Annotated in this window: 52 protein-coding genes, 1 other RNA gene and 1 pseudogene (1 of these 54 only partly in view); 10 read left to right on the plus strand and 44 right to left on the minus strand. The window is 37.1% G+C overall.

The window, feature by feature from the left end:
* Window positions 1-74: 74 nt before the first annotated feature.
* Both IGL15_RS08735 and gdhA read right to left on the minus strand, forming a co-directional pair.
* Entirely contained in the window at window positions 75-1421 is a 1347-nt protein-coding gene (locus tag IGL15_RS08735; RefSeq protein WP_002288574.1) for a glucose-6-phosphate isomerase, read from the minus strand.
* A gap of 111 nt (window positions 1422-1532) precedes the next feature.
* Window positions 1533-2882 carry an NADP-specific glutamate dehydrogenase gene (gene gdhA / locus IGL15_RS08740; protein ID WP_002306402.1) on the minus strand — a complete coding sequence of 450 codons (1350 nt, stop codon included), beginning with the start codon at window positions 2880-2882 and terminating at the stop codon, window positions 1533-1535.
* Between the two features lie 116 nt (window positions 2883-2998).
* Between gdhA and IGL15_RS08745 the strand changes: the two genes are divergently transcribed.
* Window positions 2999-4252 carry an NAD(P)/FAD-dependent oxidoreductase gene (locus IGL15_RS08745; RefSeq protein WP_010727580.1) on the plus strand — a complete coding sequence of 418 codons (1254 nt, stop codon included), beginning with the start codon at window positions 2999-3001 and terminating at the stop codon, window positions 4250-4252.
* A gap of 70 nt (window positions 4253-4322) precedes the next feature.
* On the opposite strand, the gene ybaK is transcribed toward IGL15_RS08745, so the two are convergent.
* From ybaK to IGL15_RS08760, 3 genes are read right to left on the minus strand one after another with little or no spacing between them, the layout of a single operon-like run.
* The gene (ybaK, locus tag IGL15_RS08750; RefSeq protein WP_104765344.1) at window positions 4323-4808 is read right to left on the minus strand and encodes a Cys-tRNA(Pro) deacylase; all 486 of its coding nucleotides are present in this window, start codon (window positions 4806-4808) and stop codon (window positions 4323-4325) included.
* Between the two features lie 22 nt (window positions 4809-4830).
* The gene (gene aroD, locus IGL15_RS08755; RefSeq protein ID WP_002293935.1) at window positions 4831-5589 is read right to left on the minus strand and encodes a type I 3-dehydroquinate dehydratase; all 759 of its coding nucleotides are present in this window, start codon (window positions 5587-5589) and stop codon (window positions 4831-4833) included.
* Window positions 5590-5604: 15 nt separating this feature from the next.
* On the minus strand, window positions 5605-6783 hold the full coding sequence (locus IGL15_RS08760; protein ID WP_104765343.1) for a class I SAM-dependent rRNA methyltransferase: 1179 nt from the start codon (window positions 6781-6783) through the stop codon (window positions 5605-5607).
* Window positions 6784-7012: 229 nt separating this feature from the next.
* Here IGL15_RS08760 and IGL15_RS08765 point away from each other — a divergent pair, with 229 nt between their 5' ends.
* The 3 genes from IGL15_RS08765 to IGL15_RS08775 all read left to right on the plus strand — a co-directional run bounded on the left by IGL15_RS08765 (window position 7013) and on the right by IGL15_RS08775 (window position 10580).
* On the plus strand, window positions 7013-9133 hold the full coding sequence (locus tag IGL15_RS08765; RefSeq protein ID WP_010727578.1) for an LTA synthase family protein: 2121 nt from the start codon (window positions 7013-7015) through the stop codon (window positions 9131-9133).
* Window positions 9134-9355: 222 nt separating this feature from the next.
* Window positions 9356-10081, plus strand: a complete 726-nt coding sequence (locus tag IGL15_RS08770; protein ID WP_002297641.1) for a hypothetical protein — start codon at window positions 9356-9358, stop codon at window positions 10079-10081.
* A complete protein-coding gene (locus IGL15_RS08775; RefSeq protein WP_104765342.1) occupies window positions 10071-10580 on the plus strand; it encodes a hypothetical protein in 510 nt (169 codons plus the stop codon). The genes IGL15_RS08770 and IGL15_RS08775 overlap by 11 nt, the downstream gene beginning before the upstream one ends.
* 69 nt (window positions 10581-10649) lie before the next feature.
* Here IGL15_RS08775 and IGL15_RS08780 read toward each other — a convergent pair whose 3' ends face one another.
* From IGL15_RS08780 to IGL15_RS08790, 3 genes are read right to left on the minus strand one after another with little or no spacing between them, the layout of a single operon-like run.
* Complete coding sequence (locus IGL15_RS08780) at window positions 10650-12098, minus strand: sensor histidine kinase (RefSeq protein ID WP_104765341.1); 1449 nt, start codon at window positions 12096-12098, stop codon at window positions 10650-10652.
* The gene (locus tag IGL15_RS08785; protein ID WP_002293942.1) at window positions 12098-12814 is read right to left on the minus strand and encodes a response regulator transcription factor; all 717 of its coding nucleotides are present in this window, start codon (window positions 12812-12814) and stop codon (window positions 12098-12100) included. The genes IGL15_RS08780 and IGL15_RS08785 overlap by 1 nt, the downstream gene beginning before the upstream one ends.
* Window positions 12795-13145, minus strand: a complete 351-nt coding sequence (locus IGL15_RS08790; protein ID WP_002288595.1) for an SdpI family protein — start codon at window positions 13143-13145, stop codon at window positions 12795-12797. Before IGL15_RS08790 ends, IGL15_RS08785 begins: the two co-directional genes overlap by 20 nt.
* A 143-nt stretch (window positions 13146-13288) precedes the next feature.
* Here IGL15_RS08790 and IGL15_RS08795 point away from each other — a divergent pair, with 143 nt between their 5' ends.
* The 3 genes from IGL15_RS08795 (at window position 13289) to IGL15_RS08805 (ending at window position 16526) form a co-directional block, all read left to right on the plus strand.
* Window positions 13289-14062, plus strand: coding sequence for a Cof-type HAD-IIB family hydrolase (locus IGL15_RS08795; protein WP_081156576.1), 774 nt, complete (start codon window positions 13289-13291; stop codon window positions 14060-14062).
* Between the two features lie 170 nt (window positions 14063-14232).
* Window positions 14233-14599, plus strand: a transfer-messenger RNA (tmRNA) gene (ssrA, locus tag IGL15_RS08800).
* A 577-nt stretch (window positions 14600-15176) separates the two neighbouring features.
* A complete protein-coding gene (locus tag IGL15_RS08805; protein WP_104765340.1) occupies window positions 15177-16526 on the plus strand; it encodes a hypothetical protein in 1350 nt (449 codons plus the stop codon).
* Window positions 16527-17244: 718 nt separating this feature from the next.
* Here IGL15_RS08805 and IGL15_RS08810 read toward each other — a convergent pair.
* On the minus strand, window positions 17245-17346 hold the full coding sequence (locus tag IGL15_RS08810; protein ID WP_373408770.1) for a phage holin: 102 nt from the start codon (window positions 17344-17346) through the stop codon (window positions 17245-17247).
* A 77-nt stretch (window positions 17347-17423) separates the two neighbouring features.
* Between IGL15_RS08810 and IGL15_RS08815 the strand changes: the two genes are divergently transcribed.
* On the plus strand, window positions 17424-17705 hold the full coding sequence (locus IGL15_RS08815) for a tyrosine-type recombinase/integrase (RefSeq protein WP_225585779.1): 282 nt from the start codon (window positions 17424-17426) through the stop codon (window positions 17703-17705).
* A gap of 432 nt (window positions 17706-18137) precedes the next feature.
* Here IGL15_RS08815 and IGL15_RS08820 read toward each other — a convergent pair whose 3' ends face one another.
* Both IGL15_RS08820 and IGL15_RS08825 read right to left on the minus strand, forming a co-directional pair.
* Entirely contained in the window at window positions 18138-19310 is a 1173-nt protein-coding gene (locus tag IGL15_RS08820) for an IS256-like element IS256 family transposase (RefSeq protein ID WP_000195429.1), read from the minus strand.
* Window positions 19311-19542: 232 nt separating this feature from the next.
* Complete coding sequence (locus IGL15_RS08825) at window positions 19543-19857, minus strand: SdpI family protein (RefSeq protein WP_086319030.1); 315 nt, start codon at window positions 19855-19857, stop codon at window positions 19543-19545.
* A gap of 285 nt (window positions 19858-20142) precedes the next feature.
* Here IGL15_RS08825 and IGL15_RS08830 point away from each other — a divergent pair, with 285 nt between their 5' ends.
* Window positions 20143-20376 carry a hypothetical protein gene (locus tag IGL15_RS08830; protein ID WP_086319029.1) on the plus strand — a complete coding sequence of 78 codons (234 nt, stop codon included), beginning with the start codon at window positions 20143-20145 and terminating at the stop codon, window positions 20374-20376.
* A gap of 361 nt (window positions 20377-20737) precedes the next feature.
* Here the strand turns inward: IGL15_RS08830 and IGL15_RS08835 are convergent, their stop codons facing one another.
* From IGL15_RS08835 to IGL15_RS08885, 11 genes are all read right to left on the minus strand, one after another.
* Window positions 20738-20998, minus strand: coding sequence for a hypothetical protein (locus IGL15_RS08835; RefSeq protein ID WP_002289617.1), 261 nt, complete (start codon window positions 20996-20998; stop codon window positions 20738-20740).
* Between the two features lie 185 nt (window positions 20999-21183).
* On the minus strand, window positions 21184-21681 hold the full coding sequence (locus IGL15_RS08840; protein WP_002289618.1) for a GAF domain-containing protein: 498 nt from the start codon (window positions 21679-21681) through the stop codon (window positions 21184-21186).
* 129 nt (window positions 21682-21810) lie between these two features.
* Complete coding sequence (gene budA, locus IGL15_RS08845; protein WP_104765401.1) at window positions 21811-22521, minus strand: acetolactate decarboxylase; 711 nt, start codon at window positions 22519-22521, stop codon at window positions 21811-21813.
* 12 nt (window positions 22522-22533) lie between these two features.
* Window positions 22534-24198: an acetolactate synthase AlsS gene (alsS, locus tag IGL15_RS08850; protein WP_438767346.1), complete on the minus strand. Its 1665-nt coding sequence runs from the start codon at window positions 24196-24198 to the stop codon at window positions 22534-22536.
* Window positions 24199-24403: 205 nt separating this feature from the next.
* Window positions 24404-25066, minus strand: a complete 663-nt coding sequence (locus IGL15_RS08855) for a DUF624 domain-containing protein (RefSeq protein WP_002297646.1) — start codon at window positions 25064-25066, stop codon at window positions 24404-24406.
* Window positions 25067-25075: 9 nt separating this feature from the next.
* Window positions 25076-25891: a carbohydrate ABC transporter permease gene (locus IGL15_RS08860; RefSeq protein ID WP_010721620.1), complete on the minus strand. Its 816-nt coding sequence runs from the start codon at window positions 25889-25891 to the stop codon at window positions 25076-25078.
* 64 nt (window positions 25892-25955) lie between these two features.
* Window positions 25956-26852, minus strand: coding sequence for a carbohydrate ABC transporter permease (locus IGL15_RS08865; protein WP_016628336.1), 897 nt, complete (start codon window positions 26850-26852; stop codon window positions 25956-25958).
* A 52-nt stretch (window positions 26853-26904) separates the two neighbouring features.
* Window positions 26905-28164, minus strand: a complete 1260-nt coding sequence (locus IGL15_RS08870; protein ID WP_104765404.1) for an ABC transporter substrate-binding protein — start codon at window positions 28162-28164, stop codon at window positions 26905-26907.
* 28 nt (window positions 28165-28192) lie between these two features.
* Window positions 28193-29344 (minus strand): glycoside hydrolase family 88 protein, encoded by a 1152-nt coding sequence (locus IGL15_RS08875; protein WP_002306322.1) that lies wholly within the window; start codon window positions 29342-29344, stop codon window positions 28193-28195.
* Window positions 29334-31178 (minus strand): DUF2264 domain-containing protein, encoded by a 1845-nt coding sequence (locus IGL15_RS08880; RefSeq protein ID WP_104765405.1) that lies wholly within the window; start codon window positions 31176-31178, stop codon window positions 29334-29336. The genes IGL15_RS08875 and IGL15_RS08880 overlap by 11 nt, the downstream gene beginning before the upstream one ends.
* A complete protein-coding gene (locus IGL15_RS08885; RefSeq protein ID WP_002332483.1) occupies window positions 31171-31566 on the minus strand; it encodes a hypothetical protein in 396 nt (131 codons plus the stop codon). The genes IGL15_RS08880 and IGL15_RS08885 overlap by 8 nt, the downstream gene beginning before the upstream one ends.
* 173 nt (window positions 31567-31739) lie before the next feature.
* Here IGL15_RS08885 and IGL15_RS08890 point away from each other — a divergent pair, with 173 nt between their 5' ends.
* Window positions 31740-32783 (plus strand): LacI family DNA-binding transcriptional regulator, encoded by a 1044-nt coding sequence (locus IGL15_RS08890; RefSeq protein WP_002332484.1) that lies wholly within the window; start codon window positions 31740-31742, stop codon window positions 32781-32783.
* Between the two features lie 189 nt (window positions 32784-32972).
* Here IGL15_RS08890 and IGL15_RS08895 read toward each other — a convergent pair whose 3' ends face one another.
* The 22 genes and pseudogenes from IGL15_RS08895 to IGL15_RS09000 form a co-directional block, all read right to left on the minus strand.
* Window positions 32973-34646: a heparinase II/III family protein gene (locus tag IGL15_RS08895; RefSeq protein WP_104765406.1), complete on the minus strand. Its 1674-nt coding sequence runs from the start codon at window positions 34644-34646 to the stop codon at window positions 32973-32975.
* 253 nt (window positions 34647-34899) lie between these two features.
* Window positions 34900-35496 carry a hypothetical protein gene (locus tag IGL15_RS08900; protein ID WP_002306317.1) on the minus strand — a complete coding sequence of 199 codons (597 nt, stop codon included), beginning with the start codon at window positions 35494-35496 and terminating at the stop codon, window positions 34900-34902.
* Window positions 35486-36874, minus strand: a complete 1389-nt coding sequence (locus tag IGL15_RS08905) for a HAMP domain-containing sensor histidine kinase (RefSeq protein WP_258077696.1) — start codon at window positions 36872-36874, stop codon at window positions 35486-35488. Before IGL15_RS08905 ends, IGL15_RS08900 begins: the two co-directional genes overlap by 11 nt.
* Window positions 36871-37527 carry a response regulator transcription factor gene (locus IGL15_RS08910; RefSeq protein WP_002302578.1) on the minus strand — a complete coding sequence of 219 codons (657 nt, stop codon included), beginning with the start codon at window positions 37525-37527 and terminating at the stop codon, window positions 36871-36873. The genes IGL15_RS08905 and IGL15_RS08910 overlap by 4 nt, the downstream gene beginning before the upstream one ends.
* Window positions 37502-38200, minus strand: coding sequence for a DUF1361 domain-containing protein (locus IGL15_RS08915; RefSeq protein WP_104765408.1), 699 nt, complete (start codon window positions 38198-38200; stop codon window positions 37502-37504). Before IGL15_RS08915 ends, IGL15_RS08910 begins: the two co-directional genes overlap by 26 nt.
* Before the next feature lie 22 nt (window positions 38201-38222).
* The gene (locus tag IGL15_RS08920; protein ID WP_002331495.1) at window positions 38223-39074 is read right to left on the minus strand and encodes a polysaccharide deacetylase family protein; all 852 of its coding nucleotides are present in this window, start codon (window positions 39072-39074) and stop codon (window positions 38223-38225) included.
* A gap of 16 nt (window positions 39075-39090) precedes the next feature.
* Complete coding sequence (locus IGL15_RS08925) at window positions 39091-39981, minus strand: LCP family protein (protein WP_104765409.1); 891 nt, start codon at window positions 39979-39981, stop codon at window positions 39091-39093.
* A gap of 154 nt (window positions 39982-40135) precedes the next feature.
* Window positions 40136-41308, minus strand: a complete 1173-nt coding sequence (locus IGL15_RS08930; protein WP_002323245.1) for an IS256-like element IS1542 family transposase — start codon at window positions 41306-41308, stop codon at window positions 40136-40138.
* A gap of 167 nt (window positions 41309-41475) precedes the next feature.
* The gene (locus IGL15_RS08935) at window positions 41476-42363 is read right to left on the minus strand and encodes a polysaccharide deacetylase family protein (RefSeq protein WP_104765598.1); all 888 of its coding nucleotides are present in this window, start codon (window positions 42361-42363) and stop codon (window positions 41476-41478) included.
* Between the two features lie 365 nt (window positions 42364-42728).
* On the minus strand, window positions 42729-43223 hold the full coding sequence (locus tag IGL15_RS08940) for a GNAT family N-acetyltransferase (protein ID WP_002302931.1): 495 nt from the start codon (window positions 43221-43223) through the stop codon (window positions 42729-42731).
* Window positions 43224-43317: 94 nt separating this feature from the next.
* On the minus strand, window positions 43318-44133 hold the full coding sequence (locus IGL15_RS08945; RefSeq protein WP_002332491.1) for a PHP domain-containing protein: 816 nt from the start codon (window positions 44131-44133) through the stop codon (window positions 43318-43320).
* 26 nt (window positions 44134-44159) lie between these two features.
* A complete protein-coding gene (locus tag IGL15_RS08950) occupies window positions 44160-45047 on the minus strand; it encodes a PhnE/PtxC family ABC transporter permease (protein WP_002331497.1) in 888 nt (295 codons plus the stop codon).
* Window positions 45047-45844 (minus strand): phosphate/phosphonate ABC transporter permease, encoded by a 798-nt coding sequence (locus IGL15_RS08955; RefSeq protein WP_002332494.1) that lies wholly within the window; start codon window positions 45842-45844, stop codon window positions 45047-45049. Before IGL15_RS08955 ends, IGL15_RS08950 begins: the two co-directional genes overlap by 1 nt.
* An 11-nt stretch (window positions 45845-45855) precedes the next feature.
* Window positions 45856-46608 carry a phosphonate ABC transporter ATP-binding protein gene (gene phnC, locus IGL15_RS08960; RefSeq protein ID WP_002302937.1) on the minus strand — a complete coding sequence of 251 codons (753 nt, stop codon included), beginning with the start codon at window positions 46606-46608 and terminating at the stop codon, window positions 45856-45858.
* Window positions 46609-46632: 24 nt separating this feature from the next.
* Window positions 46633-47670, minus strand: a complete 1038-nt coding sequence (locus tag IGL15_RS08965) for a phosphate/phosphite/phosphonate ABC transporter substrate-binding protein (protein WP_002332495.1) — start codon at window positions 47668-47670, stop codon at window positions 46633-46635.
* A 319-nt stretch (window positions 47671-47989) separates the two neighbouring features.
* Window positions 47990-49702, minus strand: a complete 1713-nt coding sequence (locus IGL15_RS08970) for a DUF4091 domain-containing protein (RefSeq protein ID WP_002332496.1) — start codon at window positions 49700-49702, stop codon at window positions 47990-47992.
* On the minus strand, window positions 49671-51227 hold the full coding sequence (locus IGL15_RS08975; RefSeq protein WP_002332497.1) for a DUF5597 domain-containing protein: 1557 nt from the start codon (window positions 51225-51227) through the stop codon (window positions 49671-49673). The genes IGL15_RS08970 and IGL15_RS08975 overlap by 32 nt, the downstream gene beginning before the upstream one ends.
* Window positions 51228-51264: 37 nt before the next feature.
* A complete protein-coding gene (locus tag IGL15_RS08980) occupies window positions 51265-52230 on the minus strand; it encodes an alpha/beta hydrolase (RefSeq protein ID WP_002302941.1) in 966 nt (321 codons plus the stop codon).
* A gap of 4 nt (window positions 52231-52234) precedes the next feature.
* Window positions 52235-53603: pseudogene (locus tag IGL15_RS08985) on the minus strand (glycoside hydrolase family 1 protein).
* On the minus strand, window positions 53587-54501 hold the full coding sequence (locus tag IGL15_RS08990) for an ROK family protein (RefSeq protein WP_104765596.1): 915 nt from the start codon (window positions 54499-54501) through the stop codon (window positions 53587-53589). Before IGL15_RS08990 ends, IGL15_RS08985 begins: the two are co-directional and overlap by 17 nt.
* Window positions 54501-55847, minus strand: coding sequence for a PTS sugar transporter subunit IIC (locus tag IGL15_RS08995; RefSeq protein WP_104765595.1), 1347 nt, complete (start codon window positions 55845-55847; stop codon window positions 54501-54503). Before IGL15_RS08995 ends, IGL15_RS08990 begins: the two co-directional genes overlap by 1 nt.
* A gap of 15 nt (window positions 55848-55862) precedes the next feature.
* On the minus strand, window positions 55863-57671 hold the 3' portion of the coding sequence (locus tag IGL15_RS09000; protein ID WP_086299760.1) for a glycoside hydrolase family 3 N-terminal domain-containing protein. The gene runs 396 nt beyond the window's last position; 1809 of the gene's 2205 nt are visible here — the last part of the coding sequence; its start codon lies off the right edge, out of view; its stop codon occupies window positions 55863-55865.

Genomic DNA, 57671 nt, shown 5'->3' on the forward strand with positions numbered 1-57671 from the left:
ACTATCACTAATTTTATTTAGAAGCGAACATGTTTCTATCACTGATTTTTTAAATTTAGCGAAAAATCCTTATCTTACAGGCGTTCGTTCAATTCTTTGGCAAGATCTTCAAAGCCTGGTTTGCCTAGAAGTGCGAACATGTTTTTCTTGTAAGCTTCTACACCTGGTTGGTCGAATGGGTTAATTCCATTCAAGTAACCTGAAATACCTACAGCAATTTCAAAGAAGTACATTGTATAACCCAATGTATAAGCATCCATTTCTGGAATTTTGACTAGCAAGTTAGGCACGTCACCGTCTGTATGAGCAAGCAATGTTCCTTCAAATGCTTTTGTATTTACGAAGTCCACTTCTTTTCCTTGCAAGTAGCCTAGACCGTCTAAATCTTCTGCTTGTTCAGGAATTGTGATTGATTTACGAGGTTTTTCAACCTTCACAACTGTTTCGAAAATATTGCGACGTCCTTCTTGGATGAATTGTCCTAAAGAGTGCAAATCAGTTGAAAAGTTTGCGCTTGAAGGATAGATGCCTTTTTGGTCTTTTCCTTCAGATTCACCATACAATTGTTTCCACCATTCTGAGAAGTATTGCATTCCTGGTTCATAGTTGATCAACAACTCAGTTACTTTGCCTTTACGGTAAAGAATGTTACGCATTGCTGCGTATTGGTAAGCTTCGTTTTCTTCTAGTTTGTCGCTTGAGTATGCTTTGCTTGCATCAGCGGCACCTTGCATCAATGCATCGATATCTGCACCACTAACAGCGATTGGTAACAAACCAACAGCAGTTAATACAGAGAAACGTCCGCCGATGTCATCAGGAATCACGAAAGTTTCCCAACCTTCTGCATCTGCTTCTACTTTAACTGCACCTTTTGCTTTATCTGTTGTAGCGTAGATACGTTTGTTTGCTTCTTCTTGTCCATATTTCTTAACAAGAAGCTCTTTGAATACACGGAACGCAATCGCTGGTTCAGTAGTTGTTCCAGATTTTGAAATAACGTTTACTGAAAAGTCGCGATCACCGATTACTTCGATCAAGTCAGCAATATATGTTGAGCTGATTGAATTTCCGGCAAAGAAGATTTGTGGTGCTTTTCTTGTGTTGCTATCTAATAAATTGAAGAATGTGTGATTCAAGAAGTCGATCGCTGCACGAGCGCCTAAATAAGAACCACCGATACCGATAACAACTAATACTTCAGAATCAGATTGGATTTTTTTAGCTGCTTCTTTGATGCGTGCAAATTCTTCTTTGTCATAGTTCGTTGGTAAATCGATCCAGCCGCGGAAGTCGCTTCCTGCGCCAGTACCTTCCCGTAATTCGTTGTGGGCTGCTGTTACTTGGCTTTGCATGTACCCTAACTCTTGTTCGTTGACAAACGGTGCTACTTTTGAATAGTCAAAATGAATGTGTGCCATTTGTTCTCCTCCTTATAGGTTTACTCTACAGGTAATACTTTACGTTTTTTTTTATTATTTTTCAAGCAAATAAACAAAATGCTGACAATATTTCCAAGAAAGTTTCATTTTTCAAACTAAACCTTCTGCTGCCATTGCTTTGGCAACTTTTTCAAATCCAGCAACATTTGCTCCAAGAAGCAGATTTTTTTCGTCGCCGTACTCGGCTGCTGTTTGGCGACACGTATGGTAAATCGTTTCCATGATTTGATCCAGCTGCTCATCCACTTGCTCTCTTTCCCAAGTCAATCGCTGGGCGTTCTGACTCATTTCTAAAGCAGATACTGCCACTCCTCCAGCATTAGCAGCTTTTCCTGGACAATACCACACGCCTGCTTCATGAAGAACAGAAACAGCTTTTACTGTACATGGCATATTAGCGCCTTCTGCTACGATTTTGATCCCATTTTCTACTAAGATTTCGGCCAAGCTTTCGTCTATTTCATTTTGAGTAGCACATGGCAAAGCGATATCCGCTTTTTCTTTCAATGTCCAAACAGATTCTCCAGCATGATAAATAGCAGAAGGACGTTGGTTTGCGTATTCCGTCAAACGTTGTCTATTGATTTCTTTGACTTCTTTCAATAGTTTCACATCTATTCCTTCTGGATCATAGATGTACCCGCTAGAATCTGAACATGTAACAACTTTCCCGCCTAGCTCTTGCACTTTTTCGATTGCATAAATGGCTACATTCCCGCTTCCGGAAACAAAAACTGTTTTTTGATTAAATGAATCTTTTTCTTCGTTCAATAGATGTTTGACATAATACACTAATCCATAACCAGTAGCTTCCGTACGTATCTTACTTCCCCAAAAATCCAAAGGTTTACCTGTCAACACACCAGTATCATATTTTTTCAATCGTTTATATTCGCCGAACAAATAGCCGATTTCTCTAGCTCCTACACCGATATCTCCCGCAGGAACATCAATCGATGGGCCGATATGTTTTGACAATTCCAGCATGAAACTTTGACAAAAACGCATGATCTCATTATCAGATTTTCCTTTAGGATCGAAGTCACTCCCGCCTTTTCCTCCACCGATTGGCAGACCGGTTAAACTATTCTTGAAAATCTGTTCGAAAGCCAAAAATTTCAAGATACTTAGATTGACACTAGGATGGAAGCGCAATCCACCTTTATAAGGGCCGATAGCTGAGTTGTATTGGATACGGTACCCTCTATTTACTCGCCAGTTTCCTTCATCATCTTGCCAAGGCACTCGAAATTGAATAATTCTTTCTGGTTCCGTTAAAAGTTCTAAGATATTCTTTTCGATATATTCGGGATGAGTGTCCAAAAAAGACATAACCGTGGGCATGAATTCATCGATTGCTTGTAAAAATTCTTCTTGCCCTTGATCCTTTTGATGTAGCTTTTCTTGAATTGCTTGAACATATTCTGTTGCGTTTGTCATCGTTCCACGCTCCTTTGCTTATCTTCCCTCATTTTAGCTCATTTTCTCTTTTGGCTCAAAACATTTTTTTCTGTTTTCTTTCTTCAGATATGCTACACTTTCCTTGAGGTGAGGGAATGGAAAAACTGTATGATGTGATCGTAGTCGGCGCTGGAACAAGCGGGATGATGGCAGCGATCAGTGCAGCTGAACAAGGCGCACACGTACTCTTGATCGAAAAAAACAAAAAAGCAGGAAAAAAACTACTGATGACAGGTGGTGGTCGGTGCAATGTTACGAACAATCGTCCTGTTGATGATTTGATTGCACATATTCCTGGAAATGGAAAGTTTTTATATAGTACGTTTGCGCAATGGAATAATTTCGATATCATGAACTTCTTTGAATCACAAGGCGTACATTTAAAAGAAGAGGATCATGGACGGATGTTTCCTGTAACAAATAAATCAAAAACGATTATCGAAGCATTGCTCAATCGTCTGAAAGAACTAGATGTGACGCTTCTATTCTCTACTCGAGTAGAGAAATTGATCCACAAAGAACATAAAATTTACGGTATACGCACGGAATTCGAAGAGTTCCATGCTCCTGCCGTTATCTTAACAACTGGTGGACGGACTTATCCATCTACTGGTTCTACTGGAGATGGGTACAAGATCGTGAAGCGAGTGGGTCACACGGTGACGCCTCTTTATGCGACAGAGTCCCCCTTGATATCGGATGAACCGTATATTCAGGAGAAAACACTTCAAGGGCTTTCTTTACAAGACATCACTTTACGCGTTTTAAATAAAAAAGGTCGTGTATTGACTGAACATACGATGGATTTACTTTTCACCCATTTCGGTATTTCTGGTCCGGCTGCACTGCGTTGTTCAAGTTTTGTCAATAAAGAATTAGAGAAAACGGGAGAACCAGTGACACTTTCTCTGGATTGTTTCCCTACACAAACCAAACAAGAGCTTATTCATTTATTGACAGAAAAAAGTAAAACCACCAAAAAGAACTTGGTAAATGCCTGGCACGGTTTATTACCTGAGCGATTGTTAGTTTTCTTTCTTGAGCGGCTTGAAATGGATCATCTGACAGGACAACAAGCCTCTCAAAAACAAATTCAAGATTTCGTTCAATTATGCAAAGAGTTTAAGCTATCAATCAACAAGACTTTTCCTATTGAGAAATCATTTGTAACTGGCGGAGGGGTTTCTCTAAAGGAAATTCATCCTAAAACGTTGGAGAGTAAAATCATTGATGGTCTGTATTTTGCGGGAGAATTACTGGATGTCAATGGTTATACTGGCGGCTTTAATATCACAGCGGCTTTCGCTACAGGGCATGTAGCAGGAATGAATGCTGGGCAAAGAGCATAATGTATAAAAAAGAAAGAAGAAGACTGGGCAAACAACATCCCGGCCTCCTTCTTTCTTTTATACGTATGATTTATTGTTTTATATCTGCAAATTGTCCGCTCGTTAATGCACAGATATCTTGAGGTGCTAACTCCATCTGTAGCCCTCTTCTGCCAGCCGAGACAATGATTTGTTCATAGCTTTCTGCAATTTGATCTAAATAAGTAGGAAATAGTTTTTTCATACCTATAGGCGAGCAGCCACCACGTATGTATCCGGTCGTTGCTTCCAAATCTTTTAAATGGAGCATTTCTACTTTTTTATTCCCTGAAACTTTTGCTAATTTTTTTAGATTCAATTCGGCTTCTCCCGGTATCACAGCAACAAGAGGCCCCGTCACATTGCCCAAAGCAACCAGTGTTTTAAATATACGAGATTGGCTTTCTGGAAGCTGTTCAGCGACCGATGACGCACTTAGGTGGTTTTCGTCCCATTCATATTCGTGTTCTGTATAGGGAATCTTTTTTTGTTCGACCATACGGATTGCATTCGTTTTTACTATTTTTTTCTTTGCCAAAAAATATCACCTCAAACTTGTTCTACAACGGTTCATTTAATAATTGAATAATTTGCTTCAATGCTTTGACCGGTAATTGTCCTGGAGCAGAAGTAGAATCGCTGCTTAAGGAACCAAATGTCATAACGGAACCCGTCGTTCCGCCAGCCAGACGAGAAATTTTACCAAGATTTCCCATGGACATCGTAATAATAGGCATGGAGACAAAAGCATTTGCCCGTCTAGTCAACTCCATCAACCGCAAAACATCTCGTTCATTATTAGGAGTTACTGCCAGTTTTCCGATATCGGCTCCAAAATGTTCCATAACATTCAATCGGTAAAGCAAGACAGGGTCTGCCGGTGTTTCTTTAAAATCATGACTACTGATAATTAAAGGAATGTTTAAAGACTTGATTTCCTCTATCAGTCTTTTTCCTAGACTTTCTACTTTGAACAACTCGATATCGACCATATCTACTAATCCTGTGTGTATCACATGTTCATAAAGGTCGCGATACTGACGGATCGATATGTCTTGTTCTCCGCCTTCAGCTAAGGTACGAAACGTAAATAATAACGGCAGTCCATCAAGCATCTCATGGATAAGAACCAATGTTTCTGCTACTTCATCAAAAGAAAAAACTTCACGATAATGATCGACTCGCCATTCGACTAAATCGGCCCCTGCTTCACGTGCAAGAACTGCTTCACGTAATACTTCCTCTCGGACGGCTCCGATAAGAGGCGCACAAATCTTTGGTCTACCGCTTCCTATATTCAATCCCTTTACCCGAACCATTCTGCATCGCTCCTTCTAATGGTTATTTTTAATTTGATAAACAAACACTTTCAGATAATTGCCTTCTAAAAAGGTATCCGTCGTCTGGAAATCTTTTGGCAGACGATATAAAGCAAGTTGTTCAAAAGAAACATTTTTGGCATGGAATTCCTCTTCAATCATTGTTTGGAATTGTTCTATCGAGACATTCGCAGCATTTGTAGACGCAATAAGTATCCCGTCTTCTGCTAAAATATCCAGACTATCCTTGACCAGTTCCCCATAATCTTTTGCTACGCGAAAGACTTTTTTCTTATTTCTGGCAAAACTTGGTGGATCCAATACAATCATGTCATATAAAAATTGTTTTCTTTTGGCGTATTTGAAATACTCGAATACGTCCATAACAATGATTTTTTGCTGATCGACATCCAAACCATTCACTTCAAACTGTTCCTGTGTTTTTTTTAAACTGCGTTTTGCTAGATCGACACTTGTTGTTTCGATTGCCCCTCCCATTGCGGCAGCAACAGAAAAGGCGCCGGTATAACTAAACATGTTCAAAACTGTTTTCCCAGAAGCGAAACCTTCTGCTAATGATCCCCGTACTTCTTTTTGGTCTAAAAAGATCCCAGTCATTAATCCTTCATTTAAATAAACGGCAAATTTTACTCCGTTTTCTTTTACGATCAAGGGTTCCGGTGCCTCTTTTCCGTAAATGAACTGGCTCTCAGGCAGATTTACTGATTCAAATCGAATTTTCTCATAGCCTCCTATGATTTCCGGGTAGATTTCACGAAAAGCTTGAATCAATAATTCACGATGTGCATATAACGTTTCGTTATACCAAGAAAAAACAGCATAACCTGCATAATAATCAACAATCAGACCGCCGATCCCGTCTCCTTCTCCATTGAATATACGAAAAGCGGTAGTAGAATCATCTGAAAAAAAGAAAGTTCTTTTTTCTTTTGACTTCACAAAAAGTTCTTCAAAAAAAGATTGATCAAATGGGATGTTCTGCTGGCTCAATACCCAACCGATTCCCTTATTCTGCTTTCCTAGATATCCTTTTGCGATAAATTGGTTTTGCGAATTAACTAATTCCACCCATTGCGTGGTTTCTTTTTGGGGATGAGCAAGGTCTTCTTTTTGGATCAGTGGATATCCTTTTTTCAATCGATTGCTTGCTCTTTTTTTTACTTGTACTTTCATTCCTTCACCTGCTTTAGCTTTCTCTTCCCAAGTATAACAAAAAACATAGGACTTGTCTTACTGCTCATTTTTTCATGAAGCTTAAAGAAAACCTTAATGAAACAGCATAAACTTCTGGTTTCAATTGACACTATATTGTCATACTAGTAAAATAAATGAGAATAAGTGAGCTGTGTAACATGGTTTCATGACACTTCTGTGATTAAGAAGTGCAGAAAGGAAGATTATCTTGAAATATATAAAAACACCTGCCTTTTTGAATAAGAGGCTCGGATTTTTTTCTTTACTAGTCGTTTTACTTTGGTTGAAAACGATTTTTGCCTATTTAGTTGATTTCCATCTCGGAATCGAAAGTGGCATTCAATACTTTATCTTGTTTATCAACCCTATTGCAACTACATTGTTATTACTTGGAATTGCTCTTTATATCAGACGCCCTAGAGTTGCTTATATCACGATGATGGTCATTTATTTTCTTTTGACATTGCTTGTTTTTTCGAATGTCACTTATTATCGAGAATTCACGGACTTCATTACGATCAACACGATTTTAGGTGCTGGGAAAGTAGCGAGTGGTCTGGGAGAAAGTGCCATTCGACTGTTTCGCCCATATGATGTGATCTATTGGATCGATTTTATTATCTTGACTGTTCTGCTGATTGCAAAAAAAATCAAGTTGGACCCTCGCCCGATTCGAGCAAGAATGGCTTTTGCGATCTCTACATTAGCAGTTATGATTTTCTCAGGAAATCTTTTTATGGCGGAAGCTGATCGTCCAGAATTGCTGACTCGAACATTCTCTCGTGATTATTTGGTCAAATATCTTGGCTTGAATGCTTTCATGGTTTATGACGGTGTTCAAACTTACCAGACAAACCAAGTGCGGGCAGAAGCAAGTCCCAATGATATGAAAGAAGTAGAAAATTATGTAAAAGAACATTATGCAGCACCAAATGACGATTTGTTCGGGCTCGCTAAAGGAAAAAATGTGATTTATATCCATTTAGAAAGCTTCCAGCAATTCCTGATCGATTATAAATTGACAGATGAGAATGGTGTCCAGCATGAAGTTACACCTTTCATCAATAGTCTTTACCACAGCAACAGCACGTTCAGTTTTGACAACTTTTTCCATCAAGTAAAAGCAGGAAAAACAAGCGATGCGGAAACGCTGATGGAAAATTCATTGTTTGGCTTGAATCAAGGCTCCTTGTTCACACAATTAGGCGGAAAAAATACTTTCCAAGCTGCACCTGATATTTTAAGTCAAACACAAGGTTACACTAGTGCGGTATTCCATGGGAACGCTGGTACATTCTGGAATCGAAACGAGACCTATAAGAATTTAGGATATGATTATTTCTTTGATTCTTCTTATTATGATGTTAATGATGACAATTCGTTCCAATACGGTTTGCATGATAAACCATTTTTCCAACAATCCGTACAATACTTGGAACGTCTGCAACAACCATTTTATTCAAAATTCATTGCTGTATCTAACCATTATCCTTATTCAAAATTCACCAATGACGAAGCAGGATTCCCGTTAGCCAATACAAATGATGAAACGATCAACGGTTACTTTGCGACAGCCAATTATTTAGATACCGCCGTACAAGAATTCTTCAATTATTTGAAAGAAAGCGGCTTGTATGATAATTCAGTCATCGTCCTTTACGGTGACCATTACGGTGTCTCGAATTCAAGAAATAAAAATCTAGCTGAATTAGTTGGAAAAACAAGTTCTACTTGGACAAACTACGACAATGCACAAATGCAGCGTGTCCCTTATATGATCCATATCCCTGGACAAACACAGGGCGGAATCAATCACACTTACGGCGGACAAGTTGATGCCTTGCCTACATTACTTCACTTACTAGGTGTAGATACAAAAAATTATATTCAGTTAGGACAAGATCTATTCTCGAAAGATCATGAACAGCTTGTTTCTTTCCGTGATGGCGATTTTGTTACTCCAAAATATACTTACTACGGTGGTACCATCTACAGTAATGAAACTGGTGAAGCCATTACTGAACCTACTGAGGAAGTACAAAATGAAATTGATTCACTCAAAGAAAAAGTTGATAAACAGTTAGCTGTTTCTGATCAAATCAATAACGGTGATCTTCTTCGGTTCTATACGAATAGTGGATTAGACCCAATTGATACCAGTGATTATGACTACAAGAATGGCTTAGAGAAATTAAAAGAAGCTGAAAAATCTCTTGGTGACAAGTCAACTAGTGTCTTTAGTGAACACAACGGACAATCAACTGTTGATCTTTATAAAACGCAAACGTACCAAGAACTTCACGGAACGACCACAAGTTCTTCCGAATGATAAAATAAATTTAAAAGGAGCAGCGACAAAATTATTGTCGTTGCTCCTTTTTTCGAATAAACAGTGTTCAAAAGCTTGCATCTACGGTAATAGAATAGGGCAGCTTCTTCACAACCTCTTGCTTTTTACAAAATATTTTCTGGTTTTAATTCGTGATTTCACTAAAGGAATTTCATACTTTATTCATATTCATTTTCTATACTTTTTATAGAGGTGAAAAGTATGAAAATAATCCGCTATGCTACTGCTCGATTAATTTATTACAAAAAGCAGACAATACTCTATTGTTTATTTTCAAGCTTTTCTGCTTTTTTATTGATAGCATGCCTGACTCTTTACCATTTGCAATCGGCTTTAGCCAATCAAGTCCAAGATCGGCTTTCATTTATTGGCGCTTCTGCATCTACAGAGCTTCTTCCGGCTTTAGAATTAGCTAGCCGATTTTATATAAAAGGCATATTCAGTTTATTTTTTCTATTTGCCTTCCTTTTTATCTTTTTCTTTTACTATTCAGTCAGGCAAAACAAGCAGGAATTGATCAATTGGCGCCTGACTGGTCTTTCTAAAACCAAATTATTCCTTTTTATTTTCTGGCAGCTGTTCTTTCCTCTCTTTCTTTGTTGTATCTTGGTTTTATTGTGGATCGTCAGCTTCCAGTCAGTTTATGAAGCGCTTCTTCAAAGGATCAATTTTCTTGTCTTAAAGACTACTGAACTGCCAGATATCCGTGATATCTTGACTTCGGTAAGCGGACTTACAATTCCAATGGATCAACAGACTTTTTTTACCATCGATTTCCAAAATGATCTTTTTTTCACAGATATACTTAAGGGATTTGCCCAAACTCTTATTGGGCTCAGTGGATGCTGTCTCATTCTTAGTCTATTCCCTTTCACTTTTTTTATCCATCATTTGCAAAGTAGGAGGCCTGGACGTAATGAAACCTGAATATTTGATTCATGCTGAACATTTGACCGTTATTTTGTGTCCTCTCGAAAAACAGCATAAAATATTGGAGCACTTGAAAAAAGAGGTTCTTGTTGCAAAACTGGATAATTTTGCGATCATCCAAAAAAATTGGCCGATGTTTCCTTATCTGAATCTTAAAGACCATGTCCTGTTGGATGTACCGGAAAAAGAAATCAAAGAAGATCGTTTGGCCTATCAAGAAAAACTTGATATCTCTCCTTCCTTGCTTAATTGTGCGGCAGTTGAGTTGACGTCTTTTGAAAAAGTAAAGCTGCAATTACTTCATGCCTTGCTTTCCAAGCGAAACAATATTGTTATTGAAGATACATTTGATGAACTTAGTGTATTGGAGATCCAAGAGCTACTCCACTTGCTTTCTTATTTAGCTCATGAAGAAAATCAAGGTATCTTACTCTTTACTCATGATGCTACTATTGCCCAAAGTCCTTATATTGATCGTTTAGAGCCCGCGGGCTAAATCAATCATTTTATAGTAAAAACAAGCGGTATAGAAGATCGATTCATGATCTTTTATACCGCTTGTTTTTTACTCTTCTTTGATTTCTACGTCAGGCAAACGAACAGTGAATTTTGTTCCTTTTCCTAGTTCGCTTTCTACTTCTAATTTTCCTTTATGCAAGCGTACAAGTTGCTGCACGATTGGTAAACCTAATCCTGATTCACCATATTTTGTATTTTTTCTTGAAGGATCTACTTTATAATAACGATCCCAGATACTTTTCATTTGTTGTTCAGACATTCCAATTCCCGTATCTTCAATCGTGATGATCGTTTCAAGATAGCCTTTTTCTAGAGTAATCGTGATTTGGCCGTTTTCAGTAAACTGTATCGCGTTTTGAATAATATTGACCATGATTTGGACAAATCGGTCATAATCAGCGTAAACATCAATATCATCAACGGCTTTCAATATCAATGTATCTCCTGCTGCTTCTGCTTTAGCTTCTAACTGTGCAACAATATTTTTCAATGTTTCTGTTCCATTGAATTTTTTAATGACCATACTGATTTGATTCGTACGGATTTTTTCATAATCCAAGTTTTCATTCACCAAACGGATCAGACGCTCTGTTTCATTTTTCATCAATTTAATCGCGTTTTCTCGCTGGTTTTCAGGGATTGCATTGTATTCTAACCCTTCCAGAAGTCCGTTGATTGTCGTAAGAGGTGTTCTCATCTCGTGAGAAGCATCTGCCATAAATTGTCTTCGACGATTTTCTTGTTCTTCAATTTCTGCTTGAGATTCTTTCAATGAATTCGTCATTTTATTGAAATCATCTGCTAACTCATCAAATTCATCTTTGTCATGTACGGGGAGCTGTACATCAAAATTACCATTCGTCACTTCTTTCGTCGCATTCCTTAACCGATTGATACGCTTAACTTGGAATGCTGCAAAAGCATAGCTGGCAATGACTGCAACGATACTGGAAAAAATAAATCCTTTGAACAGGTTCAGTGTAATTGGACGAACGCTGTTATCGATATTTCGCGCAGGTTGACTAACTACAAGTGCTCCATAGAATTCATGATTCAAATTAAATGGCACAAGTGCGTAAGAGGTCGCCTGTGCTTGTCCTAAAATATTTTTATTCGATGTGAATTTTTCTTGACGTCCATTCCTCAGATTTTTCCATTGATCAGCTGTTAAGGTAAAATTCAGTAAAGCTGTATTAGTCGGATAAATGACACGTTCGTTTTTATCGATAAATATAAAGTTCACATTTTGTTCTGTCAGTACTTGCTCTGTCAGCAGCAATGCATTTTGAAACGCCTGATCTTGACTAAACTGCGGGAGCGTATCGGCATAGGTTTGCGTTGTCTTTTCAACTGATTCAGCATATCCAAACAGTTGCTGGTAATTGTTTTCTTCAATCGTTTGTTTTGTCAGTTGTGTAAAAGAAACTCCAACGATCAATAAGATCAACGCGACCATTCCGCAAAAAGCTAAGAGTTGCTGATACAAATAACGCATTAGGCAACACCAGAATCATCGAATTTGTAGCCGACTCCCCAAACAGTTTGGATGACTTGTGGTCCGACCTTTTCGATTTTTTGTCGTAATTTCTTGATATGGGCGTCCACTGTCCGTTCATCACCAAAGTACTGATAATCCCAGACTAATTCAAGCAACTGCTCCCGAGAGAATACTTGACGTGGTTTTTTTGCTAAAGTAAACAATAGATCGAACTCTTTAGGCGTCAGTCCTTCAATTGGCCGGTTGTCCAGATACGCTTCTCGTGTTTTCGTATTCATCTTGAAATGACTAGTCTCGATATCAAAATGATCATCTGAAACTGCTGCTTCTTCTCTTGCTTCTGCCAACTCACTACGGCGATGCAAAGCTTTCATTCGAGCAATAAGCGTCAGAGGACTGAAAGGTTTTGTGACATAATCATCTGCCCCCATCTCTAAGCCGATCACCTGATCACTTTCAGAATCTCTAGCTGTCAGCATGATAATCGGCACAGTACTTGAAACTTTGCGGATCTCTCTTCCTACTAGCATACCGTCCAGCGTGGGTAAATTCAGGTCTAGTGTAATCATATCCCAATGTTGTGGGTTTTCTAAAAAGGCATCGAGCCCTTCTTTTCCATCATACTTGAAAGTTGCTTCCCAACCTTCATTTAAGAAAAACATCTGCATCATTTCAGAAACAGATTGATTATCTTCAATCATTAAAATATTCATTATCGTTCCCTCCAGTTTCCAGGTCATATTTCTGTAATTTCTTTTCTGTCATAATAAAAATAGGCATAATTGGAAATACTAGCAAAAGCATTTCAATCAGAAAATAATTCGTATGCCCAGATGTCTTTAAATAATAGCCGATCAATGCCATCAGTAAGCCCATAAGAAAAAACCAGTTTCCGCTTGTCTTTTGAGCCAGCCGCCAATGAGCGTCTGTTTTTGCGGCAAGAGGCGAATGGTACCCATAAAAAGGCAGATTTCCTTTTGAGGGCAGAATCCGAAAAAGACTGCCAATTATTAAGAATAAGATACCAATACTGAAAAAAATCATTCTTTCCCTCCTAAATTCTCTTCTTATAGTATACTCTAAATTGTTGACTGAACCAATATGTTCAGGAATTCTTCACGAAAGGTTTGTCTTTTGTTCATTCTTTGTTAAGATAAACTTATTCCAATAAAAAAGGAGTTTTATTTGTGTCAAATTATCGTGCAATCACTTTCTTTGATCTTGATGGAACATTACTAGATGCGAAATCAAAAATCACACCCGAAGTGGCAAAAGCTATGAACGCATTAAAAGAAAACAATGTTCTCCCCGTCATCGCTACAGGACGTACAGAAGCAGAAATCCACTCTATCATGGAAGTTGCGGGCATTACTTCTGCGGTCACCATGAATGGTTCTTTCATTCGAGTAGACGGCGAAGAAATCTATTCTCAAACATTTTCTTCAGAAGAATGTCAAAAAATGTATGATCATGTACAGTTGAACGGTCATGAACTTTCTTACTATAACGATCAGAAAATCTGGTGTACCGGTCATAGCCAAACAATGATCAATGCTTACGACTTCATTCATTCAGATGTTCCGGAAATTGATCCTTTAGGCTTTAAAGAAAACACAGTAAATATGTTGCTGATCTTATCTCAATCAGGTGACGAATACTATCACGAACATTTTCCTGAGCTAACTTTTTATCGGAATGGTCCTTACTCGATCGATACAGTGAAGAAAGGAATCTCAAAAGGGGCAGGTGTCAAACGTCTGCAAAAAGAACTTCAGCTGGAAAAAGTTCCTACTTTTGGATTTGGCGATGGTCCGAATGATTTTGCCTTGTTGGAAGCTTGCGACAACAAAATCGCTATGGGCAACGCCTATGACGGATTAAAAGAACTTTCTACCTTTATCACAAAGAAAAATACAGAAGGCGGAATTGTCCACGCATTGAAGTATTTTGATCTGATTTAAGATCTTTTTTTGAAGCTACCTCTTTTCTTAAGAAAATCGCTTATTTTTTCTTAAGAAAGGAGCAGTTATTATATAAATAATGGGATATGATTCGCTTTTTTATTGAATTTATCCCAATATATGCTATACTAATTTTGTATGAAAAATACACGTAACCCTTGTTAGCTAACGGGGACGTTACGGATTCGACAGGCACAGTCGAGCTTGAATTGCGTTTCGTAGGTTACGTCTACGTAAAAACGTTACAGTTAAATATAACTGCTAAAAACGAAAACAACTCTTACGCTTTAGCTGCCTAAAAACAGTTAGCGTAGATCCTCTCGGCATCGCCCATGTGCTCGAGTAAGGGTCCTAACTTTAGTGGGATACGTTTCAACTTTCCGTCTGTAAGTTGAAAAAGAGAACATCAGACTAGCGATACAGAATGCCTGTCACTCGGCAAGCTGTAAAGCGAATCCTTAAATGAGTTGACTATGAACGTAGATTTTTAAGTGGCGATGTGTTTGGACGCGGGTTCGACTCCCGCCGTCTCCATATATGTATGGTTGAGACAAATAAACATGTATGAAAAACGTTGTTAAATCAACGTTTTTTTATTTTGGTCAAATTTTGGTCAAGGAGAGAAAAGTAGAGAAATGCAAAAGTTTTTGCATTCATTTTGCATTCAAAAAAAGCATTCTACCGTCTGAACAGTTGAGTGCTTTTACCTTATAATTTATTCACATATAATCGACGCTTTAATTCTTATGAGAAACAGAACTGGTTTCACGCATACTCTCAGTATTGTTTTGATCATTTACGTTCCACACAATCCATCAATCTCGCCTTTATAAAATCCTTTGACCTTCAATCTTTTTTTACCAGACACGGATTAAATTTGAGCTCATAATTGTGCTATCAAAATTTTCTAGTAAAAACTCTTATCACAAGCTTACTTATATTGATGATTAAGTTCATGATTTGATGTAATTTTTTCATATTGCATCGCACTTTTATTAACAATGCATATGAATGTATAGATTTAAATATTCAAATTCTTCATAATTTTTAAAACAGTATCAATAATATTCTGTTATAATAAAAGTAGTTTAAATTAATACGGAGGATAGAAATTTTGGTAGAAAAAAAATTAATGAAATTTATTAAAAGCCTTTTTTCACTTTTTTTTGTGTTTGTTATATTGATGGTAGCGACCAAGGGCATGGCCTTGCAGACTTTCATATTATTAGGAGAAAGATCGTTTTCTTTATTTAGGAACTCTCTAGCAAATATGTGGATACTCTGTATGGTTGGAATGCTAATTATTATTACATTATTTTCAAGAAGGAATACTAAAAGCAAAGTTTATACTTTCCCCCTTTTCTCTATACTCGCTTTAATAATGATAATGTTGCTTTCCAGTTCTATAAATACGGATTCATCCTATAGATTTACTCAGTCGTTCTGGATTTTGTTTAGTAGTTATTTATCTTTTTTTGTTCTTTTAGCCACGGATATATTTAAATTTAACAAAATAAATATAAAAACGGTCCTAAGAGTTCTCATATTATTTAATATTTTTCAAATGATTTTAGGATTCATCCAATATATTAAGACAAATCCTATCTTTGCAGTTTATTATAAAGGCGAACCCATTCTAAATCCGATATTTTACTTAAACGGAATTAGTTCTTCAAATTCATATTTCCTCGCAATGGGAGCAAAAGTAAGAGCCTTCGGAATGACAGATAGTGGTCTTACTCTGGGACTTATTTCGATTTTTATGCTTTCGATGGTAATCTTTTCAAAAAAAATGAGCAAATTTCTTAAGTTTACTTTATCTGCTTTATGCCTCTTAGGAATTTATATGACTTTGACTAGAGTTGTTTATTTATCATCATTGATACTTTTATTTTTTGCTTATCTAATAAAAACAAATAGATTTAAATTATTGAAATTAAGTTATTATACTACTTTAATTGTTCAAATACTTTTTACATCCATTCTTCAAGAAACTGTTTATTCAATCGTTAATTTTATATCAAATGGCACATGGAATATAGATAGTTTGAAGAGTAGAATAGATGGTGTTCATTTCTTCTGGGATATATCTTCTATGAATATTTGGAAATTTCTTTTCGGCTCAAATATCACTGCACGCCTCGACTCTATACAAACTCCATATTCTATAGATAACGAGTTCTTTAAAATATTTCTAGATATTGGTATTTTAGGCTATTTAATATTAATTATCTTTTTTACGAAAGTATTATTTAAATATGTATGTGAAGTTTTCAGATCAGAAAATAAAAATAGTATTGAAGCAGCATTTGTGTGTTTCTTGCTCACATTCCCATTTTTAGGTATATCTAATGTTGTTAATTACTTTTACTTCCCTATCTTTACTATTTTGCTATTAATCAAAAGTCACGAGTATATTACCAGTAAAGAATCATCTAAGGATCAACTGATGGAGAAATTTTAACATTCTGCAAAATAAACTATATTAATATGATTAAAAAAATCCTCACTATTATTAGAAGTGGGGATTTTTTCTTTACCAAAGTAACGTATTATTGGTCAATGCGGTTTGTAATGCTTTAATCATTTGACCAATAGGACGAATTATACCGTCAACCGTAGTTCCTAATGCTTCCTCTAACACTTTAATTGTTGATCTTTACAACAAAGAGTATCGATCATCCCAGAGTAATAGCCTTTGGCTTTGAGACCCATTTGAATTGCTCTGATTACATCCAATCTAATCAACTTAGTCTCAAATTCCACAGAATAGATATTTTGTTTGTATTTTTTATACTTTGTCTCTAGTTATATTATAGTATTCTTACAGACGTAAAATGACAAGTAGTAACATTGATTATCAGTCGAAAGTTTGAATATTTGGGGTTTTCTGCCTGAATCCGCATTAGCATTACCTCTGCTAACAACGTGGTACGCATACTCATATAAGAATAGTGACCATTTGTGTGAATGCCTTTCTAATAAAAACTCTTGTTACTCGAGAAGATATCAGCTGATTCAGAAGGTAGGAAGCCTTCGGCATTCATTGAGAAAAAAACTGCAATCGAAAAAATTAGATCTAAAATGTTGACGTATCTTTGCTTAGTCAACTCTGCATCCATTTTATTATGTTCTCTTTACTCATTTGTACTGTCCTCCTTTGGTTTGCTGTAGTTCAATGCTTATACACCTTTATTTGTTGGATCCGTAACGACTCCTAGAATAGATAGAAATACAAATATTGCATTAATAATATCCAACAACTGCTTATTGATTACATCCAAAATGAGACAACAATACTACCTTGGGCCGGAAGCAACGCTGTTAGCACTACTGCTAACCAAAATGATTTATTTCTCATTTGTACTTTTCAGTTAATGTTTTTCCTCTTCTTTTCTCCTTAAATAAATTTTTAAGAAAGTTTTGTAAGAAGGTTGGAGTAACAGAAATTACTTGTCACGGACTTAGACATACTCACGCATCTATCTTGCTTTATCAAGGCATCAACATTAAATATGTTTCTCGTCGTTTAGGTCATAAGGATATTGTTAACACCTTACAAACTTATCAACATATATTAGATGAGATGGAGCAAAAGGAAAGTAATGTGGTAAATAATCCGATGAAACAAATGTATTTGTAAAAATATTTTGCATTCTTTTTGCATTGGATAGTAAAAATCCCTTGTAGATACAGTATTATCAATGTGGGTATCATTGACGCCGTCTCCATTGTGAGATTTCAGCAGATTTCGCTAGATGCTTAAATCCTTATTTTATAAGGGTTTGAGCATTTTTTATTTTTGCTGATTTTCGTTAAATGAATGAAAATGGCATTCAAAAAAACACATTTTTTAATATAAATTACTTCCTCCATATTATCAACGCTATTCCTACTTCACAAAAATACTAGTTCGTATATCCTTTTTGAGGTGAACATTAAGTTAATGAAAGGTAAAACATAGTTATGGTTTAAGCATGTTCCTTCAAATAAGTTTTTCAATTATAAACTCTAGAGAAATTAATAGTCAAGTCCAGACTCCTGTGTAAAATGCTATACAATGTTTTTACCATTTCTACTTATCAAAATTGATGTATTTTCTTGAAGAATAAATCCATTCATCATGTAGGTCCATAAGAACGGCTCCAATTAAGCGATTGGCTGATGTTTGATTGGGGAAGATGCGAATAATCTTTTCTCTTCTGCGTACTTCTTGATTCAGTCGTTCAATTAGATTGGTACTCTTTAGTCGATTGTGGGAATTTCCTTGTACGGTATATTGAAAGGCGTCTTCGAATCCATCATCCAATGATGCGCAAGCTTTTGAATATTTTGGTTGATCGATATAATCATGAATCAATCGATTTTTAGCCTCACGCGCTAAGTTAATATCTGTGAACTTAAAAATTCCTTTAACAGCTTCTCTGAAAGATTTTGAATTTTTTTTAGGAATGGTGGTAAAGATATTTCTTAGGAAGTGAACTTGGCATCTTTGCCAACTTACGTTGGTGAAGGATTTTCTAATGGCAGAGACTAATCCTTTGTGCGCATCAGAAATAACGAGTTCCGTACCTTGTAAACCGCGTTCTTTTAGGTATTCAAAAAATGTTGTCCAGGTCTCTTCGCTTTCGCCACTTTGAATCATGAAGCCGATAATTTCACGGTCGCCATCTTTGGTTATTCCAATCGCTATATGACAGCTTTTTGAGAGTACTCGATTTTCTTCTCGTACTTTTATATAGAGTACATCGGTCATTAAGTAAGGATAATTTTTTTCTGATAATAAACGATTCTGCCACTCGTTAACCATAGGTTCTAGCTGTTCTGTTAAGCTAGAAACGAAGGACTTAGAGACGGATTTACCACAAAGTTCTTCCACAATTTTTGATACTTTACGAGTTGAAACGCCTGATACATACATTTCCAACATTGAAGCCATGAGGGCTTTTTCGTTTCGTTGATAACGTTCAAACACTGTGGGTGAAAAATGGCCATCACGTGTTCTGGGTACTTTTAATTCTAGCGTGCCTACACGTGTCGTAAAGCTGCGCTCATAATAGCCATTTCGTTGACTTTGTCGGTTTTCTGTTCGTTCATATTCTTTTGCTTGAATATATTCTGTTCGTTGATTTTCCATTAGTTGATTAAATACCGTTGTTAAAATATTTTTAGAAACGTCATCCTTTACAGAATATTCAATAATGCTTTGAATCTCTTCGCTTTTCAGTGTAAAATGTACTTGGGTCATGTAAAAGTCCTCCTGGGTATGTTTTTGTCGTTAAAAACATTGTACCGTAAAAGGACTGTTATATGGCCTTTTTACTTTTACACAATTATACGGACTTTATCAAATTAATTCATCCTAACATAAAAATAATTGTTCACTCAAAAGTTTTTCTAGAACAATTAAAACAGCAGGCTTCACATTCGCTATACATTTGTAAGAAGTAATAATTCCTGTACTAAAAGGCATAATTGCTTTAATTATTTTTTGACTTCTCTTCAAACACAAGAAGTAGTTGTGTAATAATTGCAGAAATAAGGATTCCAATAATAGATATAAAATTTGACATGGAAACGTCTATAACATTTAAAGAATAAAGTGTTAAAGAAAGTAAACTGATTGAAATAATCCCTCCGTAAAAAATAGTCTGTGAAAATACCCACTTTTTTTCAGAAGACGTACTTCGTTTGGTTCTAAAACCTATCCCTGCATTTCTACTTTTATCAAAAAACCAAATATTTAGAAGTAATAATATTGCTATTATTAAGATAAAATTACTGTAAAAATCCAAAAGCTATCCTCCTAGCAACTATTTAAATACCCAAAAAAATTACCTCTAGATAATATCATACCTACGTTTTCACTTATAAATTTTTTCATAAAAAAAGCGTTTAGAAGCATAATCGTTAATACAGATGGTAACCAATGTATCTGGTTTGAACTGGGATATCACCCTCTCCATATATGTATTACTAAGACTAATAGATACTATAAAAGACTTGATAGTTTTGCATTGATTTTGCCTAATACTGAGCATAGGTGTATGCTAAACGATACTATAAGGAGTGTGTATATAATGAAAAGAATTCTGTTTATCAGTTTATCAAATTTATTGTTACTTACTGCTTGTGGGACTTCTGCATCAAAGAACATACCTTCAGATACGCAAATTTCGAATAGTATCGATTCAACAATTTCTACAAATGAGAAAAATTCTCCGGTAGAAACTTCCGATATAAAAGCCTCTGCAAAAAACAGGGTAAAGAAACTGTCAGCACGTCTCCTTTATTTCAAACAAACTCTGAATTAGCTTCTTCATCTTCTTCAGCAAATAATGATGATAGTTTCGCGTTTACTCCTAACTAAATGCAACCTTTACAAATGCTTTACGATAACAAGCCTGAGCTAAATGATCCTGATATCAGTTTTGCATTTTTTGAAATGATTGGATCGGATGATCTTTTTAAAACTACTAGTTTGTCTATCCGAAAATAGGACAGTTCTGGCAGTATAGGTTTTTATCGAGTTTCTCCACCAGGCCTCGTTACAGAAACAGATTCTCTAGGCGAACCTTTTGAATAAATCAAAAATCATGAACAATTACTGCCAACTAAATAAAGTGCCTTCAAAAGCTTGGTCTTCTCGCTTTTGAAGGCACTTTATTTAAATCTTTATGAAACTAAAGTATGTTCATATTTGTTGCTATAGTTATATAGATATTCTGTTGTTTCCAACTCATAAACGTGAGTATATTTTGCCACTACTTTTCCGCATTTTTCTAATATTTCATTGCGATCGACGTCATGATATTCGTCTACGCAGATCACAACACAATTTTCTAATTTACTGATTACTTCTCCAACCACTTTTTGTTTCAAGCCAATAGGTTGGCAAATATATTTTTTTCCTAAAATGATAGTTTCGTTATTCATATTTCATCCATCCTTAATGTGTTTTTCATTATTTAAAATGATAATACCATTAAAATATGATTATGAAAACCAATAACACTTGTGATTTTATAAAAAAATAAAAAAACCGAAAAACAGAAATGCCCACTGTCTTTCCGGCTCTTTTTATTCTTGATTTCTCTTCTTTTTTGTTTCAATAGACGATTTTAGTTATTAATAAATGAAAAAGCATTTATATTAAAATTTGCTAATAAAAGATCTACATATTTTTCTAGAAATGCTTGATCGATTTCATCATACCCTTTCGTTACTCCGCAATCGATATCTAAAACACCGATTAAATTACCTTCTTTTACCATTGGCACTACGATTTCTGATTGTGCGGCTGAATCGCAGGAAATGTAATTTGCATGGGTTTTGACATCATCAACGATCAATGTTTCTTGTTTTTCAGCTGATTCTCCACAAACTCCTTTTCCCATCTTGATACGTGTGCAAGAAACTCGCCCTTGGAACGGTCCTAAAATCAATTCATTACCATCGAATAAATAATATCCTGCAAAGACAGTCTCAGGCAAAGTCTCATTCAACAATGCAGATGAATTTGCTAAATTTGCTAACCAGTTATCTTCTGCTTCTAATAATCCTTGTTGCTGTAATAATAAAATTTCGTATGCATCTTTTTTCTGTTTTTCTGTCCACATGATAAAAACCGCTCCTTTTTGATCTATGGAGAAGATTATAGCTCAGTTTTTTTGTAAACGCTAGGTTTCCTCCTTAAAAAAACGAGATACGTCAGGTTGATCACCTTGAACGCATCTCGCTTTCTTTTTCTATTCTGCTTGTTGGATTTCTGCTGCTAAATCAGCATAATCAATCGTTTCGTGAACAAAAGTCGGATCATCAACTGGAAAATGCTGTACAAGGGACGAGATGCGGCTAATCTCAACTTTTCCTTCAGCCACTTCAAAATCCATTACATGTCCGCCAAATGTATGTGTATCATCGATAAAATGCAGGTGAAATCCCGCTGCAGCAACTCCTTGGAATAATACAGGCGTAAAGAACCCGACTAATGTTCCTTGGACATTGCTTTGTTGGAATTCTGGTTGAGACTCTGAAATTTTTGCTAGTCTTCTGTAAGGTTTTTCTTGCTTCGGCATGATACGGATGTGCATATTTTTGAATAATCCAGTTATCTTCACTGCCAAAAATAGGTTTTCCCCGGCTTCTCTTACTAATATGTCTTTTTTCAATTGTTCTCCATCTGCAGTTTTTGAGACAGAAAAACTAGTATCTGGCGTAAAATCTGTAATTGCTGCATAGGGGGTAAGTTCACTTCCATCTAATTGGGCAACTGAGCCATCTGATCTTCCTTGATAAGCTACGCCATCTAAAAAGATGACTTCACCATCAAGTCCATGCAATGTTCCCAATCCCAGAGTTCCTTTTTCTAATATATGAGCAATCGTTTCTGTTCCATCCATCAAGCCGGCCATCAAAGCTCCTAATGTCCCGTGCTGGTATAAGATTTTTTCAGTCATGTCGACACTTCCTTAATAGAATTGATCTGGTAAGATTGTTTCTCCCAATTTCTCATTATCACGGTAATCAATCGGAATATCAATAATTACGGGTCCTTCTGTCGCAAATCCTTCTTCTAAAGCTTTTTCTAATTCCTCTACACTTGTAGCTCGGATTCCTTTAGCGCCAAAAGCTTCTGCATATTTCACAAAATCAACTGGACCAAAGTCTACACCTGACGCCCGTTGATATTTCATTTTTTCTTGGAACTCTACCATATTGTAGTGTCCATCATTCCAAATCAAATGAACGATATTTAATTTTTTACGTACAGCCGTTTCTAAATCCTGGGCAGAGAATAAAAATCCCCCATCGCCGGAAACTGATACGATTTGTGTATTTGGACGCACCAATGCAGCAGAAATCGCCCATGGCAATCCAACACCAAGCGTTTGCATACCATTACTGAATAACAAATGACGAGGTTCATAACTTCTAAAGTGGCGTGCCATCCAAATATAATGACTACCTACATCTACGGTAACAGTCATATCATCTGTTACTTTTGACTGAAGCGTGTTAATGACTTCTAAAGGATGCAAGATACCTGCTTCTCCTTTTGATTGAACAATGTCCCGCTCCGTTAATTTTGCTTGAAGAGATGCTAAATATTCTTTTGCATCTTCTGACACTTGTTGAGGCTCTAATGAACCTGTCAATAAATCAAGAGTGGCTGAGATATCACCGATCAATTCTCTTTCAGGCTGCATAAAAGGATCGATTTCAGCTGGCGCTTCATCGATCACAATGATCCGCGCATCTTTTTCCGCATTCCAGTTTCTTGCTTCATATTCGATTGGATCATAGCCAATTGCAATAACTAGATCACTTCGTTTCAAAAGCATATCTCCTGGTTGGTTTCTAAATAAACCCACACGACCAAAGAAATGCGCTTCTAATTCACGTGAGATCACTCCAGCTGCTTGGAATGTCTCTACAACAGGCAATGCTGTCTTTTCAACTAATTGCCTGATGGCTAACGTTTCTTTTTCACTTGATCCTCGCATACCTACTAATAGTACCGGTAGTTTTGCTTCTCTAATGCGTTCAGCTAGGTAACGGATATCATCTGCAGAAGCAGAACCTAATTTAGGATCGCTCAATGGCTTGATGACATTACCTTGGACAGGTGCATCCACTACATCTTGCGGGATACTGATAAAGCTCGCGCCTTTTTTTGAACTCTTAGCCATACGATAAGCATTGGCAATCACTTCTGAAATTGTTTCTGGATCTTGGATTTCTGCACTGTATTTTGTGATTGGCTGGAACAGTGCTGCATTATCCATGCTTTGATGGGTCAACTTCAATAGATCGCTTCGTTTTACTTGTCCGGCAATTGCTAAAACTGGGTCACCTTCTGCTGTCGCTGTTACCAAACCTGTAGCTAAGTTACTAGCACCAGGACCACTTGTTGCGATAACTACTCCTGGCTCTCCTGTAATACGTCCGATTGCTTGTGCCATAAATGCAGCATTTTGTTCGTGACGAGTCACGATTAATTCAGGACCTTGATCCTCTAATTCATTAAATACACCATCGATTTTTGCACCTGGTATACCGAATACATAATCAACATGATGATTAACCAAACTTTCTACTACAGATTTCGAACCTTGTTTCATTTTTTCAGCCATTGAACATCGTCCTTTTTATGCTTTATTTTTAATTATTAGTTAGAAATAATCACAAATAAGTGATACAGTTTCTAAACCTGTTTCATTCAGAAGTATAGCACGTTTTATTTCATTTGTTTAGCCATATGTTTCAAAAAATGAAAAAGAATGACAGTTTTTACATAAAAAACTGTCATTCTTAATTGAAAGTTTCAATTTATAAAGTCTACAGATCCATAGTTCTCATCAATTTACGATTGTTGAAGTAAATCAAACCAAATACGATAGAAGGACCTAGTAGAATACACCATTGGGGCTTTACGAAAAAGAAGAGAAACAAACTTGTCAATAGTAAAAAATCTAGTAAACTCACATACCATTTTTTCAACGTATAGTAGAACGCTATCCGTAGAACTTGATTTGGTTTCGACGCTGGATTTCTCACCTGAAAATACCAGCAGTTGATGCTAAAGGAAACTGATAAACAAGCAAGTAAAACAAACAACGGAATCAACCATTTTCCATAAGAAAAACGTATAAAAAAGAAACAATCAAAAATCATTATCACACTAACTATCCAAGCAAATAGCCAATAAAAAAATCCCTTTAGCCAAAATTGGCGAAACGTCTTTATGAACAAACGTACTGGTGAAAAACTTTTTTCTTTTGCTAATTCTTCTGTCATACCTATCATCACGATGCAACCTGGACCAATAAAAAGTAAAGAAAAAATAAAGGAAAAGACATTCCTTCCATCTATCGACAAAAGGAACGCAGCTGCTATATACAAGATATTGACACACCAAAAACAAAGGCTACTTGCCAATGATTGATACAACCAATAAAAGAATTCCATATAAACATTTTTGTCAAAACGCTGCTCTTTCATAATCGCCTCCTATTCCTTCATTCCTGATGAAGCGATCCCTTCTACAAAATATTTTTGCATCGCTAAAAATATAAAAGCAACAGGAAGAACAGAAACAACTGAGGCAGCCATGATTAATGCGTACTCTGCATCAAATAGCCCAATAAACATCTTCAACCCTAACTGGATTGTTTTATTTTCCGTAGAAGACAAATAAATGAATGGCCCCATATAATCGTTCCATGTATTAACGAATGTGATGATCGTCAAACTGGCAATCGCCGGTTTTGTAAGAGGTAAAATGATCTTGCGATAGATTCCCCACTCTGATAAGCCATCGATCCGCGCACTCTCACATAAAGAATCTGGGATACTACTGTAATATTGCTTCAACAAGAACACACCAAAAGCATTGAACGCTTGTAATAGCACCAACGACCACAACGTATCTGTTAAACCCACTTTTCTCATCATAATGAACTGCGGGATCATATAAGACTGCCAAGGGACAGCAATCGTGCCGATATATGCTAAAAATAAAATATCGCGCCCTTTAAAATTTAGTTTAGAAAACCCGTAAGCAGCAAAACTAGAAGTAAACAACTGAATCAACGTGATCACAACGCTTAAAAAAGCTGTATTCTTAAAAAATGTCACTAAAGGAATACGAGACCAAATAACCAGATAATTCTCTAAATGCCAAGTTTTAGGGATCCATTGAATCGGAATCGTGAACACTTCATTATTTGCTTTGAATGAAGCAGAAACCATCCATAAAAAAGGAATGATCGTCAATAAAGCTAATACAATCAGCAGAATCATACCCAACCATTGAATAAAGGGCATGTTTTTTGAACGAATTTTTGCTTTTTTTCTTTCATTTCGAACACTCTCTTCCATATCACACCTCCTAAGTACGACGCTTATTCCAAGAAAATTGAACAACCGTAACGCCCAAAACAATTACGAACAAAACAAGTGAAATAGCTGAAGCATAACCAAAATCAAATTTTTTGAATGCTTCATTGTAGATTTGGTAAACCAGCACATTTGTCGCTCGACCAGGGCCGCCATCCGTCATCACTTGCACAAGGTCAAACACCTTGAAACAATTGATGACAAGCATGATCGTTACAAAGAAGGTTGTTGGTCTCAACGAAGGTAATGTCACATTCAAAAATTGTTTCCAACGGTTTGCTCCATCTAGCGAAGACGCTTCATATAGTTCTTTTTGGATACTTTGTAGTCCTGCAAGGTATAGAATCATGTAATAACCCATCCCTCGCCAAATACTGACAATTACAATTGCCCAAAGCGCCCAATTTGAACTTGAAGTCCAACCTGGAGGATGTTCAATAAATCGTCTTAAAAAGATATTAATAGGTCCCATTGTTGGATGAAACAACATATTCCAAACAACAGCAATTGCTACTAAGGAAGTAACATACGGAAAGAAAAATATCGTACGAAAAAGCTTCATCCCTCTAATTTTCTGATTTAGTAGTAAAGCTAGCCCTAACGAACAAACAAGTGTGCCAGGCACTACAGCAGCGGTATATAAAAAAGTATTTTTCAAAGAAATCCAAAATGTCTCATCGTTGGCCATTTTACGAAAGTTATCTAGTCCAGCAAATTCTGGCGTTGAAAAAGAATCCCATTTCATAAATGCTAGTACAAGCGAAAACAGGATTGGTATTAATGTAAAAACGAAAAAACCAATGAAATTCGGGGCGATAAACGAATAAGCGATCCACGTTCGTTTTCTACGCAAATGATTTGTAGCTTTCTTATTTATACTATTCTCCATTTCGATGACGAAACCAAGAGTGTTTGATCTCTTGGCTTCTCTCCTTTCATGATTATTCTTTTTCCGCAGCTACACGTTTCTCCATATTTGCCGTTCCTTTTTCCGGCGTTTCATCTCCAACCAAAACTAAGTCATGTTCTTCTTGTAAAATCTTATCGATTGCAGGCCCATGCGTATCAATCGGAAATTCAAGTTTGATTTCATCAGGAGAAAAAGCTTTTTTAGAAATTTCATCCGTTGGCATTCCAGCGAGATTAAAATAAAGCTGATCAATCTCATCCGTACGATATGAAGGAACTACTCCTACTCCTGCTAATACTTTTGCTCCTTCTTCACTGGCTGCAAATTCAATAAATTCTTGCGCCGCTTTTTGTTTCTTTGAGTTTTTATTGACAGCAAATGCTGTTGGTGAACCAAACGTCGTGACCGATTCTCCTTTTTTCTTCTGAGGAATAGCTGTAATTCCCCATTCTACTTCTGTCTTACTTGCTTCTTTGTTTGCGAGTATGCCAGCCATATACCAAGTTCCCATGTACATCATTGCTGCTTTTTGTTCCTCAAATTGAGACTGATAGGTTACTTTCGTTGATTTAGCCGTGCCAAAATCCATCTGCGCGCCTTCTTTTTGCATCCTCAATGCTCGATCATAATAATCAGTCATAAATTGATAATCTGGTTCAACAAGATTCGCCTCGTTTTGAGCAGCTGCAATAGCTTGGATTGTCGAACGCCAGATATGTTGATATGCTCCGTAAACTTGTCCGTCATTTTTACTAAGTTTTTTTGCTAAATCTTCATATTCGTCCCAAGTTAGATTTTTTGGATATTCGATTCCTGCATCATCAAACATTTTCTTATTGTAATATAGTACCCAAAAGTCCGTTCGATATGGCAATGCATATGTTTTTCCATCGATATCATACATTTCATATGTTTCTTCAGCAGCATCAGTGTCTAATTCTCTAATTCGTTCTGTTTGATCGACTAACTGATCTCGTAAAGCATAATTTGAATACGACAAAAGATTTTTCATTGTCAATACATCTGTCGTGTCTCCAGAAGAAAGCATCGTGGTGAGTTTCGTATCATAATCATCTGAAGCAATATCTACTGCTTTCACTTTGATTCCCGTTTTCTTTTCGAATGCTTCAAAGAGCGCTTTGAATTCAGGTGTTGTTTCATAATTCCATGTCGAAACGGTAATTTCATTTGCTGATTCTTCACTACTGTCTTCTTGATTACCACAAGCACCAAATACGAGTGACATTCCTAAAACTATTGATCCAATCATCATTTTTTTCCATCGCTTCATTATATGAATCCTCCTCTTCTCTTATACATCACCAGTAACAGTACCATGTTTTAGCTAGACGAGTGATCCCTTCTACATAAAAGTAATCGCCCCAGATCACACATTCATCTACACCTTTTAAGCTGTTTTTATCATAAACGGCATGGAGAAGCAGACCGTTTGATCCGTTAACTCGTTTCGTTGTATAGTTTTTCTGTAATTCTTCCAAGATTTTGATTGCTATCTCTTCGTAATCGAAATGACGAGGATCTGAAACAGGCAGTTGTTTGGAAAGTTCTAGCAATCCACATGCCGCTATAGCTGCTGCAGAACTATCTTTTTCCTCTTGGCTATCTTCTTTGAATATTAGATCCCAATAACAAATCAAATCCTCAGGAAGCTCTTGTAGAAAATAATCGGCAAGTTGCGTGGCGGTCTCTAAAAAAGAACCATCTCCCGTGTATAAATAGCTTAACGTGAACCCATAGATTCCCCAAGCTTGTCCACGTGCCCAACAAGATTCATCTGAATAACCTTGCTGTGTACGACCATATTTCGGCGTTCCAGTAACATCATCGAAATAATACGTATGATAAGTAGTAGCATTGTCTCTCACGATATATTTTTGGGTTTGCTTAGCATGGCTGTAAGCAGCTCTTTTATATTTCTCATCTCCGGTAGCCTCAGTGGCAAAGTACAGCAATGGCAAATTCATCAAACAGTCAATGATCATGCGTCCACGCTGCTTTGGATCATCTAAATCTCCCCAAGCTTGTATAATTTGAGCTTTGGGAGAATACCGCTCCATCAATCGATCAGCTGCTTGTATAGCCATTTGTTTTGACGACTTATTTTTATTCAAACGATAATCAACAACAGCCGATAATTGATATAAGAATCCGATATCATGCGTATCCAATGCTATATCTTTTTCTAAACGCTTTCTAAACGAAGCTAGCTGACTTTCAATCGTTCGATCAAAATCTTTTGAATTAGAGAGCTCCTTTGTTAAAAACAACATTCCTAACCAAAAACTAGCCGTCCAATCTGTATTTTCTTCTGCTTCATATATCTGATTCTTACTAGCCGCAGCAGGCACGAGAAATTCAAATTTCCCTTGATTTTCACGCACCTGTTTTTCGATAAAATCAATTTCTGAAGCTAGCCATTCTAACTTAACTACATTTGTTCTATTTTTCATCGTAGTACTTTTCCTCCAACTTTACATTAATCCTTTGTCCCAGTTGCCCAATTTCTATATTTTCCCCAATAATTTCTACTGTAGGTTCTTCAAAAAACTGGTCTGGTAAAACACCGCTGATCACAGATATAAATACTTGTTTTCCGCTTTCAGCCACGCCTGTCAAATATGGTAATAGTGTTACCGGAAAATAGAGACTTGTATTAGGTTCAGGTCGGATAATCCCAGCTTTCTTGTATCCAATGATGTTCTTAATCCTCGAAGTACCAATGATCGATCGTGCTGCGGCACATTGTCCCGCTATACATCTATTTGTATTTTCCATTGGTACACTAAACCCGCCTTCATACACATACAGCAACCGTTCACTCCATATTTCATGGATACGCAAATGCCCGTTTTCAAGCGGAACGATTGTACTTTTTATTGTCACATCTGACCAAGGACGCCATAAATGGACAACTCGGTCTAACTCGATCGAAAACATTTCATCTAATTCTTTTGTCCGAAAGTGACGGCCATCTTCAGACAACGCCAAACAACTATCATAAGCTCCTTCACCATATGATCCGTTGCTTTTTGGCACACTGAAACCAAAAAGGGTTGAATAAACAAATTTACTGTATTTCGCACTCCCATGATTTTGATTTTGAATGAACTGTCCCGCCGGAAAAGCTTGCACATGTTTTAATGTCTGATCATATTGATACATATTTTCGCTAGAAGGTACTGCTTTTTTACGTACTTCTATTTTTAATTCGAGTGCTTCTGCTTGCCAATAAGGATGATCATCAGGGACTGCTAATAACAAAAACGTTTTGAATGCCCAATAAGGGGATCCTGGGCCATTGTATCCTTCCGCAAAAACCATATTTTGATAATAATAACCAACTGACAGCAACCCATCAGTTGTCAGCATCTCTTGATGATTCCAATATTTCAAATGTCGACTGATCAATACTTTGATCTCGCCCCACGGCAATGCTTCGACATTAGCAAAAACTAACGCACTAAAAAATGACACTTGCGCAAAGCGATAAGTCAAGCTACGCCCAAATGGAAGCCCTCTTCCTTCTTCATCAAACCAATATTTAAATGTTTGAGCAAACAAGCATGCCCTTTGCTTCATTCTTTTGACACGCATCGGATCTTCTTTTTCCATGAAGCGGCAATAGATCAAACTATAGTAGTGGATAGCAAAGGAAACATAATAATCTACTTGTGTCTCAACTCCGTCACAATACCACCCCTCGCCTTGATAAAAGCTTTCAATAGTTTCAAGATCTTTCTCCAACAAACTCTTTGAATAACTTCTTCCACAATTTTTCATCGCTAAATTGATCAGTACACGGAAGAAATGCCAATTATTTCTCGGTAAAGAAGATTCATTAACCTGCATTAGCCAATGATGAAGATTTTTTTGTGCCTGCGGTTCTAATCGATCCCAAATATTTTCTTTATTCAGCAACAAGGACGTACTAAGAGAAGCCATCTCTACGATCAATTGATCAGAAGAATCGATTTCTCCCCAATAATCTGGACTTCTTGGGTCTACGCCTTTCGTTATCCCTTCAAGATAAACTTCTGTAAGAGGATGCGGCTTGTTTGTGATAAAAGGTCCTAATCCCCATAACGGTCTTAAGTATGCTTCGATTTGTCTACGATCTTCTGTATATACCGTTCCATGCGTCCCTAACTTCAAGCGCCCGGGTCGTTTCTCATAAAAGACGCTTAATGGCTCTAGCAAACCCAAAAACATTTCTTCAATATCTTCTTTTGATAAACAATCATTGAACCTTAAACTATTTTGTCTTCCCCTCTTTCTTTCATTCACTCTCGTTCCTCCTTTCAATCAGCAGCCCCTTTATAAAACCATAATATTCTCCATATACTTTAATCCGCTCTCCTACACGAAAGCATTGATTTTGATCGTTGAATATCATAAAAACGTTTCCTTGAGTTTGCAATAAGAAGCGATCGCCATTTTCCACTTTGCCGCTTTTTCGATCTGATTTGATGATAGTCCCCTCTAAAGAAACCATTTCACGTAAAGGTACTTCATCGTTTTGCCATTCTTGTTCAGAAACGCTTCGAGCATTTTCTTTTAACTTTTCTTCTTGTTTTTTACTAAAATTATTTATTTGCTTACGATTGTCGTTCATGTACCCTGTTGCTAAAAACAGACTACAAATAACGATAACCATAGTTACTAACCCTTTCAATTTTCTCCCACCCCTCCTTTTTGATAGCGCTTCCTTAAAAAGATAGTACTTTTTTACTCAGGAAAAATCAATAGTTTTTAGTAAAATATTTTTATTTGTAATTTTTTTACTTTGCTTTTTTACTTGAAAGAAATATACTGTATATAAGAAATTGAATGAATGAGGGGTACAAAATGGCCACTATTACTGATATCGCAAAAGCTGCAGCAGTATCGATCTCTACTGTTTCGAGAGTATTAAATTATGACTCTACCTTGTCTGTTACTGAAGAAACGAAGCGGAAGATTTTTGAAATTGCTGAAGAACTGAATTACACAAAATATAAGCAAAAAAAGAAACAGAAAAGAAACATAAAAAAAGTAGGAGAAAAAAAAGAACGATCGCTTGGTATTATCCAATGGCGCTTAGATGAGGAAGAATTAGATGATATATATTACATGTCCATTCGCTTAGGAGTAGAAAAACGTGCTGCCGAGCTAGGATATAACGTATTGAAGATTTCTCACTTAGATGATCAATCAATAGAATCAGTGGATGGTCTCTTAGCTATTGGTAAATTTACCCAGGAAAGAATCGATGAATTCGCAGCACTTCATGAACATTTCTGTGTAATAGGAAGTAATTTCCCTTTGAACAACTATGATTCCGTAAACACCGATTTTGCCCAAGCAACTGAACTAGCCTTAGGACATTTATTTTCTCTTGGCCATAAAGAGATTGCTTTTATTGGGGCTGAAGAAACAGATAATCTTCATAGTTATCGTCAATATAAGACACCAACTACTAACACTTTCATTGATGTTATGCAATTTCATGGCTTATATAAAGAAGAGTATTTTATCTTGAAGGAAAATAGTCGCTTGGATGTCCCTACAGGAGAAGAACTGACCTTGCAAGCATTGAAAAGCTGGAATGAAAAGTTGCCCACTGCTATTTTAGCAGCAAATGATTCATTTGCGATCGGTATTATCCATAAATTGACAGAAGCTGGGATTCGCGTGCCGGAAGAAATCAGTGTGATGGGAATAAACGATCTTTCGATTTCTCGTTATGTCTCACCTTCTTTATCAACTGTTCATGCATTTACAGAAGAAATGGGCGAAATGGGCGTGAACGTTTTAGATGAACGAATTAAAAATCCCGGAATCGCTAAACGAATTCTACTTAGTACAGAATTAGTTATCCGACAATCGACAGCTTCTCCACGTCAAACGTAGAGAAATAAGAGGTTGTGAAAAAATTGTCCTACATCAAGCAATAAGAACAGCTAAGCAAAAACAGCTCTTCCTGTTTTATGAATAGTGATTTATAAAAGTGGAGTTGGCAGGAAAACATGGTTTACTCCGAAAAAGGGCTGTGACGCGTTTATTGTCACAGCCCTTTTTAAGTTGAAGTGTTCAAGTTTATCACATAAGTAAAAAGGAAGTAATAATCTCAGTTTCTTTGGCAACACGATACATCGCTTGTATTTGATGCGCTTCGCAAAGACCACCATCATGCCGGTGATATTGTTTTTTTATCACATTGAGGCTAATCAAAAAACGCGTATCGAATTTGATTTCAACTACTTCGTTGCTTGTACTTAGAATAACTTTTTTCTCCTCTATTACTGGTTCAATATGAGACACGAAATTCTCTATGATCTCATTTTTTGCTTTACTGAAACAAAACCGATCATGGAGCACTAAGATTTTTTTCTGTTCATGAACAGAAAAATGACGGGTAAATTTTTCTATATAAGATTCAGTACTATATGTTTCGGCCAAGTTGTAAGTGATTTCCCCGTTAGCGCAATCCGTTCTTACCACTTCTGCTTTTCCGTCGTTAACGACTTGTGAACAACCATTTAAGATAGGCAGATGATGGCTCTTAGCTGAAGTAACGAAATACTGATACCGTTTTGCTTCATCAAAGTATTCTTTAGTATATTCCCCTGCCCCTAGGTCTGTTAGGAACAATACTTCGTGATTGCCAAATACAAAATGACCAACATCCAAATGATTATGGCTTTCTCGATTGTCACCACCTTTTGCTGCGAAAAATAGATCTTGTTTTACTGAATTTAGGATAAACCATTGAGCATCTGGAAAATAGTTACACTGTCTGTTAATAACACTCGACTCCTTCTTTTTTGTCCATCGAAGATTATGATAGAGATGAGCAAAACGGTAACACTTGTCAAAATCCAAAGAACTGACTGTCTCTATAGGAATATCTGCACCGAATCTCGATACGCAAAAGCTTAAGAGTCCACTTGGCAAGTTTGGTTGAGAAAAATCTGAAAAAGGAAGATAAGTATTATTTATTCTTACTTTCCCAGGAAATTCCGCTATTTTCTTGACCTTATTTATCTCTAAATAATAATGATTTCCTGTCGATTCGGCTAATTTTTCAGCATAATAAATATAATAACCAAATCCATAACCCCAGTATCCCACACCTTCTGTGCAGACACCGTCTTCTCCAAAGCTACGAAGATAGTTCTTAAGCGAAATATCGATTTTTGTCAGGAGTCGTTCTAAACGATCGCTTTTTTTAGGAAACAAGGACAAACAAGCCATCCCGATGCATCCGCCGATTACAGCACTCCAGTTGTTTTTCTTTTGTTCCCATTCCCATGACTGTTTTTCAAAAGGCAAGATCAAACGTTTCTCTACTTCCTTTCTTATACGATTCGCAACGATAGGCGATAGCTCTTCTCCGACTTGTTCATAGATCTCAGCTAATGCCTGTCCCGTTTCAGCAGAAAATAAGTCGATATAAACCCTTGCTTGATCATTGGATAAAACTTGCTTTGACAAGTGAGCAGGCAGTGCCCATGTCCACTCATTACAAACTTCCCAAATTAATTGTTCCAACCATTCTTTGTTCTCACTGTTCTTTTCATAGAAATAAGCTAAAGCAGCCACAAACAATTGTCTTCTTCTAGCAAAATAACTAGATTCGTATCTCAATCGTTTACCCGTTTCAAAAAATTCCATAAATTCTTTTAATACAAAAGGCTCAATCTTGTTCTGCTGAATATACTCTTTATTGGCTTTAAAAATCTCCGTTTTTAAAGGATCAGCTATTGTTTTCATCATATCCTCCTTGAATGAAACCTTTTTATCTCATTTTACCAGATTTCAGTAAAAAAATATATTTTTAGTAAAAAATTGACCCTGTTTTTTTGGTTCGATTTTCATCTTTCCTTTGCTGTTAAGGATATAAGCAAACTCTATCTGATTTATCTCTGGATACCATGTCTTAGTAATATAAAAAAAGGTTGTGACAAAATTCTGATCACAACCTTTTGGCAAACGGTAGATTCACCCCTTCTTTCTAAATAATTCTTCATGCATAATTCAGCAACAATCGTGTCTCATCAATCAGAAAGTTTAATTTCTGTCCATTTTTCAAAGTGACAGTAATCATCTCACCATCTTCTTCGATTTTATCTGCTTTTAGAGGAAGATAGTTCAAGTAATCATCTATAATTTGTTTTTTCCCCCGGTTATTTTGATCTTCATCAAAATAAGATAACCGTACAACTTTTTTGTTCGTTTCATCAATGATTGCCGTTCCGTAGCCTGTTTGCGTGAGGAATTCCATTTGCCAAAATACGCTGTCCTCTGAGATCAAAACTTCATAGTCTTGTACAATTACTGGCTCTTTTGGCATGGATAGCTTTTGAAATAGCTGATTTAATTCCTCTCGCAGCCGATTGACCATATCTAATTGGCTCTGATCTGATTCTTCCATAATAGAAAAAGATTGGGCTTGGCTCATTGCTGTTTCGATAGAGGGAGAAGAAGCTGAACTTAAAGAAGAGATATCTACTGTTCTTTGTTCTTTTGCAGTAATACTACTCGCTAAAATATCTGGTAAAAAAAACAATCCTGCGCTGAATACCAGAAAGAAAGCAGAAAGAAGATATAATTTAATTTTCATCTGTTTCCCCTCCTAAAGCAAAATCGATCGTGATCATTGTCCCTGAATCTAGCGTACTTTCTATGTCAAAAGAACTATTATGCAATTCGGTTATTTTCTTTACCAAAGCTAATCCAAGTCCTAAATGTTTCGTTGTCCTTGAAGGATTTCCTGTAAAAAATTCATCTGTTACTTTAGACAAATTTTCTGGTGGTATCCCTCTCCCATTATCGGAAAACTGCAGAATATAACGCTTTTCTTTCTTTATTCCTTTGACCACTAATTTTCCATCTTCTGCTATAGCTTCTAATGAATTCGCCAGAATATTCATTGCTAGTAACTTGAAAAGATTGATGTCTAGCAAAATATTGGCAGGTTCTAGTTCGATGGTATAAGTAAATCCTTGTTTCATTCCTTTAAGAAACTTGTTTAGATCATTGCTGATCATGCTGGTCGATATTTCTTCAAGAGAGACATTTGTTCTTTCCAGTTCTATCAATTTCAAAATATCATTGGACAAATGTTTTAGCCGGTTGCTTTCTTCAAGGATATAATCGACAGATTCTTTGGCTGATTGGTCCAATTTTTCCCATTTCAGCATTTGCGCATAGCCGATAATGGAAGTCAGCGGCGTTCGAATCTCGTGAGAAAAGCTAGAAACAAATAAATCTTGCTTTTCCTTTGCCTGACGGAGAGTTTCTAAATCGTAGTTCAATTTATCAGCCATATTGTTCAAACTGTTCCCTAATTTCCCAATTTCGTCTTGAGTATTGACTATTGCCCGTTCTTTCGTCTTACCTTCTGTGATATGCTGGGCTACAGAAATCAGCTGATTGATGGGCTTCAAGATCATGCTTGTTAGAAAATAAGTGACGGGAATGATAGCCAAAAGCAAAAAGAGTAAAATCAGCCGAAAATAGACAAGGGAATCTTTCGCGATTTCTTCATAGTTCTTTGCTTGATGGTAAGTAGCTAAACGATAGGTAGTGTCGGGTATCTTTGAAGTCGAATAAAGTATCTTTTTGTTTTTAACAGTAACCATATCACTGATTTCTACAATACGATTAGACAATTCTTTTGGAGAATCGTATTTTTCAAACAAAGTAGGCTTTGTACTAAAAACCGTATTACCTTTTTTGTCTAGAATCTTAAATTCTCCGATTTTGGCTGCAGCTACGAATTCACCATTTTTTCTCATTTCATCTGTTGTTTCATCTCCGTCTGTTTTCGTCGACAAAAGCAGTAAGAGATTTTTCTGTTGGTTGACTAGCACTTCTTTTTCTTGAGAAACTGTGCGCTGGTAAATCGCATGCAGTGTAAAACCACTGACCACCAAATAAATGAGTAAAAAGAAGAATAATAATGAAAAGAAAACTTTGCTCGTATATTTCAAGTTCACCCCTCCAATAGGTAACCTACACCATAAATCGTACGCAAGTCCTGTCCTAATTGCAATTTATTTCTGATTCGTTGGATGTGTAAATCAAGCGTTCTGGAGTTGGGTTCTTCTTCCCTTCCCCAGATTTTTTGATAGATTTTTTCTCTTGGCAAAATAATTGCTTTATTTCTAATTAAGTAAAGAAGTAATTCATATTCTTTAGGAGTCAAAGAAACAGCTTGATTTCTTGCAGTGACGGCTCTTGTTTTTTCATTGATTTCGATATACTTCCATTTCAATAATTTATTTGAGCTAGATTTTCCGTTTCTTCGAAGAACAACTTCCACCCGTGCCAGCAATTCTTCTAGATCAAATGGCTTTGTTATATAATCTTCAGCTCCTGACCTTAATCCGCTCACTCGGTCGGAAATCTGGTCTTTGGCTGTCAAGAAAATAACGGGGAGATCATACTCACGCATATACGCAAATACTTCATAACCATCGATTTCAGGAAGCATGATATCCAACAACGCCAAATCAAATTCCTGCTGCTCGATGATATCTGCCGCTTCCTTTCCTGTGAATACTGAATAGACCGTATAGCCATTTTTTTCTAATGTACGAACTAAAAGTTTATTGATTGCAAGATTATCTTCTACTACTAGTATCTTCATACAGATCCTCACCTTCTGCCAATAGAGCAAATTTTATCCCTAACTTATAAATATACACGAATATCAGTGAAAAGAAAAAGATGAGTACGATCAATAAAAAAGATGGACTGTCTATCCTGGCAAATGCTTCGATCAATCTCATGAGCGTTTCTTTGCTGTCGGTGAAGACGTCTGTACTGTTCAATCTTAAAAAGCGACCGAAGTAAATCCCTATGGCGTTGATAAACAAGATGATGCTGACAACTAACCATTGATAGACGCCTATTCCGATTTTTTTGACGATTATATCGGTAACTATCCATAAGCTTTCACAACCCAAAAATGTGGTTGGAAAGACAGAAAGAACGACTAGCAACAATTTATACCAGATTTCCATCTCCATACTTATCATCATAGTTGATGGATCATAAGGTGAAAGCAAAGACAGATGGAATAAATCGGTGAACAAATAAAAGTTATTGGGAAAAAACAGTAACCAGAATAAGATCAGCACGAGAGAGACTAATTTGGATCTGCTGGATTTTATCCACATCGCTAATTCAATCGGGATATATGCCAGAATCGTATTAGTAAAAAATAAATAAAAAACACTTTTTTCATAAAAAGAAAGATAAAGAACGAGCAGCAACAAAATGTAATATCCTCTAATAAAATACATCTGCTTTTGAATCATTGGACATCTCTCCTTTTTTAAACTAAACGGGTCGGTGATCATTGCGCCCATAATAATTTTCTGCTTTTGATGGATTATCTAATAAATCGCTGATGGTCGTAAAAGTATATCCTTCTCTTTTTAATTCATCAATCAGCACAGGAACAGCATCTACGGTCTCAGGATAGATATCATGTAGTAAGATAATTGCACCGTCATATACTGTGCTTTTTACTTGCTGCAGAATTTTTTCCTTTTGTCTAGATTGCCAATCTTTCGAGTCAACAGACCATTCGATCATTGGGCGATTAATGATTCCTGCTCCTTTTTTTGTGATAGAGCCATACGGAGGTCGGACATATGCTGGCTTTTTACCGATTGCTTTCAAAATAGCGTTATCTGTTTGAGTAATTTCAGCACTAATTTCCTGGTCAGATAGACCTGCTAAATCTTTATGTGAAAATGTATGGCTGCCGATTTGATGACCATCTTGTACCTCTTTTTTCAAAAGTTGTTCGTTCTGGGAAACATTTTCTCCTAGAACAAAAAAAGTGGCATGTATATCTTTTTGTTTTAAAACTTCTAAAAGTTTTGGCGTTGTGGACGGATTAGGCCCGTCATCAAAGGTAAGAGCAATGGTCTTTGATGATTTCATTGTATCTTCCGTTTCTTTATTTTTTTCATTTTTTGTTTGCTGTTCCTTTGTGGTGATCGTTGGACTGGTAGAATTTTGTATTTCTGTTTGCTCTTGTTTCCTGGAGCTTTCAGTATTTTCTATTGTTTTGTCTTCGTTCGTTGAGGGCGTGAAGACTCTGTCTGCCATATAGACGCTTCCCCCTGTGATCCCTATTAGAAGGATGATTATTCCAAAGGCTATCAAACTTTTTTTAATCATATTCCTCTCTCCTGCTTTACTGTAATTGCTGACTGATTCGTTTGATTTCTGCATCAGTCATTTTTTGGTAAGATATGCCGTCAATTATTTCTTCTTCCCCTTTTAATTGATCCGTACTCATTTTAAATTTGTTGTTCTTCGTTATATATAATTTCAGCAATTCTCCCAAAGGTAAATTGGTTTTCATATTGTTGCCTAAAACATTGATGATTTTGTCTACTTTAGGTATGGATTCCAGAGTCAATAGCTTCTGCATAATCGCTTTGATCACTTTTTGCTGTCGAATTTGTCTCCCATAGTCACCATTAGGATCGTCATATCTCATTCTTGACCAGGCAAGTGCTTCTTCTGGAGATAACGTAAGGGAGCCTTTTGGGAAATCATAGTGATCAAAGCTGAAAGCAAAATCATTGACCACTTCAATATCGCCAACGATACTTAGAATACTCTCCAGCCCTTTCATATTCATTGCCATGTAGTAGGGAATAGTAGTATCAAGCATACTCTCTGTCGTTTGGATAGTAGTTTGTTCTCCTCCGTAAGCATAAGCGGCATTCAATTTGTCAAATCTGTTTTGTCCTGCGATTTGAACATAGGTATCTCGCTCTAGACTAATCAATTTTATTGCTTCATTTTTCAGATCAACATGAGCAGCAATCATTGAATCCGATCTTCCTCGTTCCGTCCTTCCAAATTCTCCAGTATCTACACCTAATAGCAGTACATTGAACCGATCGGGTAATTGTGTGTCTGTATCGGCTGAATATTTCACATTCATGTTGGCGGCTGTTTTTTTTGAAACCTCAGACAGGTTTTGCAATTTCATATATTCGCTTACACCATAAGCACCTGCTGCTATAATAAACATCAATAGAAAAATAGATATGATTTTTAACGTTTTATACATTTATCTTCTCCTCCTTTGCTGTTAAGGATAGAAGCAAAATCTATCTGATTTGTATCTAAATACCATACTTTAGAGAAATTAAAAAAAGGTTGTGCCAAAATTCAGTCAAGTCCATAATCCTGTGTAAAATACTATACAATGTTTTACCGGTCTCTCATTGATCAAACTTAATATATTTTCTTGTAGAACTGAGCCATTCGTCATGAAGGTCCATAAGGACAGCTCCAATTAATCGATTGGCAGACGTTCGGTTGGGAAAAATCCGAATAATCTTTTCTCTTCTGCGGACTTCCTGGTTCAGTCGTTCAAGAAGGTTGGTGCTTTTTAGCCGATTATGACTATTTCCGATAACCGTGTATTGAAAGGCATCTTCGAAGCCATTATCCAATATTTCGCAGGCTTTTGTATATTTAGGCTGGTCGATATATTCACCGACTAAGGCATTCTTAGCTGTTCGAGCGAGTTCAATATCCGTAAACTTAAAGATCGCTTTTACTGCTTCTCTAAACGGTTTTGAATTCTTTTTTGGAATGGAACTGAAGATGTTTCTTAAAAAATGGACCTGGCATCTCTGCCAACTTGCGTTGGTAAATGACTTACGAATCGCAGACACTAGGCCTTTATGGGCATCAGAAATGATGAGTTCTGTCCCCTTTAGGCCGCGTTCTTTTAAGTATTCAAAGAAGATGGACCATGTGTCATCACTTTCTTCATTTTGAATCATGAAGCCAATGATTTCACGGTCGCCACCTTCTGTTATCCCGATCGCAATATGGCAGCTTTTAGAAAGCACTCGATGGTCCTCACGGACTTTTATGTAGAGAACATCAGTCATCAGATAAGGATAATTCGTACCTGAGAGTGAACGGTTCTGCCATTCGTTGACCATCGGGTCTAACTGCTCAGTCAGGCTAGAAACAAAAGATTTCGATACAGATTTTCCACATAGCTCTTCAACAATCTTTGAAACTTTACGTGTCGAAACGCCCGAAACATACATCTCAAGCATTGAAGCGAGCAGTGCCTTTTCATTTCGCTGATAACGCTCAAACACCGTCGGTGAAAATTCACCATCACGTGTTCTAGGCACTTTTAATTCGAGTGTACCCACACGAGTCGTAAAGTCTCGCTCATAATAGCCATTTCTTTGACTCTGACGACTTTCTGAACGTTCATAGTCATCGGCTTGAATATATTCTGTTCGTTGATTTTCCATCAATTGGTTGAAAACAGTGGTTAAAATATTTTTAGAAACATCATCTTTTACCGAATGTTCAATAATACTTTGAACCTCTTCGTTGTTCAGTGTAAAATGTACTTGGGTCATGTAACGTCCTCCTGGGTATGTTTTTGTGGTTAAAAACATTGTACCGTAAAAGGGCTGTTACATGGCCTTTTATCTTTTACACAATTATATGGACTTTATCCAAAATTCTTGTCACAACCTCTTGATAAACGGTATTCTAAAAGTAGCTTTTTCGAAAAATAATTTATTTACTGAACTGGCCGATGATCGTTTCTGCCATAATAGTTCTCTACAGCCGTTGGATGTCCTAATAAATCCCCAACTGTCGTGATGCGATAGCCTTGCTCTTTCAGATAATCGATCACTTGAGGAACGGAACGAATCGTTTCAGGATAGATATCATGGAATAAAATAATTGCCCCATCGTATACTGTTGCTTGGATCTTCTGCAAAATCAAATCAGGATTTCTTGTCTTCCAATCTTCTGAATCAACAGACCATTCGATGATCGGTCGCTGGATGATCGTTGCTCCTACATTCGTGACAGAACCATAGGGCGGACGAACAAAAGCGGGGGTTTTGCCAGTGACTTTTTTGATCTCAGTGTCTGCTTTCGTCACTTCCTCCGTCATCGACTGGGCAGAAAGAGTGGCCAGATTCTGATGATCGTATGTGTGATTGCCAATCTCGTGCCCTGTTTCAGCTGTCTGCTTCACGATTTCAGGATGCTGCGCCGTATTTTCTCCTAAGACGAAAAAAGTGACATGCACGTTTTTTTCTTTTAAGATTCGCAGAAGCTGCGGCGTTGTGGTCGCTCCTGGTCCATCATCAAAGCTGATTGCGACGCTTTTGACAGCCGTATCTCGGCTCGTTTTTGTACTGTCTTGTGTTGATTGTGATGACTGACTTTGTACCTTTTTCGCTGATTCTTGAATGGCTTCTTTGACGTTAGCTGTTTCAGTTGATTGGCTTTTAAAGGTTGATTGTTCTGATTGTTTGAAAGATTGTGACGAATGCTCCGAAGAATGTGCTTGTCCTTTCACTTCGGTGATCAAGGAGGCCACCGAAGTAACTTCGAAAAATAAAATACCTAGCAAAGCAATAATCCCAATAACTAAAAAAGACTGTTTTGACATACACATTCTTCCTTTAATCCTTATTTTTGCAGAATTCTCAAGAAACAAATTTTTTGCTACTTTATAATTACTTTATTATCACTTTATTGTTATATTATCTTCAGTTAGTTCAAAATCAGCGTTCGATAATACTCAGCCTAAAATAAAGGGCTAACATTTCTTTAGAAATTTCTGCTATTTCTCATTGATACTAGGATAAATGATAAATGAATGGCATATGAGATAAAAATGATTTTTTTTACTGTTATTTGATTAATTAATATGATAATTAAAAAAATTCATCCTCACTTTACTCTTTTCAATTGAAACATTCTATGATAATGACCGCTTCCAAGTGTAAAAACACTTGAAAGCGGTCATTATTATTATTCGTAAGATTTTCCTAAAATAGTTAAATCAGTCAACTGATCATCCATGTTTGCAACTTTAGGTAAATGCCCCCACTGCTCAAATCCGTTTTTTCGGAATAGGTTGATGCTCGCTTGATTGGTAGCAAACACAAAAGCTAAAAGTGTATCGATCTTACAATCTAAAAGTTGAGATTCAGCAAATGATAATGCTTTTTGTCCTAATCCATGTTTTCGGTAATTTGAATCAATATAAATACTTATCTCTGCAGTTTTTGCATAAGCTGGTCTCCCGTAAAAATCGCTAAGACTCACCCATCCTGCGATATTTTGATCGATCTTCATAACCCACATCGGGCGTTCTTTTGATTGATGGGCATCAAACCATGCCTTTTTCGATTCTATTGTAACTGGTTCTAAATCAGCTGTAGATAAGCGAGTTGGAATCGCTTGATTGTAAATTTCCACGATTCTAGGCAAATCCTGGATCTGTGATAAAGAAAAGTTGATCATCGTTCACAATCCCCTCATACGTAATTGAGGTTATTATATCATTATCTATAGTTGCTGCAATCATTTTTTCATTTTTCTGAAACAGGTAGTTTATTCAATTATAGAGTAGTTGATCGGGAAATTCTCGCGCATCTGTGATCAATGTCCTGCCAAATCCTGTAGTCCCTCTTATTCCATGAAAATCAGAACCGCCAAAACAAGAAAAATGATAGGTTTTGATGAGATCTGAAAGGATCTTAAGGTCTCTTATACGATGAGCTGGATGATACTTCTCCAAACCATCAATCCCGAATGAAGCGAGTTCTGGGATTAAATCATAGTTATCAAATTTTCCTGGACAGGCTAGAACAGTCAATCCACCACCGTATTTGATTGCCTCTATGGCATCATATACATTTATTTTTTTTCGATTATCAGAAACTCCTTCTGCTGTCATAAGTTTTTGATAAAACGTATGGTCCATCTGTGTACCATAGCCTCTTTTTTTCAATAAACGATATAAATGACAGGGATAAAGTGCAGTTGCCTTCTCTGCTTCCTTCCAAAGTTCCTCTTCCTTCAGATGATAACCTTCTGCCTGCAGTTTTTTTAACTTAAATAAAGTTTGATTGGTTTGAAAATGAAGTAACGGTCTGCACAACTGCTTGATATAGCTCCGATTTGAAAGATTATATCCCAATATGCGGACATGTTTTTGTCTTTTCAAGTCAAAAGCACTAATTTCGATTCCTTCGATCAAATTAACAGGCGACTCAAAGAATACTTCTTTTACTGCTTCTATCCCTGCGAATGTATGATGATCCACGATTGCTAAATGGTTTATTTCTTGAGCTGTCGCTAAAGACAAAAGTTCTTTTGGATGAAAAAAACCATTCGAATAGCAGCTATGCACATGTAAGTCTGCCTTCATTCCCGTTCTCCTCTTTCTATAAAATTTTATGTTTTGACAATATATTTTTCTTTTAATTTCAAAGAAATAAATTCTAACAGTACAGCAATCGTCAAGATCATATAGACCATCACGCCGATTTCTCGAAAATCAAAATAAAAGTTACTAGCCATCGTCAACTGAAAGCCTAATCCTCCTGCACCAGCTGCAGCTCCTACCGCAATCGCATTTGTAAAATTGATTTCAAACCGAATGAATGTCCAAGAAAGCAATGTCGTGAAACAATGAGGGAGAACACTTTGAAAAACAATCTGCCACCAGCTCGCTCCACACGCTTTCAAACTTTCGATCATGCCAGACTCCATTTCTTCAATACTTTCAGAATAAACTTTTGTCAAATAAGCAATGCTGTGAAAAGACATCCCGATAATTGCAGCATTCGCTCCTAATCCGATCAAAATAGAAAAAATCATGACCCATAAAATCGTGGGAACTGCTCGAATAAAAGACATCAGCCCTCTTATCGTATTGGAAAGAAAGCCACTGCTTAAGTTTCGGGAAGCTAACAGGCTAAGAAAGAAAGCAAGAAAAGCACCAATCACAGTTGTTAAAACAGAGAGACCAATCGTTATACCAAGACTTTCTACTAAAGAAAACGTCGTAAATCTTCCAGATAACTGCGGACGCAAGAAAATATTGAACATATTGGAAAAAAAAGCAGAAACTGCTTCTGTTAACTTGACATTCCCGTAATCCATTGTGATCACAGTGTATGCAGAAACCAAACATAAAAGTAGCAGCATGAGCCTTACAATGATCCGTTCTTGACGCCATAGTTTAACTTTTATCCTCTGATTTCTTTTCCTGAATGCCACCTTTGAATAAGAGGTTGGATTAAATATGGCATTCGTTTCATTTGTCTGATAATCCATCATCAGCGGATCATCCTCCTTACTGTATTCGAAATTGCCTCCAGTGAGATAACTGCAATAATGACAGTCAGCGTAATCATCCCGACCACATCGTATTGGAATTTTTTGTAATAAAAGTCAAATAAAAAACCAATACCAGTCCCTGTCAGTATCCCGACTAGCGTAGCATCACGAATATTATTTTCTATTAGAAAAAGAAGCCAGCTAAGGAGCTGATTCAAACACATCGGCAAAACACCTTGCCAAATGATTTGCAAATAGGAAGCTCCAGATGCCATCATCGCTTCAATGACGCTGCCAGATACTTCATCGATTGTTTCCATGAATGAACGGGTCAAATAACCAAATGTCGTAAAAGTAATCGCCAAATATCCGGTAAACTCGTTTTGTTTGAAACTTAACAACAGGATTATTGCCCATACAACAATAGGGACATTTCTGAAAAAACTCGCCATGCCTCTAGCGATCACTTTTGTGAAACGATTCAAACCGATTTCTCTTGATCCAATCACAGCTGCTATCAAGGCAAAAATAGCACCTGATGTCGTAGCAGTCACTGCCATCAGTATCGTCTGGACGAGTCTAGATATGATGATCGATAAATAGGCTAGGGAATCACTTGTCGGAATAAAGTTGGAGAATAGCCAGAAAAAACTTTTTGGCACAGCAGAAAAAGCTGCTCCTGCCCGAAATCCAACGCCATGTGCTGAAATAAAATAAAGAAAAGCAATCAGCAAAATATAAAACAAGCGATATCTTTTTTGTTGTCTGAAAAATTTTTCTGCCTCTATTTTTTCCATTCTCTCATCCTTTACACTAATAATTTTTTAGATTGATAGATCGTTTCTATTTTTTCTTTTGTCAACTCGTATGGCCTTCCCTCAAATACGATCTTTCCGCTATTCACTCCAATGATCCTATCGGAATAATCGATGGCTGTTTCCACTTGATGCAAGTTGACAAGGCAAGTAATCGCCAATTCATTGGTTATTCTTTTTAAGTAATCCATGATCGTTTTAGCAGATTTTGGATCAAGAGAAGCTATTGGTTCATCACATAAGATGAGTGCCGGATTTTGCATGAGTGCTCTGGCGATTCCGACCCGCTGCTTTTGTCCACCACTTAATTCGTCACATCGAGTGTACGCAAATGCCGAAAGATCCACCTTTTCTATAAGATCAAAAGCCTGTTCTTTTTCTTCTTCTCGATAAAGACCAGCAGCTCCACTGAGTGTTGTTTTATAACCCAAACAGCCATGCAGTACATTTTCGATCACGGTAAGGCGACTGACAAGATTATAATGCTGAAAAATCATACCAATACGTCTTCTTTTCTTTCGCAGTTCTTTTCTTTTCAGTTCATTCATTTCTCTATCCTCAAATCGAATCGTACCACTATCTGCTTCGATTAATCGGTTGATCGTACGCAAGATGGTTGATTTTCCCGCCCCAGACGGCCCGATGATCGAAACAAATTCTCCTTTTTCAAGTGAAAATGAAATATCCTGCAATGCTTGATTTCCGTTTGGATAGGTTTTCGTGATGTTTTTTACTTCTAATAGCATTTGGCTTTCCTTTCCAGTCTTTTCTTATTTGTTCATTTCTTTGATCTCATCATAAAAGTCATCTGAGACTTCCACATACCGCTCATTTCCTTCTTTTGTGAACATACCTGGGACATCAGCATCTTTTGGTGCAAAAATAGCTTTATTTTCAGCTGTACTATCAGCAGTCATTCCTTTGATGATCTTATCAATATCTGCTTCAGACAACGTCTGTTTGTTTGCTGCAATTGGTCCATTCAAGACCGGCATGGAAAGAATAACTTGTGCTTGTTCCCCTCGTACCGTGTCAAAAGGAGCTTGAGCATCTTTTTTTACTTCGTAAATGACTCCTGCCTTGTTTTCTTCTCCTTGGATCACATCAAAATATTGCGGCATATTCATAAAAGCAGCTACATCCGCGTCGCCTTTTAATAAATTGATCATGGATCCTTGATGAGACCCGCCAAACAACACTTTTTCAAAGAATAGACCATCCATGATAAGATCATCTGTATTCTTTAAATCAAAATGTTCAGCGATTTTGTTGCTCGGTACAGTAAAACCAGAAGTTGAGGTATTCGTGACGAAAGAAATCGTTTTGTCTTTGATTGGATCAATCGTATAGCCACCTGTTTCTTCATACTCTTTGCTGTTTTCTGGTTTCACCGCTAAAAAGCTGTAATATAACGCATCTTCCAGCGTTCCGCTTGGCCCAGAATTGGTCAATATGGCTTCTACTTGCTCATTTTTCTTGTTTGCTTCGATATAGCCTTCTGCACCCATATAAGCTAAGTCTACTTGTCCATTTGCAATAGATTCCACGACCACGTTGTAATCTGTACTTGTCACTAATTCAACTTTCTTATCTGTAGCTTTTTCAACCACCGCTTTTACCGCTTCTCTTGCCGGTTCAAACTCTGCAGCAGATTCATTAGGGTAAAAAGCAATTTTGATCGTATCAGAGGATTGGTTTTGATTACCACTTACTGTCTGATTGGACGAACGACAACCTGCTAATACCATTAGAGTTGCTATTAATACTATACTCACCATCGTTTTTTCTATTTTTTTCAACTCAAACATATCTTAGCTCCTTTTATTTATTTGCTACATCTTTAGTGTACCCTCTATTTGTAAAGTTCTAATTTGTATCTTTCTTAATTCAAATAAAGATTGTAAAAACTATGTAAATTCGTGATTTCTCTATCCCAAAAGTTTATCTAAGCAGGAACAAGGTTCTTTGTCTCTTTTCAGCTAGCTAGATCTAAACTGGTTTAAACAAAGATTTACAAAACTCGCTGTGCTGGAAATATTTTTACGGTGGATTCTTTCCTATCTCGGTTAAAAATAAAAAGCATGCCCTGCAATATGCAGGTCATGCTTTTTATTCACTATTATTTAATTAAATAGAAGTTTCTGTGATGATCGCAATCAATTTCTTTCTTAACTGATCGAATTGACTGTAAGACTGATTGAATAATCTCTGCACAGACTGATGGCTGTTTTCCATCCAGTTTTCTGGCTTTTTCTCTCCAAGAAAATCAGCTAGGAGCTGGTCTGTTTTTGTTTTGTTTATTTTCTCCGCTTCTTTTAGCAGATAAAAGTCTTCTACACCTCGATACAGTTCTTTATAGCGAAGAGACAAGAGCAGGCTGCCGGAGACAGATGGATAAACCAAGCACAAATCACCAATTGGAAGTGAACTGGTATTGTAACGAATATCTTCTCTTGCATGTTCCGGCCAGCAGTTATATGCCCATCTCAGCAGACCATCTGTTCCAAAATAATAAGCTAATGCTCCTTGTAAGCGGCTTTCTGTCAAGGGACTGTGCAAGAATGTGTTTGGTTTATCTGGATAATTGCAGATGTAGTATTGTGTTTTTCCAGGAAACTGTTCCTTCAGCCATTCATAATTTTGACAAGTACAATAAAAAGATGTGACTGGATAGTCGATCTCTGAAATCAAGGCTTGTAAGACTGGTTCCTTGTCAAATGCCACTTTCAGCTGTAATGTTGGTTCAATTTCTTTTAGACACTTGACAGCTTCTTTAAACGTAGCGATTTCATGTGCTTTTGGCTCATCTGCCATGAGACGAACTTTGTCCCAAATGTTCTTTTTCTTAAAATAGGTAAACAATTGCTGGAAATATTGTCTGAGCTCTTCTTGTTTTTCGATGAATGCCATTTGCTCTATTTCCTCATCATAATAACGGATCACAAGTTTTTCTGGATGTTCTACTGCTTTATTCAAAGGGAAGAAGGGTGGCTGCCAGACGCCTAAAAGGCCGAACACATCGATTTCTTTATCGATCCCTGCTTCAAAAAAACAAGCTAAATACTTATCCAAAATTGAAAAATCACACTGGATATTTCCTTCTTTTGTTTTGAGGACTTTGACCATTGAGTATTCATACAAGTTAGCTGGGAAATCTTTGACAATATAATTGAACCATCCTTTCCAAGGGATTTCTCCTGCAATGACTGTGATGGTTTTTTGGCCTAGTTCAGCTAAAGTTGAAGCCATTGTCTGAATCAGTTCAAAATGTTGATTACTCCAAAGAGGCACTTGGAATGTACGAGAAAGATTAGAAGGTTGCTGCCAAATGTCTAAATGGAAGGAGTCAGTTACTTTATCACTGAAAGTAAATGCTTCTACAGTTACTTCTAATCGTTTCTGTCCGATGACTGTTTCTTTTGTAGTTATTCCTGCTTGATAAATCGTGATATCTATTGGATAGGTGCCGGTTTTTTGTTGACCATCAACCGGGATTTCTACGTAAATAGGAGTAAAGCGATCACCAGAATAAGTATGTGCTTTTTCTTCTAACAGTTTATCTCCGTAGAAAATGTCGTCTTTTCCGCAATAATATTCAATAAAATTCGACTTGATGGGCAGTTCTGAGTTGATTTCTATTCGGTATATAGGTATTTCAATCGCATCTGGGATCGTAAATTGCTCGTCTAAGCTGTAATGGTTTTTCTTCCCATCATGCAGCAATAACTGAAATGCGGCTGTACTATTTCGATAAACAGATAGATTTTCGAGTGGCTCCGGTTCTTGGGCAAATATACTAGTAGATGGTTTAAAGGTTTCGTTCGTCAGCAAGATATTCATGGACAACCTCCTGTTCTTTTTTCGGATAGGTATATAAAGAGAATTTGATGATTTTAGGCATATTACCGATATATGGCGTATAGCGCTCATCCCCATTTAAAACACGCTCTGTGGTCCATTTTTTTCCTTCAAAATATCCTTCTTCAAAATTCAAAATTTCTGAACACAGCTCTTCATCTACTGCATCGTGGAATAGCGCAAAGTTACATCCAGCAAAAAAATAATCATTTTCTAATTGAAAAAAGAGGCCAGCAGTGTTCAGCTGCTCTTTCTTGTCTTTGCTTAAATATTTGATCAAAAATCGGTAATTTTCATCTTGATACTGATACGTCATGTCCTTTTCCTTTTTAAAAGAATGGATCTTGATTGTTTCATCCGTTAAAAACGGGGTTAGTTCTTTAATTATTTGATAACACTTAGTAAAATAAGGCAAACTTCCTGTCGGATCAAAAGCCGCTTGGTCTAATCCTAACTCTTTCAAAAAAGCCTGATCCTCATCTATTATAGCTTCCGTACTTTTTCTAAGATCTTCGATTCCAAATGGAGAATACAAAAGTGCGCCTTTCCCAAATGCATAGAAACAATTAGATAGATATCTTAGATCTTTTCTTGTTTCTGGTATGAAAAGGGGTTGATCAATCATTTGATAATCTTGAATGATTTCCCGAAAATTTTCTTCATAGATATCTGGAGCAAAAGCCGTTAAGCTAGGTGCATTTTTTTCCCATACGTTTAATACATTTTTTGTAGGACCACCGCTAGGATAGTCGCCCGCGCTTTTTCCTTCTTTATGCAGCCAAGCATTGGTGAACAACGGGATATCTAACCATTTTTTTGCTTCTAATGCCATCTTTTCCAGTGCATGACTAAAGGCATAGGCCATGAATGTCTCGTCTGAAAGTTCCTGCCAGCTGTTTGCTTGAGGATATAATTCTCTGATTCTTTCTGGAAGTGTGGATCCATATATTTGCTGTGCTTTTCTAGAGTAATCCCTTGCCGTTTCAAGACAGCCAACCTCATTTTGGATCTGCATCATGCATACTTGATCTTTCAGCGGATGCTGACTGATAAATTGACATAGGCTAGATAATGCGCGACAATCTGCTTCAATTGCTTTCTCGCAAAACGGTGAGATACAATTTAACTGCTCTTGCTTTTGGTTGACTACTCTAAAATAATTTGCAGTATCTGTCTTGATCCACGGAGGAACATAAGTAGATAAACCGTTTTTCCATAAACCGAACCACAGAAAAACCAGCTTGATCTTATTTTCAGCTGCTTTTTGTAACTGAGCTTCTATCAAATCAAAGTTGAATATTCCCGGAATTGACTCAATGTTTTCCCAATAAACAGGTACAAGCAGGGTGTTCAATCCAATATTGTTCACAAATGGCCAAATATTTTTTTCCATAGAAAGTGCCGTGGAAGCTGCTGAATTATGCACTTCTCCCCCTAAGAGAAGACAGGGTTTTTCATCCACGAGAAAATAGAACCGATTGTTCTTATTGATTATTTCATATTTCATTTATTTCCTCCGATCATCGATTCTTTGATGGAAAAGTTCAAAGATTCCAAGTCAATTCATTTACCCATTGACTGATCTTTGTTTTTGTAAATTTCTCTGGCGAAAATTCACACAGCTGGTTGAGGGACAAACTTCGAATGATTTTGTACCTACTTTTATCGGCTAAAAATGGCAAATGTTCAAGTAAGATCGAACGATTTGCTTCAATGGCGTATAAATTTTTGATCGGTACTTGCCAAACGTCTTCTATTTTTTGTGTAGTTTCTACAGCGGCTTGTGACCAAATGATTTCCAGCCACTCGATACAAAGCTCAAACCACTTGGCAAATCGTGGGTCCACCATCTCTTCACTATTTCCACTCCATTTATTTCCTAATGATAATCCGTGCTTTCCTTTTTGAAAAATATGTGTTTCAAATGGTACATCGTTTTCTTCTAACGCTCTCAAATACAAAATAGAATTCTCGATAGGCACCACATTATCTTCGAATGTAGAAAACAAAAAAGTAGGTGGCGTTTGCGGTGTCACACACATGTCTAAAGAAGGAGCCTTGATCTTCATCGCTTCTGCAAAGGAGCTTAAGATAGCCGGATAGGCAAGGATACAAGCACTTGGTTTTCGATCGGACAAAGTAGACAAAGCGGCTGCTAAATGCCCACCGGCAGAAAAACCGATCACTGCAACTTTGGATTGATCGATTTTTGCTTTTTCAGCTAGTAAGGCAATCAGATCCATGCTTTTTTCTGCATCCGCCAGTGCTTTGTGGAAATCACGGTGTTCTCCAACGTGATAGCGCAGCACACCCGCATGATAACCTTCAGCAGCAAATTTCAATGCAATCGGTTCTGCTTCTCTTTCACTGCAAAATCCATACCCTCCTCCTGGAATCACTAGTATAAACGGACGTTTGTCAATACGGTGAAATTCGGGTTTTTCTTCATGAAGATAAACCGTTAGAGTCGTATTGGCTTCGTTGTCAATAGTCATTGTATTGATCTGCATAAGCTTACTCCTCTTCGTTTAATCCATTTTCAGCAATCAATTTTTGATACCAATAAAAGCTATCCTTTTTGTAACGATCCAAAGTATTCAAAGAATCATCTGTTCGATCAACATAAATAAAACCGTATCTTTTTTCGATTCCTTCATGGGTGCTGATCAAATCGATCGCGCTCCACGGACAATAACCGATCACCTCTACACCATCTTCCATTGCTAGATACATTTGCTGGATATGCTGTTTCAAATAGTCGATGCGATACTTGTCATGGATTTTTCCATCTTCTGTTAATTGATCTTTTGCTCCTATTCCGTTTTCGGTTATCAATAACGGCAGACGATATCTTGAATAAATCTCATTTAACGTATAACGGAACCCTTCTGGATCGATTGGCCAGCCGAATTCAGTCATTGGCAAATGTGGGTTCGTTGTTGCTTGAAAGAAATCAGGGATACCAAAGCCAGATTGCTGATCGATCTTGTTTTCTTTTTGATAATAGGCTGACACAGTCATGGTATTGTAATAATTAAAAGCGATATAATCGCATGTACCTTCTAGCATGATTTTTTTGTCTTCTTCTGTTACTTCAGGACAGGCATTGATTTTTGACAAAATGTGCCAGGCATTATGGTTATAGACACCATAAACCGCAGCATCTAAAAACAGCCAGTTTCTTAAAGCACTCATATTCATTGCAGCCAACTGGTCTTCTGGTTTATCAGAAGCAGCATATACACTGGCAATGTTCGGCGCGGGTCCGATCTTTCCTGGATAATTCCCATTATGATAATTTTTCGTGACTAGGGCTTGAGCAACGAGCATATGATGGTTTTCTTGAAACTTTTCTTTCATTGATTTATTACTTGTACCAATGATCGAACCAGCTAAAGCCATGACATTTTGTTCATTGATTGTTTGCCAATAGTTTACTTCTTGACCGAATGTGTCAAAAAGCAGCTGGCAGTAATCAGCGAAAGCTTGGATCGTCGCCCTATTTTCCCATCCTCCCTTTTCATGGATTTCATAAGGCAAATCAAAATGGAACACCGTCACGATCGGCTCGATCTCATTTTCCTTCAATAAAGCAATGAGTTTCTTATAAAACTCCAGCCCTTTTGGATTAACTTTTCCATTAGACATGACTCTACTCCAAGAAATCGAGAACCGATAAGCTTTTAATCCTAGCTCTTTAAATAAATGAACATCTTCTTCAAAGCGATGGTAATGATCTACCGCCACTTTGAAATCACTTGTTCCGTCAGGTATTTCTTTCATATCTTGAACAGACGGCGCTTTACCGTCTGCATCCCAAGCTCCCTCTGTCTGATACGCACTAGTGGAAGCTCCCCCATAAAAAATCAGTTGGAAATCTCATTCAATCGTACTCCTTTCGCTGCACCGATCAGATTTGCTTCAGACTCAAAGGCGGCAGCTTCTATCGTCATTTTCGTAATCGTTTGTTCGATCATCGGCGACACAGAAAAGATGGCTTCATAGTTTTTCTGGATATCTCTGATCAGCCTTTTTTGTTTACTGATTCCACCGCCAATAATTATTTTGTCCAAATCCAGCAAACACTGGATATTGAAACAAAGAATCGCTACTTGATTGCAGTATGTGCGATATAAAGTTTGTGCTTGATCATCTTCTTTTTGATATAGATAATCAAATACAAGAGGTCCTTCTGGTTCACACTGAAATAATTTTGCCAGTTCTTTTACTAATCGAACAGCTGACAAATTGATCCCTGCAAATGATTCAGCCCCATTTATCCCACGATCTTGTATCAAGAAACTAACCTCTCCAGCTTGACAATGGGGTCCTTTTCTTACCTGCCCATCTAGCAAAAGTCCAACGCCGACGCCTGTTCCTAGAATAATTCCTGCACCATTTTCAATCCCTTTTAAATGACCGAAACTTGCTTCTCCCAATACAGCAGCTTTCGCATCATTTTCTACAAACACACGAACGGGCAAATGTTTTTCTATTTCTTGCTTTAAATTGACTTCATTCAGGCACGCGACTGCTCCACCAAAAAAGACGGTTGACGCTTCTTTCACCGCACCAGGAACAGAAAATCCGACAAATTCAATGGGTTCGATCTGCTGATAAGAATAGATCAATTCGACAAGGACAAGGATAAAATTGTCCTTATCTGTTTTTGGTGTCTCTATTTGTCTTTTTTCTCTTATTTGCGTATCCATTATTAAAGCTGACTTGATATACGTTCCACCGATATCGATACTTAATGTCCACATGCTTTTCCCCTTCATTATGCTTCGACTTCTGCATTGATGATTTTTTCTGCTTTCGTTTCTGCTTCTTCTTTTTCCAGCGCCGCTTCTAACTCTAGTTCTTTCTTATCTGCGATCTTAATGAATGGGTACCACATCACCACACCGATTACCATACAAATAACCATTAGGATCGTGTAGTTCAATCCGCCTGATAAAGGCATCTTCACAAATGTAGGAGTTGTCCAAGGTAATAGCGACATAGTCGGATTCAAAGAAATCGGCAATATGGTAGTGGTTAATCCCCACGTAACGAATCCTGCAATCAATTGTGTAAAGATTTGTGGAATAAAGAAAATCGGATTCAAGATGATCGGCATCCCAAACATCAATGGTTCTGTCACATTGAATAAGGATGGAACAAAAGATAATTTACCTAACTGGCGCATTTTGGCTGATTTGCTTTTGATCATGAAAAATGTCACGAATCCCATGAATCCAGCTGCGTACACCCCCATGTAGATAACAGACGGAACTAAATAGGGTAATGCTTTTCCTTCTTGAAAGGCAGCAATGTTCCCAACGACCATCGTCATACTGATTGCGCCTAAAGGTCCTTGCAAAACAGCATTGTGGATACCGAAGAACCATAAAACAGCTAATAATTCCATGATAATGATGATCGATAACGGACTCGCTACTAAAGAGTTCAATGGGGCATTGATTACGTCGATAAAGAATTGGAAAATCGTTCCTGATTGTGTCAAGCCAAACAATACTCGCAAAGCAAATACAACAACAAAAATGATCGTAACGACAAATACTGGTGACAAGGATTGTGTGACCATTGGCGGCACGCTTTCCGGTAATTTGATCATAATATTTTTCTTAGCTAAGAAGGCATAGAAGCGGGTAATGAGCAAAGCGACAAGCATACCGATAAATAATCCTTGTCCGCCCAGATAATCCAATCGTAACGCACCGACAGCTTGTTCAACTGCTTTCCCATCTTGTGTGACAGTTGTCATGACGGATTGCGGCATCAGCATAATGAAACTTGCCAAAGAGATGATCGAGGCATTCCGTTCATTGGTCCCTAATTGTTTTGCATAAGAGAAAGCTAAACTATATACGACATACAACGAGAAAACACCTGTAGCACCATTAGTGATTGCTTCTACATGAGGAAAAATCCCCACATTTTTCAAAAAATCGATCCAGCCAGGAAATGGGAAATTACCAATAATTGTAATGAAGGCAATCCCTAATGTAATTGGACTTGTTCGGATAAACCCTTCCATCAATGCGGCTAACACTTTGTTCTTTTGTAATTTCTCCGACATCGGCAATAGTCTGCTACTTAAAAACTGTTCTAATTTTTCCATCTTTCTTCTCCTTTTTTATAATTGAATTGTACGGTCATCTTCTGAATCTACTGTCGAGAGAGAAAAAGTAAATTCGCCAGACTCCCAAATTTTTTCCCCTTGATTGTTATAAAACATAAGTGCTTCTTTTGATAATGTATAGTTAATCGATTTTTTCTCATCTGCATGTATAGAAACGACTTGACTAGCAATCAACCGTCTAACTGGTTGCACAATAGAAGCTGTCTTGTCCTTTACATAAATATGGATAACTGTTTCTATTGGTTTTGCTGAATGATTGATTACTTCATAAACAAGTTGCAACTTATCTTCTTGATCCTGTATCTCCTGCCAGCTTGCTTCGACTTTTCCATACGTTTTACCAGTACCAAAAGCAAACAGTGGCTCATTGGATTCATCAATATACTTGGACACAAAGCGAGTGGAATGCGTACTTGTTTCTAAAGGTCGGCCAGTTGAAGCATGTGCATAATAGATTGGAATCTGTCCCTCACTCCGTGGGAAAGTCATGCTGAGTCGAGCACTTGGCGCTGCTTTTCCTGCAAGAAGATTGGCAATACCGATGCCTCCCATCGTTCCAGGATACCAAACGAGCAGCAAACTAGAGAAATAAGGTTCGATCTCCGTTAGGACAAGCGGACGTCCGGTATATAAAATCCCCACGATTGGTTTGCCCAATGCTGCTAACGCTTTGATCAACCGTTTTTGCTTTTCAGGCAATCGAAGGTTAGTTTTAGAAGCTCCTTCTCCACTTTCTAAAAATTGTTCTCCGATCGTCAGTAAAATCACGTCAGATTTTTCAGCAGTTTCCAATGCTTCTTGGAATAATGTTTCTTCGTCTTCGATTGTTCCATTCAGTTGTTCAATTCCAGCTTTTAACGGTCCAAATGGTTCATAAGAATCAAACAGGTTGAATCCTTTTGCAAATAATAGCTGTTCTTTTGAAAAATGCTGTTCTAGTCCATCTTTTAGTGGAATACTATCTTGAGGTTTACCACTGACAGAAGCCCAGAATCCAATCGTCAGACGACTTTTGCCGTAAGGACCGATAACTGCGATTTTCTGGTGTTTTTTTAATGGAAGTGTATCCTCATTCTTCAGCAAGACACAACTCTTTTCCACTAACTTGACTGCTATTTCTTTCGATTCTTCCGTCAGGATTTCTCCCGTGTTCTCTTCTTCAAGCCCACGATAAGGATCTTCGAATAGTCCAAGTTTGTTCTTTAAATCTAAGATCCGCCACACTGCTTCATCTAACAATTGCAAGATCTCTTTATTTTCTTCTGCTAATTTTTCTAAAGAATTGGCATAGACAGAAGTCATCATATCGAAGTCCACACCGGCTTCTAATGCTTTTTTAGCTGAATCTGCTTGATCTTTCGCATAGCCATGTACTTGCAACTCTTCAATAGCCGCATAATCAGATACCAGTACGCCGTTAAAGCCGAACCTTTTTCGAAGAATATCCCGATTAAGCCAGCGATTACCAGTAGAAGGCACGCCATTCAAAACGTTGAACGCGGTCATGACTAGCAAACAATTGGCTTCAACTGCCGCTTGATAAGGAGCGAGATATTCATTGAAGAGACGTTGGTTGGACATATCGACCGTATTGTATTCCCTCCCAGCTTCTGGAGCCCCGTATCCTGCAAAATGCTTGATACATGCGCCCACTCGGTATTTGTCAATCAACTGGAGATTGTCTCCTTGATACCCTTGGACAGCGTGTTTAGCAAATTCTTTTGCAGTATACACATCTTCTCCCGGAGACTCCATCACCCGTCCCCAGCGAGGATCTCTTACTAAATCAAGCATAGGTGAAAA

It is taken from the genome of Enterococcus sp. DIV0436a (assembly GCF_051711605.1).
GTDB lineage: Bacteria > Bacillota > Bacilli > Lactobacillales > Enterococcaceae > Enterococcus_B > Enterococcus_B faecium.

Bases quoted from the DNA above. Each gene is read 5' to 3' on its own strand.
- IGL15_RS08735 (WP_002288574.1), bottom strand. From the start codon at position 1,421: ATGGCACACATTCATTTTGACTATTCAAAAGTAGCACCGTTTGTCAAC.
- gdhA (WP_002306402.1), bottom strand. From the start codon at position 2,882: ATGACAAACGCAACAGAATATGTTCAAGCAATTCAAGAAAAGCTACAT.
- IGL15_RS08745 (WP_010727580.1), top strand. From the start codon at position 2,999: ATGGAAAAACTGTATGATGTGATCGTAGTCGGCGCTGGAACAAGCGGG.
- aroD (WP_002293935.1), bottom strand. From the start codon at position 5,589: ATGGTTCGGGTAAAGGGATTGAATATAGGAAGCGGTAGACCAAAGATT.
- IGL15_RS08760 (WP_104765343.1), bottom strand. From the start codon at position 6,783: ATGAAAGTACAAGTAAAAAAAAGAGCAAGCAATCGATTGAAAAAAGGA.
- IGL15_RS08770 (WP_002297641.1), top strand. From the start codon at position 9,356: ATGAAAATAATCCGCTATGCTACTGCTCGATTAATTTATTACAAAAAG.
- IGL15_RS08775 (WP_104765342.1), top strand. From the start codon at position 10,071: ATGAAACCTGAATATTTGATTCATGCTGAACATTTGACCGTTATTTTG.
- IGL15_RS08780 (WP_104765341.1), bottom strand. From the start codon at position 12,098: ATGCGTTATTTGTATCAGCAACTCTTAGCTTTTTGCGGAATGGTCGCG.
- IGL15_RS08785 (WP_002293942.1), bottom strand. From the start codon at position 12,814: ATGAATATTTTAATGATTGAAGATAATCAATCTGTTTCTGAAATGATG.
- IGL15_RS08790 (WP_002288595.1), bottom strand. From the start codon at position 13,145: ATGATTTTTTTCAGTATTGGTATCTTATTCTTAATAATTGGCAGTCTT.
- IGL15_RS08820 (WP_000195429.1), bottom strand. From the start codon at position 19,310: ATGACCCAAGTACATTTTACACTGAAAAGCGAAGAGATTCAAAGCATT.
- IGL15_RS08830 (WP_086319029.1), top strand. From the start codon at position 20,143: ATGAAAAGAATTCTGTTTATCAGTTTATCAAATTTATTGTTACTTACT.
- IGL15_RS08835 (WP_002289617.1), bottom strand. From the start codon at position 20,998: ATGAATAACGAAACTATCATTTTAGGAAAAAAATATATTTGCCAACCT.
- IGL15_RS08840 (WP_002289618.1), bottom strand. From the start codon at position 21,681: ATGTGGACAGAAAAACAGAAAAAAGATGCATACGAAATTTTATTATTA.
- budA (WP_104765401.1), bottom strand. From the start codon at position 22,521: ATGACTGAAAAAATCTTATACCAGCACGGGACATTAGGAGCTTTGATG.
- alsS (WP_438767346.1), bottom strand. From the start codon at position 24,198: ATGGCTGAAAAAATGAAACAAGGTTCGAAATCTGTAGTAGAAAGTTTG.
- IGL15_RS08855 (WP_002297646.1), bottom strand. From the start codon at position 25,066: ATGAAAGAGCAGCGTTTTGACAAAAATGTTTATATGGAATTCTTTTAT.
- IGL15_RS08860 (WP_010721620.1), bottom strand. From the start codon at position 25,891: ATGCCCTTTATTCAATGGTTGGGTATGATTCTGCTGATTGTATTAGCT.
- IGL15_RS08865 (WP_016628336.1), bottom strand. From the start codon at position 26,852: ATGGAGAATAGTATAAATAAGAAAGCTACAAATCATTTGCGTAGAAAA.
- IGL15_RS08870 (WP_104765404.1), bottom strand. From the start codon at position 28,164: ATGAAGCGATGGAAAAAAATGATGATTGGATCAATAGTTTTAGGAATG.
- IGL15_RS08875 (WP_002306322.1), bottom strand. From the start codon at position 29,344: ATGAAAAATAGAACAAATGTAGTTAAGTTAGAATGGCTAGCTTCAGAA.
- IGL15_RS08890 (WP_002332484.1), top strand. From the start codon at position 31,740: ATGGCCACTATTACTGATATCGCAAAAGCTGCAGCAGTATCGATCTCT.
- IGL15_RS08895 (WP_104765406.1), bottom strand. From the start codon at position 34,646: ATGAAAACAATAGCTGATCCTTTAAAAACGGAGATTTTTAAAGCCAAT.
- IGL15_RS08900 (WP_002306317.1), bottom strand. From the start codon at position 35,496: ATGAAAATTAAATTATATCTTCTTTCTGCTTTCTTTCTGGTATTCAGC.
- IGL15_RS08910 (WP_002302578.1), bottom strand. From the start codon at position 37,527: ATGAAGATACTAGTAGTAGAAGATAATCTTGCAATCAATAAACTTTTA.
- IGL15_RS08915 (WP_104765408.1), bottom strand. From the start codon at position 38,200: ATGATTCAAAAGCAGATGTATTTTATTAGAGGATATTACATTTTGTTG.
- IGL15_RS08920 (WP_002331495.1), bottom strand. From the start codon at position 39,074: ATGATTAAAAAAAGTTTGATAGCCTTTGGAATAATCATCCTTCTAATA.
- IGL15_RS08925 (WP_104765409.1), bottom strand. From the start codon at position 39,981: ATGTATAAAACGTTAAAAATCATATCTATTTTTCTATTGATGTTTATT.
- IGL15_RS08930 (WP_002323245.1), bottom strand. From the start codon at position 41,308: ATGACCCAAGTACATTTTACACTGAACAACGAAGAGGTTCAAAGTATT.
- IGL15_RS08935 (WP_104765598.1), bottom strand. From the start codon at position 42,363: ATGTCAAAACAGTCTTTTTTAGTTATTGGGATTATTGCTTTGCTAGGT.
- IGL15_RS08940 (WP_002302931.1), bottom strand. From the start codon at position 43,223: ATGATCAACTTTTCTTTATCACAGATCCAGGATTTGCCTAGAATCGTG.
- IGL15_RS08945 (WP_002332491.1), bottom strand. From the start codon at position 44,133: ATGAAGGCAGACTTACATGTGCATAGCTGCTATTCGAATGGTTTTTTT.
- IGL15_RS08950 (WP_002331497.1), bottom strand. From the start codon at position 45,047: ATGATGGATTATCAGACAAATGAAACGAATGCCATATTTAATCCAACC.
- IGL15_RS08955 (WP_002332494.1), bottom strand. From the start codon at position 45,844: ATGGAAAAAATAGAGGCAGAAAAATTTTTCAGACAACAAAAAAGATAT.
- phnC (WP_002302937.1), bottom strand. From the start codon at position 46,608: ATGCTATTAGAAGTAAAAAACATCACGAAAACCTATCCAAACGGAAAT.
- IGL15_RS08965 (WP_002332495.1), bottom strand. From the start codon at position 47,670: ATGTTTGAGTTGAAAAAAATAGAAAAAACGATGGTGAGTATAGTATTA.
- IGL15_RS08970 (WP_002332496.1), bottom strand. From the start codon at position 49,702: ATGAATATCTTGCTGACGAACGAAACCTTTAAACCATCTACTAGTATA.
- IGL15_RS08975 (WP_002332497.1), bottom strand. From the start codon at position 51,227: ATGAAATATGAAATAATCAATAAGAACAATCGGTTCTATTTTCTCGTG.
- IGL15_RS08980 (WP_002302941.1), bottom strand. From the start codon at position 52,230: ATGCAGATCAATACAATGACTATTGACAACGAAGCCAATACGACTCTA.
- IGL15_RS08990 (WP_104765596.1), bottom strand. From the start codon at position 54,501: ATGAAGGGGAAAAGCATGTGGACATTAAGTATCGATATCGGTGGAACG.
- IGL15_RS08995 (WP_104765595.1), bottom strand. From the start codon at position 55,847: ATGGAAAAATTAGAACAGTTTTTAAGTAGCAGACTATTGCCGATGTCG.